At 44.7% G+C, this 57,671-nt stretch carries 42 protein-coding genes (1 of these 42 running past the window's edge); 32 read left to right on the top strand and 10 right to left on the bottom strand.

The features are described 5' to 3' along the window. The 5 genes from ACTHMC_RS25430 to ACTHMC_RS25410 form a co-directional block, all read left to right on the top strand. Positions 1–193, top strand: the final stretch of a protein-coding gene (locus ACTHMC_RS25430; RefSeq protein ID WP_440417605.1) for a SusC/RagA family TonB-linked outer membrane protein. 3,149 nt of this gene lie to the left of the window's left edge; 193 of the gene's 3,342 nt are visible here — the last part of the coding sequence; its start codon lies beyond the left edge, outside the window; it ends in the stop codon at positions 191–193. 10 nt (positions 194–203) lie between these two features. Beyond that, positions 204–1,682: a RagB/SusD family nutrient uptake outer membrane protein gene (locus ACTHMC_RS25425; RefSeq protein ID WP_440417603.1), complete on the top strand. Its 1,479-nt coding sequence runs from the start codon at positions 204–206 to the stop codon at positions 1,680–1,682. A gap of 27 nt (positions 1,683–1,709) precedes the next feature. Further along, on the top strand, positions 1,710–2,480 hold the full coding sequence (locus tag ACTHMC_RS25420) for a hypothetical protein (RefSeq protein ID WP_440417601.1): 771 nt from the start codon (positions 1,710–1,712) through the stop codon (positions 2,478–2,480). Between the two features lie 159 nt (positions 2,481–2,639). Continuing rightward, entirely contained in the window at positions 2,640–3,512 is an 873-nt protein-coding gene (locus ACTHMC_RS25415; RefSeq protein WP_440417600.1) for a helix-turn-helix transcriptional regulator, read from the top strand. A 46-nt stretch (positions 3,513–3,558) separates the two neighbouring features. After that, a complete protein-coding gene (locus tag ACTHMC_RS25410; RefSeq protein ID WP_440417599.1) occupies positions 3,559–3,966 on the top strand; it encodes a DinB family protein in 408 nt (135 codons plus the stop codon). Between the two features lie 51 nt (positions 3,967–4,017). On the opposite strand, the gene ACTHMC_RS25405 is transcribed toward ACTHMC_RS25410, so the two are convergent. From ACTHMC_RS25405 to ACTHMC_RS25395, 3 genes are all read right to left on the bottom strand, one after another. Beyond that, entirely contained in the window at positions 4,018–6,249 is a 2,232-nt protein-coding gene (locus tag ACTHMC_RS25405; RefSeq protein ID WP_440417598.1) for a DUF2357 domain-containing protein, read from the bottom strand. Then, on the bottom strand, positions 6,236–8,128 hold the full coding sequence (locus tag ACTHMC_RS25400; RefSeq protein WP_440417597.1) for an MrcB family domain-containing protein: 1,893 nt from the start codon (positions 8,126–8,128) through the stop codon (positions 6,236–6,238). The genes ACTHMC_RS25405 and ACTHMC_RS25400 overlap by 14 nt, the downstream gene beginning before the upstream one ends. Positions 8,129–8,536: 408 nt before the next feature. Beyond that, complete coding sequence (locus ACTHMC_RS25395) at positions 8,537–8,836, bottom strand: hypothetical protein (RefSeq protein WP_440417595.1); 300 nt, start codon at positions 8,834–8,836, stop codon at positions 8,537–8,539. 703 nt (positions 8,837–9,539) lie between these two features. On the opposite strand from ACTHMC_RS25395, the gene ACTHMC_RS25390 reads away from it, so the two are divergent. Then, complete coding sequence (locus tag ACTHMC_RS25390; RefSeq protein WP_440417593.1) at positions 9,540–11,432, top strand: heparinase II/III domain-containing protein; 1,893 nt, start codon at positions 9,540–9,542, stop codon at positions 11,430–11,432. Positions 11,433–11,442: 10 nt separating this feature from the next. Here ACTHMC_RS25390 and ACTHMC_RS25385 read toward each other — a convergent pair whose 3' ends face one another. Continuing rightward, positions 11,443–12,960, bottom strand: coding sequence for an ArnT family glycosyltransferase (locus tag ACTHMC_RS25385; RefSeq protein WP_440417591.1), 1,518 nt, complete (start codon positions 12,958–12,960; stop codon positions 11,443–11,445). Next, a complete protein-coding gene (locus ACTHMC_RS25380) occupies positions 12,932–13,594 on the bottom strand; it encodes a phosphatase PAP2 family protein (RefSeq protein ID WP_440417589.1) in 663 nt (220 codons plus the stop codon). Before ACTHMC_RS25380 ends, ACTHMC_RS25385 begins: the two co-directional genes overlap by 29 nt. A 126-nt stretch (positions 13,595–13,720) precedes the next feature. Here ACTHMC_RS25380 and ACTHMC_RS25375 point away from each other — a divergent pair, with 126 nt between their 5' ends. After that, positions 13,721–14,566, top strand: a complete 846-nt coding sequence (locus tag ACTHMC_RS25375) for a CvfB family protein (RefSeq protein WP_440417587.1) — start codon at positions 13,721–13,723, stop codon at positions 14,564–14,566. Here ACTHMC_RS25375 and ACTHMC_RS25370 read toward each other — a convergent pair. After that, the gene (locus ACTHMC_RS25370; protein ID WP_440417586.1) at positions 14,547–15,596 is read right to left on the bottom strand and encodes a class 1 isoprenoid biosynthesis enzyme; all 1,050 of its coding nucleotides are present in this window, start codon (positions 15,594–15,596) and stop codon (positions 14,547–14,549) included. The two genes, ACTHMC_RS25375 and ACTHMC_RS25370, sit on opposite strands and share 20 nt — an antisense overlap. 101 nt (positions 15,597–15,697) lie before the next feature. Between ACTHMC_RS25370 and ACTHMC_RS25365 the strand changes: the two genes are divergently transcribed. Next, positions 15,698–15,871: a hypothetical protein gene (locus tag ACTHMC_RS25365; protein WP_440417584.1), complete on the top strand. Its 174-nt coding sequence runs from the start codon at positions 15,698–15,700 to the stop codon at positions 15,869–15,871. A gap of 189 nt (positions 15,872–16,060) precedes the next feature. Then, positions 16,061–19,393 carry a glycoside hydrolase family 38 C-terminal domain-containing protein gene (locus ACTHMC_RS25360; protein ID WP_440417582.1) on the top strand — a complete coding sequence of 1,111 codons (3,333 nt, stop codon included), beginning with the start codon at positions 16,061–16,063 and terminating at the stop codon, positions 19,391–19,393. A 202-nt stretch (positions 19,394–19,595) separates the two neighbouring features. Here ACTHMC_RS25360 and ACTHMC_RS25355 read toward each other — a convergent pair whose 3' ends face one another. Further along, complete coding sequence (locus tag ACTHMC_RS25355; RefSeq protein WP_440417580.1) at positions 19,596–20,363, bottom strand: DeoR/GlpR family DNA-binding transcription regulator; 768 nt, start codon at positions 20,361–20,363, stop codon at positions 19,596–19,598. A 407-nt stretch (positions 20,364–20,770) separates the two neighbouring features. Between ACTHMC_RS25355 and ACTHMC_RS25350 the strand changes: the two genes are divergently transcribed. The 21 genes from ACTHMC_RS25350 to ACTHMC_RS25250 all read left to right on the top strand — a co-directional run bounded on the left by ACTHMC_RS25350 (position 20,771) and on the right by ACTHMC_RS25250 (position 52,466). Then, on the top strand, positions 20,771–23,866 hold the full coding sequence (locus ACTHMC_RS25350) for a SusC/RagA family TonB-linked outer membrane protein (protein ID WP_440417578.1): 3,096 nt from the start codon (positions 20,771–20,773) through the stop codon (positions 23,864–23,866). Positions 23,867–23,924: 58 nt separating this feature from the next. Beyond that, complete coding sequence (locus tag ACTHMC_RS25345; RefSeq protein ID WP_440417577.1) at positions 23,925–25,637, top strand: RagB/SusD family nutrient uptake outer membrane protein; 1,713 nt, start codon at positions 23,925–23,927, stop codon at positions 25,635–25,637. Between the two features lie 29 nt (positions 25,638–25,666). Beyond that, complete coding sequence (locus ACTHMC_RS25340) at positions 25,667–26,917, top strand: MFS transporter (protein ID WP_440417576.1); 1,251 nt, start codon at positions 25,667–25,669, stop codon at positions 26,915–26,917. 12 nt (positions 26,918–26,929) lie between these two features. Further along, positions 26,930–28,321: an FAD-dependent oxidoreductase gene (locus ACTHMC_RS25335; RefSeq protein ID WP_440417574.1), complete on the top strand. Its 1,392-nt coding sequence runs from the start codon at positions 26,930–26,932 to the stop codon at positions 28,319–28,321. A 12-nt stretch (positions 28,322–28,333) separates the two neighbouring features. After that, positions 28,334–29,242 carry an endonuclease/exonuclease/phosphatase family protein gene (locus ACTHMC_RS25330; RefSeq protein WP_440417572.1) on the top strand — a complete coding sequence of 303 codons (909 nt, stop codon included), beginning with the start codon at positions 28,334–28,336 and terminating at the stop codon, positions 29,240–29,242. Positions 29,243–29,255: 13 nt separating this feature from the next. Further along, positions 29,256–30,365, top strand: coding sequence for a metallophosphoesterase (locus ACTHMC_RS25325; RefSeq protein WP_440417570.1), 1,110 nt, complete (start codon positions 29,256–29,258; stop codon positions 30,363–30,365). Positions 30,366–30,391: 26 nt separating this feature from the next. After that, entirely contained in the window at positions 30,392–31,666 is a 1,275-nt protein-coding gene (locus tag ACTHMC_RS25320; RefSeq protein ID WP_440417568.1) for an MFS transporter, read from the top strand. A gap of 34 nt (positions 31,667–31,700) precedes the next feature. Next, positions 31,701–32,711, top strand: a complete 1,011-nt coding sequence (locus ACTHMC_RS25315; RefSeq protein WP_440417567.1) for a 2-hydroxyacid dehydrogenase — start codon at positions 31,701–31,703, stop codon at positions 32,709–32,711. Positions 32,712–32,721: 10 nt separating this feature from the next. Continuing rightward, positions 32,722–34,170, top strand: a complete 1,449-nt coding sequence (locus ACTHMC_RS25310; RefSeq protein WP_440417566.1) for an FGGY-family carbohydrate kinase — start codon at positions 32,722–32,724, stop codon at positions 34,168–34,170. 12 nt (positions 34,171–34,182) lie between these two features. Further along, complete coding sequence (locus ACTHMC_RS25305) at positions 34,183–35,625, top strand: FGGY-family carbohydrate kinase (RefSeq protein ID WP_440417564.1); 1,443 nt, start codon at positions 34,183–34,185, stop codon at positions 35,623–35,625. Continuing rightward, positions 35,618–36,217, top strand: a complete 600-nt coding sequence (locus tag ACTHMC_RS25300) for a histidine phosphatase family protein (protein WP_440417563.1) — start codon at positions 35,618–35,620, stop codon at positions 36,215–36,217. The genes ACTHMC_RS25305 and ACTHMC_RS25300 overlap by 8 nt, the downstream gene beginning before the upstream one ends. 1 nt (position 36,218) lies before the next feature. Continuing rightward, positions 36,219–37,091: a glycerophosphodiester phosphodiesterase family protein gene (locus tag ACTHMC_RS25295; protein ID WP_440417561.1), complete on the top strand. Its 873-nt coding sequence runs from the start codon at positions 36,219–36,221 to the stop codon at positions 37,089–37,091. A gap of 618 nt (positions 37,092–37,709) precedes the next feature. Further along, positions 37,710–38,828: a clostripain-related cysteine peptidase gene (locus ACTHMC_RS25290; protein WP_440417559.1), complete on the top strand. Its 1,119-nt coding sequence runs from the start codon at positions 37,710–37,712 to the stop codon at positions 38,826–38,828. A gap of 100 nt (positions 38,829–38,928) precedes the next feature. After that, positions 38,929–40,404, top strand: a complete 1,476-nt coding sequence (locus tag ACTHMC_RS25285; protein ID WP_440417557.1) for a M57 family metalloprotease — start codon at positions 38,929–38,931, stop codon at positions 40,402–40,404. 238 nt (positions 40,405–40,642) lie between these two features. Continuing rightward, positions 40,643–41,224: an RNA polymerase sigma factor gene (locus ACTHMC_RS25280; RefSeq protein ID WP_440417555.1), complete on the top strand. Its 582-nt coding sequence runs from the start codon at positions 40,643–40,645 to the stop codon at positions 41,222–41,224. An 86-nt stretch (positions 41,225–41,310) separates the two neighbouring features. Continuing rightward, entirely contained in the window at positions 41,311–42,447 is a 1,137-nt protein-coding gene (locus ACTHMC_RS25275; protein WP_440417553.1) for a FecR family protein, read from the top strand. Positions 42,448–42,592: 145 nt separating this feature from the next. Beyond that, the gene (locus ACTHMC_RS25270; RefSeq protein ID WP_440417551.1) at positions 42,593–45,955 is read left to right on the top strand and encodes a SusC/RagA family TonB-linked outer membrane protein; all 3,363 of its coding nucleotides are present in this window, start codon (positions 42,593–42,595) and stop codon (positions 45,953–45,955) included. Between the two features lie 11 nt (positions 45,956–45,966). Then, the gene (locus ACTHMC_RS25265) at positions 45,967–47,373 is read left to right on the top strand and encodes a RagB/SusD family nutrient uptake outer membrane protein (RefSeq protein WP_440417549.1); all 1,407 of its coding nucleotides are present in this window, start codon (positions 45,967–45,969) and stop codon (positions 47,371–47,373) included. A gap of 78 nt (positions 47,374–47,451) precedes the next feature. After that, positions 47,452–48,543 (top strand): redoxin family protein, encoded by a 1,092-nt coding sequence (locus tag ACTHMC_RS25260; RefSeq protein ID WP_440417547.1) that lies wholly within the window; start codon positions 47,452–47,454, stop codon positions 48,541–48,543. A 1,011-nt stretch (positions 48,544–49,554) separates the two neighbouring features. Further along, positions 49,555–50,565: a type IV toxin-antitoxin system AbiEi family antitoxin gene (locus tag ACTHMC_RS25255; protein WP_440417545.1), complete on the top strand. Its 1,011-nt coding sequence runs from the start codon at positions 49,555–49,557 to the stop codon at positions 50,563–50,565. 440 nt (positions 50,566–51,005) lie between these two features. After that, positions 51,006–52,466 (top strand): hypothetical protein, encoded by a 1,461-nt coding sequence (locus tag ACTHMC_RS25250; RefSeq protein ID WP_440417544.1) that lies wholly within the window; start codon positions 51,006–51,008, stop codon positions 52,464–52,466. Positions 52,467–52,532: 66 nt separating this feature from the next. On the opposite strand, the gene ACTHMC_RS25245 is transcribed toward ACTHMC_RS25250, so the two are convergent. The 3 genes from ACTHMC_RS25245 to ACTHMC_RS25235 all read right to left on the bottom strand — a co-directional run bounded on the left by ACTHMC_RS25245 (position 52,533) and on the right by ACTHMC_RS25235 (position 55,966). After that, the gene (locus ACTHMC_RS25245) at positions 52,533–53,363 is read right to left on the bottom strand and encodes a DUF4249 family protein (protein WP_440417542.1); all 831 of its coding nucleotides are present in this window, start codon (positions 53,361–53,363) and stop codon (positions 52,533–52,535) included. Further along, positions 53,360–54,637, bottom strand: coding sequence for a hypothetical protein (locus tag ACTHMC_RS25240; RefSeq protein ID WP_440417540.1), 1,278 nt, complete (start codon positions 54,635–54,637; stop codon positions 53,360–53,362). The genes ACTHMC_RS25245 and ACTHMC_RS25240 overlap by 4 nt, the downstream gene beginning before the upstream one ends. 942 nt (positions 54,638–55,579) lie before the next feature. Then, complete coding sequence (locus ACTHMC_RS25235; RefSeq protein WP_440417538.1) at positions 55,580–55,966, bottom strand: winged helix-turn-helix transcriptional regulator; 387 nt, start codon at positions 55,964–55,966, stop codon at positions 55,580–55,582. 126 nt (positions 55,967–56,092) lie between these two features. On the opposite strand from ACTHMC_RS25235, the gene ACTHMC_RS25230 reads away from it, so the two are divergent. Beyond that, entirely contained in the window at positions 56,093–56,887 is a 795-nt protein-coding gene (locus ACTHMC_RS25230) for an SDR family oxidoreductase (protein ID WP_440417536.1), read from the top strand. Positions 56,888–56,911: 24 nt separating this feature from the next. Then, entirely contained in the window at positions 56,912–57,235 is a 324-nt protein-coding gene (locus tag ACTHMC_RS25225; protein ID WP_440417534.1) for a nuclear transport factor 2 family protein, read from the top strand. Positions 57,236–57,671: the final 436 nt, after the last annotated feature.

Raw genomic sequence — 57,671 nt, 5'->3', positions numbered from 1 at the left:
CAACTTCAACCTGGCTTATTCCCTCCCAGACCTGTGGATGCAGAAAGCAAGGATGAAATCTGCCAGGGTGTTTGTTCGTGCTTACAATCTTTTCTTCATCTCAAACAGTGAAGGACTGGACCCCGAAGCAACTAACATTTCAAGTTTACCGATGCCAAGAGTGGTAACCGGCGGTATATCAATTTCACTTTAAGACTACTGTTATGCAAGCAATAAAATATTCAACAAGGGCACTGGCTGCTGCGGCGTTGATGGTCATCACTGTTCTCAGCGGTTGTAAAAAACTGATTGAAATAGATGACCCCATCGATACGATCACTACCGGCAGGGTTTTCTCAACCAATGAACAGGCGCAGTCTGCCATGGCTGGCGTTTACACCAAACTCATCAATGGTACTTCCTATGGTTTATCTTACGGTGATAAAGGCTTTGCAATGGGGGCGGTAAATATTTTCACCGCACTTTCTTCTGATGAGTACATTTATTCAAGGGTTGAAACTGCTCCCTATTATAATTTTTACACGAATAAGCTGACCAAGGAGATGAACTCCTCCGTGACTTCTGTGCTCTGGAGCTCAGCTTTCGAATGCATATATGGTTGCAACGCCATTGTTGAAGGGATCGGGGAATCCGGCTCGGCAGCATTGACACTGCCTGTACGCAACCAATTGAATGGTGAAGCTAAATTCCTTCGGGCCTTCACCTACTTTTATCTCACTAACTTATTCGGTGAAGTGCCGCTGGTACTTACTATCGATTTTAATAAGACAAGCAGGCTGGGCCGCTCTCCTGTTGCGGCGGTGTACACACAGATAATATCTGACCTGACCGATGCCATCAACCTGTTGCCTGATGAATACCCATCCAAAACGGGACAACGCATCCGGCCCAATAAAACAGTGGCAAAAGCATTGCTGGCAAGGGTTTCATTATACCAGAAAGATTATACCAAAGCGGCGCAGCTGGCAACGGATGTGATCAGCCAGAGCAGTAATTACATGCTTGAGCCTGATCTCAATAATGTATTCCTGAAAGGTAGCAGTGAAGCGGTATGGCAATTGGAACATAGCTCCAATAATACGAACACAAGGTCTGCCACTCCTGAAGGGGCGTTGATATTACCCTCACCTGTTACTACAGGCAACAACTTCTATTTTGTTGCTTCTTCTTTGCTGGATGCTTTTGAGTCCGGGGACCAGCGGAAATCAAAATGGATCATAGCCAATACATCCAGCGGAACCAGGTATGTACCTTATAAATTCAAGGTGGATGCAGCATCTGCCGTGCTGGGAGAGGATCCTAAAGAGTATACCACTCCCATCCGACTCAGCGAGTTGCTGTTGATCCGTGCAGAGGCATTGCTGTTAGGGCCTGCGGCAGATAAAAGCGGTGCGCTGGAAGATGTGAATACGATAAGAAGAAGGGCCGGGCTTACTCCTGACCTGTCAAATTCCCTCACCAATGAGCAGGTGCTTGCGGCTATTATGCATGAACGGCAGGTAGAGCTGTTTGGCGAATGGGGAAACCGCTGGTTCGATCTGAAAAGGACTGGCAAAGCGGAAGCAGTACTTTCTGCGATCCCCGCAAAACAGCCATGGCTGGGCGATTACCAGCTGGTATACCCGATACCTGTGAACGAGATAACCATCAATCCGGATCTCGGCCAGAATCCCAGGTATTAATTAATTCACCGTATCAATTACAGCAAGATGAAAAAAACAGCAGTTGCACCCATACTGGCCCTGCTCCTGATCGCAGGACTGAGTTCCTGTAAGAAAGAAACGGGCTACCAGACGAACGCCACTTTGAATATGATCAATTGTATGGTGGATACAGATATTATCCTTTCTGATTTCGGAATAGACCGTTCTATAAGATACTTATGGGAAGCAAAACTTAACAGGTATGCCGAGCATAATGAATACGCACAGATTAGTCTGCCTGTGGGATCTCAAACAATAACAACGTATAATTATCCGGATACCCTCAGTAAGGACGCAGCCCTGAAAACAATTTCCTTCGACGTCGGGGCCACGGATATGTTGTCTTTATTCTATGTAGGTGATAAAGCGCATCCGGACACGATGCTGATAAGAGAAGAATTTCCTACGCATGTTTATGGCGACAGTACCTTCTCTGTCCGTTTTCTCAATCTCTCGCCCGGCAGCAATCCTGTGCGTGTGGAGGTGGATGGAGAGGCTCAGCCATTGGTAAGTAATCTGGCGTATAAAACCCGGGGCGGATGGAATACATTTTCTGCGAGATCGGATGCTGGTACTTACGTGATCAGGTTCAGGGACCAGGCAAATGGCAATGAGATAGCCTCCTATACCATCAGCGATGCTGCAGGCATTGGCGATTTTACTCCCAATATCTGGAGGAAGAACAATGTTACCATTGCCTTGATCGGAAGTCCGGCCGTAAGTTCGGGCACGTATGCTCCTGCCTGTTTTCTCATCAGGCATCATTTCCCCGGATAACGCATTTTAAATATTCTCAACTGTCTGACATAAAATGTGAAATGGTTAATTCGCACGCCGGCGGCCCTCCGCCGGCTTTTTTATGTATTTCCGTGAAGGGTATGTTTTTCTCCTTTAGTGGAAAGGGATGGCGCTCAATTTTGCGTAATTTTAAAGAGCATGCAGGCAGATATCCATACACTGTATCAATCTGACTTTTACCGCATCCTCGACTTCAGATGCCGGTGCACGGATTGCAACACCTCCAAACCGGAGTATACCGATACTTTCGGGATCAGCTTTGTGCGAAAAGGAAATTTCCTGTTCAATGTTTTCCGTCATTCACTGGATTCTTACAATGGGTGTGTGCTGATCACAAAGCCGAAGTTCGAGCGAACTGTCACCCATGCGCATGCAGTACCTGATGAGTGCACCATATTTGAATTCCGGAAGGATTTTTATCCTTTGATTGGAGAACAGTATAAACGCAGTCGTTTCTTTTCTGATGAGGACTGGCATTCTACGCTGATCCGCACAAACGCCGGTACTGAGCTCTTGCATTATATTATCTGGGAATTGGCCACATCCCGCAAGGGAAACAAATTGCAGATCGATAACCTGGTACTGGAGATCATGGACAAAGTGTTGGGTGAGGTAACGGATTATCATCCTGATCCGGCAATCAATACGAAAATGAAGAAGAACCACCTGCTTACGATCGAGCGGGCCAAAGAATACATCACCTCAAATTTCACTGCTGATATCTCCCTGATGGATCTGGCTGCTTACTGTTATGTGAGCCCATTCCATTTCAGCAGGATCTTTAAGGCCTTCACACGGGTGCCACCACATCAGTTTCTGGCAGATATCCGCCTGCAGCATGCAGCCTTGCTGCTACGAACATCAGATCTTCCGGTGGCAGATATTGCATTCAGTTCCGGCTTCAATAGCATCGAATACTTCAATGGTGCATTCCGCAAGAAATACAACTGTGCACCCGGAATTTTCCGGATGCAGGATGTACGGCTTCCAATAATTAGCAAGATTTCTTAAGTGCTTGCCTGGGGCGGATTCTAGCTTTGCTCAAAATCATCTCATTATGAAAGAGCAATTATTGAATCTGGTAGTAACCTCCAGGAAATACACGCTTGACGTGGCTGAAGCCATGCCTGCAGATAAATATGATACCACACCTGTTGAAGGTATCTGGACCTTCAAAGAGTTACTGCATCATATGGCTTATGGCATCGAGTGGTGGGGAGCTAATTTTGTGCAAGGCAAAGAAACAGCCTGGGAACCCACTGCTCTGAGCAAGGATAAGAAGGCTGTGTTTGCTTATTTGGAGAAAGCGTATGACGGGTTGGAAAAGAGTATTAAAGAACTGCCGCTTGATGAAAGCGTGGTAAGAGGCGTACATGCAACCCTGGATCATGTGACGCATCACAGGGGGCAGGCAGTGCTGCATTTGCGGGGGCAGGGGGAAGAGGTGCCGGAGTATGTGTATTGAAGATAGTTATGGGTTTGTTTTATGGAAACTCCATCGGGAACGGTGGAGTTTCTATAAAAGAAGATTCTGCATGAGTTCATGTAAGTTCGTTCCAAAGGGAAGAGCATACTTATTCCCTTTGTTGTATTTTTTTAACTTTGTTACATCCCATTTGCAGTTTACAAATTCGGTTTCCAATTCATCTTCAATTTCAAATACCAAATAGAAACTTTGACTTGGTGTTGAAGGGTAGTCTCTTTCTAATAAATTTCTTTTACTAAAAATTCTGCCACCTATGGGTTTCAGCTTAAAGAAGTTTATAGAATATTGCTCAGATTTATTATGAAGCAGCAAGTATTTTGCATTTATAATAGACTGATCAATATATAAAGAATTTTGTTTGGTTACGATTCTTGTATTGTAAAGCTTGCTTTTGCAAATCCATTGTAAATGCTCTTGACTTTTATAATAGCCAATTAATACAAGCGTTTCTTGTGGGAGTAAAGTTCTGTTATTTTTAATTGCTTCTGGAAAGACGAAATTGGAGGGCGCTGAAGGATGGTTCTTATACGTTTGATATGTTGTCAATGACATTTTTTCCCTTTGCGATGTTCTATTAAGAAGCAATTCAACTACAGCATTTAAGAAGTCTTCAAACTCATTAATCCCGCTATTGTTGTGAGAAGGCCTAACGGCAAACGCGCCTAAGCCTGGTAGGACTTCATGAAAACCTTTAAGAATATTGTTTTGAGTGCCTGGGTATAATACATATGCACCAGCAGTCCTCCGAATTGCATCCTTGTATGCGTGCATCTTAATAATGTCGGTACTTTTTAATTTGCTATCTTTTGTTTTTTTCTTAGTGATTTCATTCTCATTCTCATCATCTTCTCTATGATCTGACAAGTATTCTGCCTTATATTTTGCATCAAAATGAACATGAACAATAAGCTCGTCTCTTTCAGCCTCTTCGCTTGTTAGTCCTTTTGGCCATAAACTTAATGTGAAATCAGGCCTAAGCTCTGTTGTCCAGCTTCCTGGATCTGGGTAGGATTTCCCTTTCGAAAAAGGGCGATTGTAGCTCAATTGCACTTGCAACTTTCGCGAAAACGATTCACATGCTGTATTAATAGCAAAATGGTCTCTTCTTTTTAGTTTTAGATTTAATCCATCATTAGTTGATTCGAACAGTTGCTCAATGTTTACTGTAGATAATTTAAATACTTTAGTTACAGATTTTATTAACTGGAAGAAAAGCCAATATTCGTAAAGGGTAGCTACATCTTTCTTGCCTGCATCGTATACATCATCACCTCCTGACCAGCAAAGTTGTGATGCAACCTCAAACATGATCCAAACTCTAAGAACTTCTCGATATCCGTCTTTTCGTTGCAAGATTTGGCTATTATATGGGATTGAATGCAAAATGCCAACATCTTTGAAAATGGGATGGCTTAAATATTGAATCAACCTGTCTTGCAATGATACTACTTCAAGTAAGTGAGGAGGGGTGTTGTCCAGGTTAGAGCGAAATAGTGTACATGTGTCCAAAAAATGTGTAAGGGCGTATTTAATAAATCGGTTTTCTGCCGTGTCGACACTTTGCGTCTTATCAAAAGATGAAACCTTTGTTCGGCTATCATTTTTTGATAAATGATATTGACGGAGCTGTTTTTGATTTAAGCGCTTCAGCTTTATTACTTCTGTAAAAATTTCTTCAGTATCCCATTTTTCAACTGGAGATCGAACAATCCTAGACATAGCATTATCAAATTCTTCAGATGATATTAGGCTCTTAATAAACGAGAATCTTTGATAAATTGTTTGTTGACCTCTTTTGTGATCCGGAGTGAATTTTTGCGATACAGGAATACTATGTTGCATTATTAGTTCAGTGCAATATTCTGCAATGTCCAACAACATGAATCGATAGTCTGTTCTGTAATCAGTTTTTACAGATTGAATTTCGATTTGAAGAGTCCCCGCTATTTCAGAGGTTTCTAGACTAAGTAAATGTAAGGTTAAAGTCCCTACATAATTTCCAGGCTCTAAAGTTCCTGTTCCATGATTTAGAGTAGAAGGCCTAACTATTTTACTAGTTGATATTAATTTAAATTCTACTTCATGCCGATATTCATATAATTGACCTTCTTTTATTTGAAATGGTGCTTCGCCATTTTCCTTTGCAGCACCAACTGATAATACTTCAATTGACGCGTTTGCTGATTTAGGAGCTAATTCAAGCAAAGTTGATTTTCCTCCAGGCAAATCAACAGGTATTTGAAAGGTTTTACGCTTCTGCATAACTACAAAAACTATTCGCAATCAATGATTGATACATTCGTTGTGCTTTCTCAAGCGCTATTTTATATTTCACTTTTTCAGGTCGAGGAGCTGGAATAGGCGCTTTTAAATAATCATCAACAGCTTCATCGTCTACTAAACAGAGTTGTATTAAGTTCTTTAAAGGTCCTTCTAGTTTTCTTCGAGAACCATGTACTCTTGGGAGTAGTTTTTGCATAATAATCGAATCCATTATTTCATGTTCTTTCCAATTTCCGATAAAGGAAGTTGCCCGTTCATAAAGTTGAATTTCATGAGCACTTCGATATCCAAATTCTGCCCCTGCTTCTTGTAATACTTCAAAGAACTTCAACAAGTCTGATTTTAAGTCTTTGCTGAGTATAGATTGAATATTTGTCTTTCGAGTTAATTCGATGAACTCCTCCGCCATATTAGCACCTTTACCTTCTAACTTTTTTATGTCTGCTACTGAGTTTCTACTAAGAAAGTGCCCCATGTCTGCTTTAGATATCCTAAACTCAATAACTGAAGATCTATCAAGAACTTTTGGGCTAAACATGTATGTTGTTTCGTCAATATTTACTGTGCCAATGATAAATAAGTTCGATGGAAGATAGAACGCGCTAGGTATTGTTCCTCCATTCCATGATTCCTTATCTGGATGAAGTTTAATCTGTTCTCCTGACTCCATACAGCTTAGAAAATCGGCAAAATATCTTTCAACGTGACTTAAGTTCATTTCATCCAGAATCAAGAAGTAAGGTTTGTCTGGATTTTCTAATGCTGAAAATATGAGGTTTAGTGCCCCACTTTCCGGGAAAATGTACTTATTTTTCTCTAACATATTTGGAAATCCAAGTAGGGGTTCTCTGTTCGTCCAGTCTGCTCCAACAGCCACCATGCAAATCTGATCTCTTTCTCTAGCTATCCATTTACTAAATGCCAGAGCGAGCTTTGTCTTCCCTGAACCAGATAAGCCTGTTAATATTACAAACGGCTTTGCCACTAATGAACTAATGAATCGTCTTATTACAAGCTCAGGAAATAAAAGGCCTGCATCGTTCAAGTGTGATACAAAGTCATTATAATTAAACTTTTCCCTCGGGAGTGAGTGCTTTAGTTCCACTTTAATTGTATTAACGGGCTGCTGAGCCAAGGTTGATTTATACAACTCAAGAATACGCTGCAAGTCTATGTCAACTTTCGATTTGTTTAGCCCAAAGTTTGGTTTGCTAGGATCTATGTTATAGGAAGCAAAGTAATAGGAACTTCCATACCTTTTAGGCTTGGTAGAAGAATAGTTCTCATTAAAGTAGCCTTCAATTGTTTGTGTGGATACATTCCACTGGTTTAATGGCATGTTTGTTTCACTTACACCAAAGGCTAGGATTAGAATTTGCTGTTCTTTATAATATAAATAGACAGGATAAATCCCGGTAGAAACCTTTTGGTTTTTGCCAAGGAAAGCAATCCATGGTATGGTGGCCTGGTTACCTTGCCCAAAACTAGTTTCTATTTTGAACCCTTGATAGTCATCAGAGAAATCCTTCTTTTTTAAATTAGTAGGATCATTTTGAACTCTGGAAACGAATGATGTCAATAATGGGTAAATACTTTTCTTGGGGACAATCTGAAAGCCGGATTTTTGTAGAAGTTTGAAACAGGGAGTGTTATTTCCGCCAGGAAATGTATTTCTGTCAAGTTCAAAGCCATTTGCAGGAATGTTAGCGTAAGAAACAATTAATTTAGGTGGGTAGGCTTTGCCGTTATGGATAACATCATAAAATAAAGACTCTGCGTTTGCTGGAATGCCTTCTTTATCTATCTTATCAATAGCGAAAAGAAGGTTGTCTTTGGTAAGGTTTTTTGGTAATGCCATGATAAATGAAAGGTATTATTAAAGATAATAAACCTGAAGTTAATCGAATGGCAAATGTGGATTTGTATGTCAAATTAATGGGACAAAAGTTTGCTCCCATCAATTAAACTTTACTAGTTCTTTTTTGCAATCACAAATAAATATTCTGCAAAAAAGTAGTACTTACATGCTTCTCTGCTCTGCTTTTGTGCTATTCAAACTCAGGAACACAAAAGTAGAATGTGCACTGCTTGTAGATTTCCATACACTCCGATTTCCCTACTTAAAAACTCATAACCGCATTAACAAGCGTATGCCCAAACTTTTGCTTGAAAGCCCTACTAAATGTGACGGACTTTCAAATCCCGACTCAAAAGCTGCATCTGCAACCGTCCTGGACTTATTGGTGAACAAATGACGGGCATGGGTTTAACCATCTTTCAGCAGCCACTTATCCTGAGTAGTTTGATTTATCTCAATGATGTCGCGCTTGAAAGCTGACAGGCTGCGGGCGCAGAGTTTTTCATAATCTTCCAGCTTGAGGGTAAAACAGAAATTCTCTTCCATTTCGGGCTGAGACATAACCAACGGCTCATGCCTGAGGGAGCAAAGCCAAATCAGCAATTCTTCATTAGCAGGATTCTCTGCTATCAATAATAGCGGCTTGCGAAACTTCAATTCAAGTAGGATAAGGTCCGGTTTGTAGGTATCCCTGAAATAAGGCATCATGGAAAGAAAAAATGCTTCTGCAGCATCACAGTTGATCACAAGCATCACGGGAGCGATCCTGACAGATGGCTTCAATGACCCTACAGTCCATCGTTCCAGGGATTCGCAAATAAACTAGTCGGGCAAAAGATGATCATGAAACAGGAGTCGCTTTCTATGAATTGCTCTACAATACAGGCTACCTTTCTTACAAAAGCTGAATCTCACTGTTTGAGATCGTAAGACCCGTTGGGTGTATGCCAGATCTTCCTGCCTTCCAGCACATAAATTACATAGTTGTAATCGCTCCAGATATCCTGTAGCCTTGTTTATAAGCGGACAGCTGAACATAGTACCAATGCCTCTCCACAATGGAACTGACAACGGGTTGGGTCGTACTTGATTATGAAGTGAAAATTATACAAGAGCAGGCGGGATGAAGCTCAAAAATTGGATTTTGTCCAAATATGATAAATACCACTAATTGGTAGTTAAGATGAAATTAATGGTTACTACAACATTATAAGAATGCCATACAGCGCAAGGCCTAAAATGTGGCTATTCTGTACATTATGAATAGATTGAGAGCTCACTTAATTTATCAAAAAATCCTTTCGATTAGCCAGAATTGACAATCATCAAATATGAAATACCTTCATGAGAATAGTTATCCAATATCGATCAGCCGGGATGATTCAATAATTTCAAGGATCAAACACAAAATATGCCTACCCTCCATCAACTTAAACCTTTCCGCCTTTTCTATATAATACTACTACTCGTTTTGTTTTCAGCAAAAGAATCCCAGGCCCAGGAACTACTTATCGATACCACAAAGATCCCCCAACACCCCCGCTTGTTGCTGCTCAAAGGTGAAGAGCAACAGATCAAAGCCAGCATCCAAACAAGCAAGGAGTGGAAATCTGTGCATGATGTAATCTTGTCTGAGTGCGATAGTATCCTTACAAAACCTCCGGTTGAACGCACTATGATCGGCAGAAGATTATTGCAGGTCAGTCGCGAAGCACTGCGCCGCAATTTCTTTCTCTCGTACGCCTACCGCATGACCGGCCAGAAAAAATATTTCAAACGCTGTGAAGAAGAACTGCTAGCTGTTTGCCATTTCAATAACTGGAATCCAGATCACTTCCTGGACGTGGCCGAAATGACAATGGCCGTTGCCATAGGGTACGACTGGCTTTACCAGGACTTACCTTCCACCTCCAGAACTCTTATCAGCAAAGCCATCCTGGAAAAAGGCATCAACCCTTCCCTGGATAAGAAATACAATGGATGGCTGCGTAGCACCAATAACTGGAACCAGGTGTGCAATACAGGTATCAGTTTCGGGGCACTGGCTATATATGAAGATCAGCCGGTACTGGCAAAGGAACTATTGGCCAGAGCCATCGGAAGCATTGTAACACCCATGAAAGAATACGCTCCTGCCGGCAATTACAAAGAGGGATACAGCTACTGGGGATATGGCACATCATTCAATGTGTTTTTCAATAACGCCATCGAAAAAATATTCAAAGATGATTTCGGATTGAACAGTCAGCCTGGTTTTATGGAAACCGCCGCTTTCTACCAACATCTGACCGGCCAGTCGGGACAGCCATTCAATTACTCCGATGCCGGTAATATCGAAGGATTGCAGCCAGCTATGTTCTGGTTTGCCGATAAGCTCAATGATCCGTCACTGCTGTATGTGGAGAAAGGATACCTGCAGGATGGCAAGCTCAATGTGAGATCTAACCGCCTGCTTCCTGCAGCACTGATCTGGGGAAAGAATATCAAAGTAGAAAAGATTAAAATACCATCACAAAAAACATGGGCAGCAAAAGCAGACAACCAGGTTGTGATGATGCGGACCAGCTGGAATAAGAACGAGGGTATCTATATTGGTTTCAAAGGAGGTTCACCTTCATATAGTCATGGCCATATGGATGCTGGTTCTTTTGTACTTGATATTGGCCAGGCCCGTTTCTCTGCTGACCTGGGCATGCAGAATTACAACTCACTCGAATCAGCAGGTCTTGGTATCTGGGATATGAGCCAGGGATCGCAACGATGGGGCGTTTTCCGCTACTCCAATTATTCTCACAGCACGCTGACTGTCAACGGTCATCTGCAATATGTAAAAGGAAAATCTGAACTACTTCGTTTTTCTGATGATTCAGTGAATATGCGTGCAGTGCTTGATCTCACAGATGTGTACAGACAGGACCTGAAGCAGGCGCGCAGAGGCATTTCCATCATCAACAAACAATATGCAACAGTCCGGGATGAATTGGAAACAGGCGACAGCACCTGCGTGATCCGGTGGACAATGCTTACTCCTGCTACGGTAGTAGCTATCGATGGCAATCAGGCACAGCTGACCAATAAAGGACAAAAATTATTGCTCCGTGTAGAAGGGATTCCCGGCGCAAAAATCCAGACCTGGAGCACGGAGCCTCGTCATAGTTATGACGCCGCAAACCCTGGCACCACTCTTATCGGATTTGAGATCACTGTACCGGCAAATACCAGGATTGCTTACAATGTGATCCTTGTTCCCGGCGAAAACATTTCACCGAAAACTGCTGACCTGAAAGAACTGGATAAATGGTGAGTCAGCCTCATTACTGACCAACAAAGGCGCCGGGCTGATAACCGTTTAACCTGTACACATAAAAATACCTGTCCAGGCTGCCACTCCTGAAACCAGAGAGGGTTACAGGTTCCGAAACAGATTTAAATGATCGGATAATTTCATCCGGAACAGGGTCGTTGAAATTAGAGATCGTTATATAGTACGCATCTTCGCCTTCTTTTAATTGCGGAAGTTTTGCATTGAGCCATGCAAAGTGATGAATATCATTCACGTTACCCACCGCTTTTACATGCATGCCCAGAGGTCTCGCTACATAAAAATCCAGGTGGGCAGCAGGAAACCAGTAATTGCTGAAAATAAAACGGGTGTTGAAATTGTCTCTCTTCCTGAACGCACTGAATTGTTTTCCGAAACTGGCCCAGCCACTCATATCCAGGGTTATATCATGTTTGCCATAATCAGGCACGGTCTTTTTCCCCAGGGTGCCTGGCCAGTAGTTGATGATAGCCGTTGCCAGGATCAGCGCGCCTGCACATAAAGTCACAGAGGCTTTGAGTAGTCGCTGGGTTTTCAGAAACGGTTCCTCGCTCAGCCACCAGGCCGTAACCAGGATCAGCGTTGTATAGGCAGGGCCACTCCAGTGAGGAAGCGTGTCGTTGAACAGGGAAAGGAAAAGAACAGTGCCGATCAATGGCAATCCCAGCCATAACACCAGGGCCAAAGATGCCGGCTGTTTGCGGATCGCGAACAGAGAAATGACCAGCAATACAACATTCACTGGATTGTTGTAAGCAAATGAGCCGAGCAGCTCCCTGAGAAAACTATCGAACTGAAAATGCCGGATCATGATCCTGCTTCCATGATAATCCACTGTGCTCATTTTGGCATTGAGGGTCCAGAGCACTGATGGGATCAGCATCGCAGCAGTGATCAGGACAGCGATATAAAGAAATGGACTTTTGAGCAAGGCTCTTTTGCGAAAGAGAATATAGGCGCCAAAACCCAGCCAACAGAAGATTCCATGCACTTTGCTCAGGATGCAGAGGCCGATGGAAACTCCCAGTAAAAGCAGTAAAATATTGATCTCCTTTTTTGAAACAGACCGGTTTATCCGGAGCATCAGGAATAAACTCAGCATCCAGAAAACCATCTGCGGAGAATCAGGCAGGATCAGCATCCCGGCTATAACGCTGCTGAAAAAAGAACCTGTGAAGAGAACAGCTGCTATCCAGCCGGTACGTTCATTTTTCAGCGTCTTCCCTGACAGGAAGATCAGCCAGGTACTGATGGTGGATCCAATGATGGAGGCCATCCGGATGAATATCTCCTGGTTCCATTGTAACCCTGCGGTGAAGAAGCGGATGCAAACAGCCACCATGGGAGGATGATCAAAATAATTCCATTGGAGGTCTTTGGCGTAGGTCCAGTAATACACTTCATCATTGTTCAGTTCCACCATCCCGCCCAGGATAGAACGTACAACAGTACTCAGCACAATAAGAATGATCGTATAATTTCTATAATCCGATTGCAGCTGGTTGTTCATATACGGTTGCTGTAGATTTTCTGGCAGCCTTTATACGTGTAAGGTACAAATTGAAAAAATATTCCACTATAATAGATGAAGTAACTCCGGTAATGATTCCTGCAATCACGTCTTCCAGGAAATGTTGTCCCAGGTAGATCCGCGAATAACCAACCAGCGCTGCAGCCCAGAAACTGATGATGCAAACCGGTGTCTTATTGGTATTGAACGAAAGTATGGCCGCTACTGCAAAAGCAGTAGTGGTATGACCTGAAGGGAAGCTGGCGTAACCGCCATGGGTAACGCCTTCGATAAAATGGCGGTAGAAATTTTCTGTAAAGAAGGTTTTAGGTCTGGGGGCATGGAAAAGTTCCTTGAGAATTTGTACTGCCAGTCCGGATAACAGGAAAGTAGCCAGTACTTTCAATGCAAGACTTCTTTTCTTACTCAAAAAATAACCAACCACTAATATCAGTACAACAATACCATCTCCAAGATTGGTGTAATGAGTGAACAACCAGTCCAGTTCAGGACAATGGAAGAAGTTGGCAGCAACAAACGAAGTAGTTTTTGTGAAGCAGCAAACGATCAGGATGAGCGGGCAGACCAGGATCAGTGCATGATGCTTAAAAAGATTACCAGGATTGTTGAACATACGGGTTGGAATTGCGCCAAAATTATCCTGGTAATGCTAACTGAATTTTACGGTACTGTTACGGGATTGATAACAATGGAAAGCCATTCTAGTGCTTTTTGCGTTTCTTTGCAGAAATCCCGGTTTATGTCAGACAGTATCATTAAAGTTGGAGAATATAATACCCTTAAAGTTGCCCGTGCGTTCGAGTTCGGTATGTACCTGGGGGATGGGAAAGACGTGGTGCTGCTGCCCAAACGCTTCATCCCTGCCGGCCTGGAAGTGGGAGATAAAGTAAAAGTATTCGTTTACCACGATTCTGAAGACCGCCTGATAGCCACCACGCAACAACCCAAAGGCGTTGTTGGGGATATCGTGAACCTGCAGGTGGTGTCAGTAACGCCGCATGGCGCATTCATGGACTGGGGACTGATGAAGGATATCTTCGTTCCCAAATCAAAACAGATCACAGGCATGCGGGTTGGTGGCAATTACCTGGTGAAGATCTACCTGGATGAACAGACTGGCCGCGTTGCGGCCACTGAAAAGATCGAGCATTTCCTTTCCAATGATCATATTACGCTGAAAGAGCTGGACCAGGTGGACCTGGTGGTGTATCGCCGCACAGATATCGGCTATGTGGTGATCATCAATAATCAACACACCGGCGTACTCCATTTCAGTGATATTTTCCGCGAGATCACTGTGGGCGATCAGTTGAAAGGGTATATCAAGAATATCCGGGAAGAGAACCTCATAGATGTAGCTACAGGAAAGCCCGGCTATCAGCGAGTGGAAGATGAAACCGAAAAAGTAATGAGGCTGCTCCAGGAGAATAACGGATACCTGCCTTATAACGATAAATCAAACCCCGACGATATCTACAGCTTCTTTGCCATGAGCAAGAAGACCTTCAAAATGACTACCGGCAATCTGTACAAAGCCAGGAAGATCACCTTCACGCAGACAGGCATCAAGCTGGTTGAGGAATAGCAGCGTAGTTACTCAGCATTCTTACATGCCGGATCCATTTTACCTGCTGGCCCAGACTATCCAGGTCACAAACCAGTTCTTTGCGGCCCAGTTCGCTGAGAGACTTATGCCTGGTAACCGTTTTCAACTGTTGTAAAGACATCCAGCCCATTGCGTTCAGTGCATGGATCCTGATCAGGTAGTTACTTCTGTTCTGAACAGGATAAGGCATCGCTGATACCTGCTCATTGATAGAAGCAACCTCGTTGAGAAAAAGCTTTTCAATTTTTGAATAGTCGGGATAAAGATTTGGGATTGTATAAAGCCCATTCTGATTGTCTTTCCACACATCAAACAGGTCATTGATCAACTGCATCAGACCTGAGATAGGATACAGCACGCGTTGTATGGCATCGTCCGGATAATGTTCCAGTATTGAACAGAAAAGCAGGATACTGAAATAACTCTTGTTGTACGTGATCTGCATCAACTCTTCTTCACCGGTTGTTTTGTCAAATTGCTTCAGGGATTGCTGTTCCCAGTACAGGCCCTGTTGCAGGTTGTCGATGAAGTATTGTTTATGCGGCGTCAGAGCCAGCAGCTGCAGGTATAGTTGTTTTACTACCAGGTCAACCTTATTGATTGGGTTGTAGTTTTCCGGGTCAGATACCAATGACTCTATCCGGTGATATTCGAGGATATTATTGTCGAAGAGGTCATCAAACAATGGCAGGAAGATGCTAAGAAGGAGCATGCTCCGCTCTTCCCTGTCGTTGGTTTTGTGTCCTGTCAACTGGTATAAATTATGGCTGACGAGGTTTACTGCCAGCTGATAATATTTGACAAGCCTTTGAATTTCTTTGGAAGAAAAGCTGAACTCCTCTGGTGGAACGATGGTGGCAAGTATACGTGGAATTTCCTGGTTACAGTATTTTTCCTGCTGCTTCATCTGAGCATGCAGGCTGAGCAGGTGACGGGCAACACGGAACAGGCCGATAGACGGGCGTTCTGGTGGAAATGATGAGTGTGCTGCATTGTCGCCTGCATTCATTGACACTGGGCTTAGGGAATGCTAAAGTAAGCAAATCGATCAATGATGACTGAAGTATCCGCGGAACTTTCTTTGAGAAGGAAAGCCTTGCACAAACCAGCGTGATCAAAGGTGCAGCGGAGGAAGACAGTGTACTGGTTTGTATTCCGGTGAACCTGATGGAAGAATGGATGGTGAAATTCCCCAGCTGGAAGAAATGTGTAATGACAACCATATGGCTGGAAAACCATCAAGCCATACCTGCGGGTAGTGGCTCAGCCGGCAAAATAGTTTAATATCGGGGTAGCGTATACTAAGGTTGCGAAAGCGGCCTTTTTTCATGTCCGGACTTCAGCGAAGAGCTGCGGCTAATAATTAAAACCTGATTGAAAGTTCTTATCTTCCATGATCAGTCCTACCCTCCGCATGATCCGCAACCCGTCAGCAGATTCCAGTCTTTCCTTATCTACAAAACCAAACCGGTAATGAAAAGATTATTATTACTGTTTATTTCAGGCAACCTGGTTGCAGGCTCCTATGGGCAACAGGAAGTTCCTTTCTTAGGACAGATCACCTGGCAGAATGGTTATGCACAGGAACTGTCCGGCGAAAACATCAGCTATTTCTCTGCACTGCCCAATTATGCGAATATTTCATTGCTCACAAGGTCAACAGATGGGAAAAAGACGATTGAATGGAAAACAGCTGATGTGCCGGCAGGTTATTCTGAACCCTATGTGTATTTCGCCTGGGTAGCATCTCACAGTACCGGCACCAACAGGGGCATGGAGAGCAGGTTTGATCTGTATGTAAACGATGAAAAACTTCTTACATTCACTGCCCTCCCTGATAATAAACAAATGACCTGGAAATTTGACGGCCCCGACAGCTCCGCCCTGGTATTCCAACATAAAAAAAGCGATGCTGTACAGGATGCTCATGGCATCGCTTACTTGCGGCTCCCTATTAAAATGGTGACCCCGGGACAGCCGGTAAAACTAAAGGTGACCGGCCATGCACAAGGTAATAATAACTGGTACATGACCTTCAAATTCCCTTACAAAGAAATGGCGCAGGTTGAGGTGCAGCCATTTATTCTGAAAGACGGAAGGGCTTCGATATCCTTGGTTGCGTTGCATTTCGGTAAGAATGCCAATCTGAATGTGAAGCTGAATAATAAAGAAAATTTATCCTTTCCTGTGCAGGATGGCATGAACCGGTTTGATATTCCTGTGAGCAATCCGCAAAAGCGTGATAGTGTGCTGGTTTCAGTTGCCCTGGAAAATGAATTGTTGGTAGAAAGATTTGTGCAGATAGAACCGGTAAAACCAAGGGTGCTTCATTTCATACATCATTCCCACACTGATATCGGGTATTCCCATCTGCAGCCGGAAGTGGCACGGATCCATAATAAAAATATTGATGATGCGCTTGCAATGATCGAGGCAACAAAAGATCTGCCGCCGGATGCCCGCTTCAAATGGAATGTAGAGTCTATATGGGCAGTGGATAATTATCTGCGGGAAGCAAGCCCTGCTCAGCAGAAAAAATTCGTGAAAGCAGTGAAAGATGGAAATATCTGCCTTTCTGCTTTGTATGCAAATCTGCTCACGGGACTCAGTGAGCCGGAAGAACTGTTCAACTACATTTTTTACGCAAAGGAGTTATCGGAAAAATATGGATTTACATTCAGGAGCGCCATGATATCCGATGTGCCCGGTAGCAGCTGGTCCATTGTAACTGCTCTGGCATTGAGCGGCATTAAATATTATTCCAGTGGACCGAACTATATCGGTGCCCATCATCCTTACCTGGGTGACCGCGTTGGTCATTTCGTGCGCACCTGGGGTGATAAGCCAGTCTGGTGGAAATCTCCATCCGGAAAAGAGAAAATATTATTCTGGACCGGAGGAAGAGGATATTCGTCCTGGCACGGGACAGCACCCGGAGCTGTATTTGATAACGGACCGGGAAAGATTGCCGCTTATCTGCGGGACCTCGATAAAAGCGGATATCCTTATGATATGGTGCAATGGAGATACAACGTGGTAGCGGATAACGGGCCGGTAGATACGGCCATTTCAAGATTTGTGGATGAGTGGAATCAACGGTACTCCTCTCCCCGGATAGTGCTAAATACTACCGACAGGTTGTTTGAAGAATTTGAAAAGAAATATGGGAGTGTGATCCCGGAAGTGAAAGGTGATATCACTCCATATTGGGAGGATGGCGCTTACTCAACAGCGGACGAAGAAGGAAAGAACCGGACCGCGAGTTTGCAGCTGCAACAATTGACTACCCTGTACGCAATGCTGAACCCCGCATTGTACGACCGTAAACTGTTTGACAGCGCCTGGAAAAGCATTATCCTCTTTCATGAACATACCTGGGGAGCTCATAACAGTATTTCAGAGCCCGATATCTCCTTTGTTACGGAACAATGGAAGATCAAGAAACAATTTGGAAAAGAAGCTGAGCAAATGGTTGGAACGCTGAAGCAGTCTTTGTTGCAACCTTTAATGGATGAGGCTTCCAGCCGCATCGCTGTATTTAATACCCTTTCGTTTAACAGGTCCGGCCTGGTAACTATCATCAATGGTGCAGGGTTCCACGGGATCAAAGATCCGGTAGGCAAAGTACTTCCCTTGCAGGAGCTAAGCGATGGCAGAAAAATTTTTATGGCAAACGATATTCCCGCCTTCGGCACAATGATTTATACACTTACCAAAGAAAAGCCCGGTACCGGTAAGAATCCGTTTTCAATAACCGATAGCTCTGTATCCAATGGAAAAATCTCCCTGGTCTGGGATAAAAACAATGGCAGTGTCATTTCATTTCGAAGGAACGATCCGTTCAATTATGCCGGTAGTTTTAATGGTCAGGGTATGAACAGTTACTGGTATGTTCCTGGAATGGATCCCGCAGCGGCTTTGACTAATAAGGGTTGTACTGTAAAAGCCATAGAGCGTGGCCCGGTGATGACGGTCATACATTTTGAATCGGAAGCTCCTGGCGCTAATAAATTGGAAAAAAACCTGCGCCTCTATGCCGGAAGTAATATTGTGGAGATAGAAAATATTGTTGATAAGAAACCCGTGCGGGAAAAAGAGGGATTGCATTTCGGGTTTCCATTTCATAGATCTTTTAGTGATATAAGACTGGATGCGGGCTATGGGATTATGAAATATTCCGAAGATTACCTGCAGGGATCCAATATGGATTACCTCTATGGAAGAAGGTGGCTGGATGCGAGCGCTGCAAAAAAAGGCATTCAATGGATGCTGCTGGAAACGCCGCTGGTGGAAGCAGATAGTATGATCGATGAAAGGAGGATTTTGCAGGGAAGCCATAAGGTATGGAAATCATCAAGGCCCGAAAGCACCAACTGGTTCAGTTATGCGATGAACAATTACTGGCATACTAATTACAAAGCAGACCAGGAAGGCTTGGCCACGTTCAGGTATGCATTGAGAGCGCACGATGGTTTTGATGGGGCAGCAAGTGAGAAGGCCGCAGCAGGATTCACGCAACCTCTACTGGCTGTTCCGGTAAAGAAGGAATTCAGGTTGGCTGGCAGTTTGTTTACATTGACCAATGAGCAAGTGGTGGTTACAAGTGTAAAGCCGGTTGGAAAGAATAAGTTTCTCATCCGGGTGTATAACCCGTCGGATAAAGCCGCGTCATTTAGTTTTAAATGGAATAGGATAAAGCCTGAAAAAATTCTCGCAGTGAGAACGGCAGTTACATTACCACCAACACAAACGATTCTGATTGCGGGGATGGAGGTAATGGAGCTCGAAGTAACTATTACTCATTAAGTGGAAGTTCCATTTCATTTTGCAGTGCCCAGTCGCTCGCGTCCCGCGAGTGACTTCTATTTAGTCGTCTCCCGGCGACAAGGCGTTCGCCAGAGGCGAACCAATATTGGTAACTCGCGGGGATTCGAGCGACTGGCACCCTGAGTAAATAAAAAATCCGCATCGGCCAGATGCGGATTTTTTATAAATATGTTCGGTATCCTTATTCTGCTATCAACACTTTTACGCCTGTCTTCTCAATTTTATTCACTGTTTCCCTACTCACTTCTCCATCTGTAATAATATAATCTATCTGATCCAGGTTACAGATCTTGCCCAGTCCCCTGCGATCAAACTTGGAGCTGTCTGCCAGCACCACAACTGTCTGGGCGAGGCGGATCATCTTCTGATTCAGGCTTGCTTCCACAATATTGGTAATGGTGAGGCCATGTTCCAGGTCGATCCCGTCCACACCAATAAATAGCACTCCGCAGGAAAGTTCATCCAGGACCTTCTCTGCAAATGAACCAGCTGTTGAGGAAGAGCTCTGGTGCACCAGGCCACCCAGTTGAAGGATCTCCACATTGGGGCGGCCGATCAGTTCAATGGCTACTTTCAGAGCAGGGGTGATCACAATGATCCTTTTGGCTGGCTGCAGCTGGCGGGCCAGCTCAAATACGGTAGTGCCGGAGGCGATGATGATGGAATCATTCTGCCCGATCAGGCCCATGGCGGCCTTCGCGATCTTCTTCTTTTCATCGGCTTTGATGAACTCTTTCTCGTCTATGGGACGCTCGATGGCGTAAGGATTATTAATGGAACCTCCGCCCCGGGTGCGGAAAAGGAGCTTTTTCTCTTCCAACAGCTTCAGGTCTTTCCGGATAGTTACCCCGCTCACCTGCATTTCATCCATAAGTTGAGGGATGGAGACCTGACCCTTCTCCGCGAGCTTTTTAAGGATAAACTGGTGCCTGTCTGTTATCGTTTTCATTGAATAAAGTTATGTTTCACAAAATTGCCAATATTTCCTAATATTTTCAAAGTCTTGCAAAGAGTTTACGATTTGATAAAAAATATCCCCCCTAACCCCGCTTATAAAACTTTAAAAAGCTTTCTTTTTATTTAAATTTGTTTAATAAAGTTTAAATTGGTTACATTTGGTTTACAATGATGCCCCTTCTGAAAGCAAATATCGGCTTTTAGGGGCTAATAATAACCACGATTGCTCTTTTCCATGTCCAGATTCATAACGATTTGTTTACTGACGGGTAATGTTATGTTTAATTTTTGATCATTCTTTTGCAAAAAATTAATTCTTTTTACCTGAAATGAAACAAAATTAAAGGGAGTTGATGGCTCATGGAAAAAATTAGTAAGCTCAAAAAACTAAAAGCTGGTATGAAAAAAAATCTCCGCTTTGCTATTACTCAGCAGCAAAGCACCCCCCGGAAATTAACCGGCAGCTGGATTCTCAGCCTTGTTTGGCTCCTGCTTCTCGCCGTGCCCGCTGCAGCACAGACCAAAAAAATCACCGGAAAGATCACCGATGAGAATAACAAACCCCTAGAAGGTGTAAGCATCAGCGTGAAGTCTGCCCAGACAGGCGCTACCAGCAACGCAGAGGGTACTTATTCCATCACCGTTCCCGGTAATGCAGAAGTACTGGTCTTTTCAAACGTTGGCTTTGCCGAAAAACAAGTGACCATCGCCGGCAACTCCGTTATCAATGTCACGCTTCAGAAAGATGTGGCAGGGCTTAACGAAGTGGTGGTTGTAGGCTACGGTACTCAAAAGAAAGCCAATCTTACAGGGTCCGTTTCCGTTATCGGCAGCAGCCAGCTCGAGAGACGACCCAACCCTTCCACCTCAAACGCCCTGCAAGGTCTTGCCCCAGGCGTAACCGTTACCTCGCAAACCGGTTCTCCCGGTGGAGACGGCGCCCAGATCCGCATCAGGGGTATCAATTCCTTCGGAGGATCCAGCAGCAACCCGCTGGTGATCATCGACGGAGTTGCAGGAAATATGGATGATGTAGATGTAAACCTTATAGAATCCATATCCGTATTGAAAGATGCGGCTTCTTCCGCTATCTATGGTTCCAGGGCCGCCAACGGGGTTATCCTGGTAACTACCAAAAGAGGAAAAGATAAATTGTCTGTTAACTACAGGGGATTTGTTGGCAAACAAACACCAACCGCCATTCCCAAAGTAACTGACGGCTTGACCTACATGCGCGTGTTCAACGACGCCAGCATGAACGATAACAATACCAAGATCTACAGTGATGCCGACATCGAAAACTTCAGGCAGAAATATGAAGCCGATCCCGGTAACTACAACTGGCAGGATGCTATCCTGGACGGAAGCGGCCTCATGCAGAACCACTTCATCTCTTTATCTGCCAACAGCGGCATCGTTCGTGTAACTCCCTCCCTCAGCTACACCGATCAGGAGGGTATCATCAGGAACACAAATTTCAAAAGGTATATATTCCGTAATAACCTGGATATTACCCCCAGCAAGAAATTCAACATCAAGGCTGATATCGCAGTGACCAACAGGAACAGAAGACAGATCGCCGATGAAGGCACCATCTGGAACTATCTCGGAAGGATGCCAACGAATATCCCTATCCGGAATGCCGGCAAATGGTCCGACGGTTGGGTAAAGATCAATCCCGTAGGTTATATCGAAGATGGCGGTAACAGAAAAACCAATAACCTGGAGTTCTATGGTAACCTGAGCCTCAATTTCAAACCAGTGGACTGGCTCTCACTTACCGGTATGTTCGCTCCCCGCTATCTTACTACCAATACCCATACTTTCAGGAAAAGTGTAATGACCTATTATGAAGATGGATCAGAAGCAGGTGCGGGTAACACCTTCACTGAACTGACCGAATCCGGATACAGGTACTTCTACGGCACCTACCAATTCCAGGCAACAGCACAGAAGAGCTTCGGCGATCATAACTTCAGCCTGATGGGTGGTACATCCAAGGAAACCTATGATGAAAAACTCCTGTCTGGTTACAGAAGGGATTTCGTTTACGATAACTATGAACAATTGACTGCCGGTGCAGACAATGCTACCAAAGACAATAACGGATTACAAAACCAGTGGATCCTGATCTCTGCATTCGGCAGGTTCAACTATGACTTCGCTGGCAAATACCTCTTTGAAGCAAACATGCGGTACGACGGTACTTCCCGCTTTACCGGCGACAACCGCTGGGCTGCATTCCCTTCTTTCTCTGCAGGCTGGCTGATCTCCAGGGAGAATTTCTGGGATAAGTTCAGTCCTGTTGTAAATATGCTGAAAGTAAGAGCTTCATGGGGTAAACTGGGTAACCAGAATATCGGTAACTCTTATTATCCTTTTGCTGAAGCTTTATCGCTGAGCAGCGTTTCCATGGGTGGAAATATTTACCAGATGATCACGCAGACCACGCTTTCCAACCCCAATCTCCGTTGGGAAGAAACAGAAATGAAAGGCATCGGTGTGGATGCCAACCTCTGGAACAAACTCTCCCTGACCTTCGATTATTATGATAAAAGAACAGACGGTATCCTGCTCAAGCTGAATACTTCACAGCTTACCGGTCTGGCTTCTCCTTACCAGAATGCTGCTGTTGTGTCCAATAAAGGCTGGGAAGCTTCTGCAAGGTATGATGACAAGATCGGCGACTTCCAGTTCGGTATCGGTTTCAATATCTCCGATGTAAAGAATAAGATCCTCGATATGAAAGGACAGACTTCCGGCGATCTGCTGCGTCAGCAGGAAGGATATTCCATCAACTCTATTTATGGATATCTCGCAGACGGACTGTACCAGAACCAGGATGAGATCAGCAAAGGACCTGTACAGATCGGAACACTGAAACCCGGTGACGTACGCTACAGGGACATCGCAGGCGCCACTGATGCAAATGGCAAAGCAATCCCCGATGGAAAAATTACCGATGCAGATAAAGTGATCATCGGAAGCACCATCCCTCGATACACGTATGCAGCCAACCTGGACTTTGGCTGGAAAGGTTTCCGCCTGAGCGGTTTCCTGCAAGGTGTTGGCAAAGTGGATGGCTACCTGAACTCCCACTATGTTATTCCTGCTGCAAACTCCAGCTCTATCAAACCATGGCAACTGGATTACTGGACGCCGGAAAATACAGATGCCAAACTGCCACGTGTATCTGTAACTTCTACCAACAATACACAGAACTCTACCCTTTGGATGAGAAGTGCATCTTACCTGCGGTTGAAGAATGTGCAACTGGGTTATGAAATTCCCCAGACAGTCCTGAAGAAAGTGGGATTGCAGAAAGCATTCATCTATGTAAACGGCACGAACCTTTTCACGCAGACCAAATTCTACGACGGATATGATCCTGAGATCAACTTTGATGCAGGTGCATCAGACGGCGTGTCTTTAGGTGGTGGCAACTACTATCCACAGGTTAAAGTATTCACATTTGGTATCGATATTAAATTCTAAAAAGATGAAACGCTTTAATAATATATCTAAAATTGCGGCGGTAACAATTGGGGCAATTATGGCCCTGACTTCCTGCAAACCGGACCTGATCTCTCTGAATGGCCCGTCTACAGGCGCTTTCCCGGCTAATGCAAAAGAAGCTGAAATGGGATTGTTCGGCGCCTATCAGAATATAAGCAAACTGGATGCCGCCAGTACTCCGATATGGCATGTAATGGATAATCTCACGGATATCGGTTATGCAAGGCCCGGCACCAACTATACATCTCCTATTACCAGCGCCATCACAACAGATAATGCGCTGACCAATAAACCATGGCAGATCCATTATCAAACCATCGCACGTGTTCACACTGTGCTGGATAACCTGGAGAAGCTGCGGGCCACTATGACAGACGCTGCATATAAACAACTTGATGCTGAACTCCGCTTTGTACGCGCCTATTGTTATTCTCAGCTGATAGAATTATACGGCGCAGTTCCTTTACTCAAGCATGGCGTAGATCTCAGCAACGCCAATGTGCCAAGATCTCCCAAGGCCGAAGTTGAGCAATTCCTGCTGGATGAATTAACAGCCATCGCGGATAATCTTCCCCCATCACAGGCGCAGTTCGGAAATGTAAGAGCCTCAAAAGTGGCTGCCTACATGCTGAAGGCGAGGGTGGCCCTCTATGCAAAGAAATACAAAGAAGCGGCTGTTGCGGCCAATACGGCTATCACTTTGTCTAATGGCCAGCATGATCTCACTCCTTTTAACGCCTCTATTGATCATGTAGGAAAAGATCATACCGCGGGAGAGCCTGAAGTAAGCAATATCTTCGGACATACAGGTTTTAAAACCAGCAAGGAATGGATCTGGGTAGCTGAATACAATATGACCATCCCGGGCAATACCCATAATCAACAGTACTATTCTGCTTCACGTTTGGGTAAAGGTGTTTGTTACTGGGGACCAACACAGGACCTGATCAATACTTTCCAGGCGAAAGACGGATTGCCGATTACTCAGTCCCCGCTTTACGATGCATCCAAACCTTTTGAGAACCGCGATCCCAGACTGGATATGTATTGCGCACGTCCACATGCACGTTATGTAGGATACCAGTTTGAACCTGCCACCAGTTTTTCAACTGTGAAGAACTACTGGCCGGTGATCAACGGTACTTCTCCAACAGCACCTTCTGTTGCCAATGCCGATGCCACCAACGCATTCAGGTCTTTCAGTGGTTACCTCTGGCGTAAACCGATCGACCTGGCTGATTTTGCTTCCACTTCTGTAAGCGGTGTGTCAGATCTGAATGTGGGTATCTTCCGTTTTGCCGAGCTCCTGCTGATCTACGCAGAAGCTAAGATCGAAGACAATGACATCGACAATACTGTATATGAAGCCATCAACAAGATCCGCCGCCGCGCGAAAATGCCCGAACTGCCAACTGCGCTCACACAGGCAGAGCTGCGTACCGCCCTGCGTTACGAGCGTAAGGTGGAGCTGGCGAATGATGGCCTGAGATGGTATGATCTCCGCCGTTGGGATATTGCCAAAACAGTAATGAACGGTTACATCTATCTGAACAGAGACGCCAAAGCCTGGACTAAAGAAGTGCTCACCGGTTTTGATGAGAACTATACCCCTATCTACAATCATGCAGAAGCCATTAAATATTTCACTACACAACAAGTAATATTCAAAGTGAAGAAAGATGAGCTCTGGCCTGTTCCGAAATCTGAAAGGGATGCCAACAAAAGCCTGGATCAGAACGATGGATATTAAGAACTAGTTTAGAGACTTAAATAAATGGAATGAAAGGATTGCTTAGCGCTGAAAAGAGACGTTGGTTTATAGTCGCCATTATTTTCCTGGCCATAGTATTCAACTATGTCGACAGGCAGATCGTGTCCATACTTAAACCTGTACTCAAATCTGAGTTCAGTCTCAACGACAGTGGCTACGCATGGATCCTGAATATTTTCACCATCTGTTATGCCGTGATGTATCCTGTTACAGGATGGATGGTTGACAGGTTCGGAGCACGTGTGGTGATGTTCTATGGAATCATCACCTGGTCGCTGGCCTGTATCGGCGGCGGTTTATCCAGGTCTATCGGACAGTTCGGTTTTTTCCGTGGACTGCTGGGAGCAGCTGAACCCACTAATTTTCCGGCACAGCTCAAAGTAATTGCATTATGGTTCCCCGGTAAGCTACGCGCCACTGCAAACAGCCTTTGCGTGGCGGGTAGCTCTATCGGGGCCATCATCGCTCCCCCGGCCATTGCATGGCTGGCACTCACTTATAGCTGGCAGATCGCTTTCATAACAATGGGCGCAGTCGGGATCCTGATTGCCGTTTTATGGAAACTGGTTTACCAGGATCCTCCGCCGCATATTCTGAAGGAGTCTGTTGCAACAACGGCAGCCACTGCGGTTTCACCGGTAGGGTTCAAATGGAAGGAGCTCTGGGGCACCCGCACTTTGTGGGGCATTTTACTGATCCGTTTTGTAAGTGATCCTGTCTGGTATTTCTGTCTGTTCTGGTTGCCCGGTTATCTGCAGGAAGAGTCCGGCCTCACACTGGCGCAGGTAGGAATGTTCGGATGGATACCGTTCCTGTTTGCAGACTTAGGCGCCATCGGCACTTCAGCCTGGTCTGATAAACTGGTGAGAAAAGGACATGACCCATTGAAAGCAAGAAAGCTGATGTTGACCCGCGTGGCTATACTTAGTCCGCTTTGCGCACTCACACCTTACCTGGGTGGCGCTTGGGCTACGTTAGCTGTTTTCAGCATTGTGGCCATTGCCTGTTTGAGCTGGTTGTTCACCATCAGTGTGGTTGTGGCAGAAGCATTTCCTGTACAGAATGTGGCGAGCGTGCTCGGCATTGCAGGAGGCTTTGGCGCATTAGGCGCTGTGCTGTTCAACTACTTCGTAGGTCAGTTCATGGGTACACTGGGCGCTGAAAAGATATTCATTGCCATGGCATTCCTGCATCCGCTGGCAGTGCTGATCTTATGGACAATGGTACGGCCCGAAAAACCGAAAAATATAAAACTGTAAACCATAAATAGCATGATAAAAACAATCACAGAGCCAGCCAGGGAAATCAGTGTGAGAAAAGAAACAGATGTACTGGTGATTGGCGGAGGACCTTCAGGGATCATGGCTGCACTGGCGGCTGCTGAAGATGGATTAAATGTAATGCTGGTAGAAAGCCGAAGCTTCGTAGGCGGTAATATGACTATCGGTCTTCCCATTCTCGGGTTTCTCGGACAAAAAGGAAACCAGATCATCAAAGGACTTCCGCAAAAACTGATTGACCGGTTAAAAGCAGTTCAGGCTTCAAGCGAACACCGCCCATGCCCGCTGCATATGAGCCTCACACTGGTGGAGCCCGAAGCGGTAAAGACCGTTGCGCTGCAGATGCTGGTGGAAAGTAAAGTGGATGTATTGTTCTACGCTTTCTGCGCCGGCGTTGTGATGGATGGTGATGAACTGAAAGGCGTGATCATCGAAAGTAAAGCAGGCCGTGAAGTGATCCTTGCTAAAACAATTATCGATTGCAGTGGTGATGCCGATGTGGCTTACCGTGCCGGGGTACCTTGCGAATACGGAAATGAGAATGGTGGCGTTCAGCCTCCAACACTTATGTTCTGCCTCGGTGGCGTGGATACAGAGAAACTGCGTACCAGCATTGCCAATGAGCCCAGAACATACCTCACTGATTTTATCCCCGCTGAATACTTTGGACAGAACAACCAGTTTGTACTGGTTGGCATGCGCAACCTCATCAAGCAGGCGCAGGACGATGGACTGACCTTGACCACAGAACGCACCATCCTTATCACCGGATTGCGTAAGGGTGAAGTTTGGGTGAACATGACACGCGTAAGCGGTGTGAACGGTACCGACCCCGGAAGCCTTACCCATGGTGAGATCGAAGGCAGACACCAGATCATCGATATTCAGAAATACCTCATCGAATACGTACCTGGTTTTGAAAATGCTTACTTTCTGAAAACTGCGCCTTTCCTTGGTATCAGGGAAACAAGACGAATTCAGGGACAGTACACCATGACCCGCGAGGACATCATGGCCTGTCAGCATTTTGATGATGCCGTTGCTGTGGCAAGCTATCCACTGGATATCCATCACCCACAGGGCGGCGGTTGTACGCTGGAATGGTGCGGAGATTGTTACGATATCCCTTATCGTTCACTGATCCCTCAGAAAATAAAGAACCTCATTGTGGCAGGCCGATGTATTTCCACCACGCATGAAGCGATGTCGGCCATTCGCGTAATGGCGCCTTGCATGGCCATGGGCGAAGCCGCGGGCCGCGCAGCAAAGATGGCGGTAAGAAGAGGCATTCAGCCAGCCGATATCAACGTGAAGGAATTACAGCAGGAGCTGCTGGAAAAAGGCGCTTACCTGCGCATTGCGAAAGAAGAACTCGCATCATAAAAACTATATGACATGTCATCCGGTAGGAGAAAGTTTATAAAGGGAATCGGTGCAGCGGCATTGCTGCCTGCTTTACCCGCTTTTGCCAGCGAAGCAGTGCGGACTTCAAATTCACATCGGATCCTCACAGCAAATATCCGTGTTGCATTGGATGAAGATGAAGCCAAAGGTGTGGGCTGGTCTGTAAGGAAAGATATCTGCCTCAAAGTGATCAAAGACAGAAAGCCGGATATCGTAGGCTTCCAGGAAGTACTGAAGGTGCAGGCTGATGATCTCAGGAAATATTTTTCTTCTTTCCATTTATTCGGTTTCGATGGTCCGGAAATGGATGCACACCCAACAGGGTACCATGGCATCGCCAAGAATCCTATCCTTTTCTCCAAAGAGCGTTATGATTTGTTGACCGGCGGAACTTACTGGCTTTCCGAAACGCCACTGGTGGCAGGTAGCAGGTCCTGGGATACAGCCAGGGCGCGTCATGCAAACTGGGTGCGGCTTAGAGATAAAAAAACGGGCAAAGAGTTCAGGTTTGTAAACCTCCACCTTGACCATATTTCAGCCGAAGCCAAGATACAGCAGGCAAAGATGGTGGTGGAAGAGAGCGCGCAATACCAACCGGATTTCATTCAATTGCTTACCGGAGATTTCAATACCAGGTTCGACAGTAAAGTGTTCGAGTCTGTACGCAATGGTGGTTGGAAAGAAAGTTATGAAACCATTCATGGTGAAAAAGAAGCCGGACACACCGGGCATGAATTCCAGGGTGTAGCTTATGACAAAGCCTCTTCAAAAGGAAGGATCGATTATATCTGGTACCGTGGAAATATCAGGCCAACAGCTGCTGCCATCGTTAAAGATGCAGTAAACGGTAAATATCCCAGTGATCATTTCTTTTTGCAGGCTGATTTTGTTATAGACTAAAGAATCAAAAAAAATGAAAAGGAGAATATTCGTATCTGCATTACTGCTTGTACTGGCTTCCTCACTGTCGTTTGCACAGGACAGTTACAAGAAGCCTGCCCTGGATCAGAAAGGTTCCTGGTCTTTGATCATGGTGCCTGACCTGCAGAACTATGTGAAATGGCAAAGGAACCAGCCGTTGGTAGACCTTATGATGGCCTGGATAGTGGACAATATCGATACCCTCAATGTAAAGATGGTGATCGGGGTGGGCGACCTGGTAGAGAATGACGGAAAGATCACCAACGATTATGATGGTGACCAGACCTCCAAAAGCCAGTGGGAATACGTGTCTAAGGCCTTCAGCAAACTGGATGGAAAAGTTCCCTACATCGCGGCAACCGGAAACCATGATTACAGTATCAACAGACAGGGCAACCGCACTTCCCAATACAGCCAGTTCTTCACAACTGAAAGAAATCATCTCAATCAGAAATACCTGGTTCAGAATTCGAGGAATGAGCAAGGGCAACCTACACTGGAAAATTCAGCGTATGAACTGAAAGACCTGAATGGAAAGGACTATCTCTTCATGACAGTTGAGTATGGCCCGAGGGACACTGTTTTGACCTGGGCAAAAAAAGTAGCTGCACTTCCCCAATACAAAAATCACCGGGTGATCCTGGCCACGCACGAATATCTGAACGCAAAGGACCAGCGTACCAACGGAAAGATCAACTGGATCTGGTGGGAACCGTACAATGTGGACAATATGATCCAGAAGTCGCCACGGACCCCGCTTCCCGATGCCAACAATGGTCAGCAGATCTGGGAAAAGGTGGTAGAGCCTTCTTCCAATATTGAAATGGTATTATGCGGACATATCTCCGGAGAAGGATACAGAAAAGACAAGAACTCGGCCGGCAAAGCTGTACACCAGATCCTGTTCGATGCACAATCGATGGGCGGTGGTCATCGCGAAGGCAATGGTGGTGATGGCTGGCTGCGCATCATCGAGTTCTTCCCTGACAGTAAAACAGTAAAGGTGAAAACATTCTCTCCTTTATTCGGTATATCGCCAACAACAAGGCAACATGCCTGGAAGACCGATCCCAGGAACGAGTACAAGCTCGTGTTTGAATAGAAACTGTACCAAAACGATTGCTTCAAATGAGAAACGAAACCTTAACTGACAAGGCGGGAATTCCACCATCACTGCTGACCGGATACATCGGTATACTCATCTTTATGATGGGAGATGGCATGGAAACGGGATGGCTGAGCCCTTACCTGCTTGAGCGCGGCATGACCATTCAACAGAATGCCACGTTGTATACTGCTTACGGAATTACAATTGCCATCGCTTCCTGGTTTTCAGGAGTGCTGGCTGAGTCATTTACCCCTAAGAAAACCATGCTGGTTGGCCTGCTGATCTATCTGGCAGGCACAGCTGGCTTCATAGGCCTGGGCCTGGATACGCTTGATTTTCCAACGATGCTGATCACCTACGCGCTTCGCGGATTCGGTTATCCACTGTTTGCATATTCATTCCTGGTCTGGATCTCATATGCTGCTTTACCCGGTACGCTGGGGCGTGCAGTAGGATGGTTCTGGTTTGTGTTCACTGGCGGATTGAATGTGCTGGGAGCATTTTACTCAAGCTGGGCCATCCGTGAACTGGGACATATCCCTGCGTTGTGGAGCGCAGTGTTTTGGGTGTTACTGGGTGCAGTATTCGCCCTGTTGATAAACAAAGCGCCATTCAGGATAAATGAAGAAGCGAAAAATAATAAATGGAAGGAGCTCATAAAAGGGCTGACCATTGTTCGAACGGAACCTAAAGTGGCAATAGGTGGAATTGTGAGAGTGATCAATACCACTGCCCAGTTTGCATTTCCTGTTTTTCTTCCGACTTATATGGAAGCACATGGGTTCAGCACAACGCAGTGGTTGTATATCTGGGGTACCATCTTTACCAGCAATATCGCTTTCAACCTGATCTTCGGTTTTGTGGGAGACAGGCTTGGATGGCGGCAAACCATCGCCTGGTTTGGTGGAGTAGGTTGCGGCCTCACCACATTGCTGCTGTTCTACATCCCACAATATTCAGGCGGAAATTACTGGCTGGTAATGCTGGCCGGAATTGCCTGGGGGGCTTGCCTGGCGGGTTATGTGCCGCTTTCGGCACTGGTTCCGTCCCTGGTGAAGAAAGATAAAGGCGCAGCAATGGCCATCCTGAACCTGGGTGCAGGTCTGCCTGTTTTCGTGGGCCCTGCCATCGTAGGAATTTTCATTGGCAGTGTTGGAGCAGATGGCATCATCTGGATATTGGCCAGCTTGTATTTTATCAGCGCCATACTGACCCGCTTCATCACATTGCCTGCAACAGATACCGGTAATGTTAACAAGGTAGCTGTTACTGAATCATCTGTATTGCAATCTTGAAACGATCAAATTTTTGTAAACATTAATGAGATATATGAGAGTACTGATCACTGCGCCCTATCATGAGAAAGGTTTGTTTGATGTAAAGCAGGACCTGGGGGAAGTAATTTATCGTCCCTGGAAAGAGAACGGGCGCGCCTTTAATGAAGATGAGCTGACGGCTCTTTTGTACGAAACTGAAGCCGAAGCGCTCATCACCGAACATGACCATGTAACTGAAAAAGTGATCAATGCAAATGCACATTTGCAGTTTATAGGTGTATGCAGGGGCACGCCTTCCAATGTAGCGCTGGCAGCCGCTTCAAAGCATGGCATCCCCGTATTTTACACGCCTGCGCGTAATGCACAGGCGGTAGCGGAAATGTTCATCGCCAATGTGATCACGTTCCTGCGTAAAACGCTGCCTGCTATCAGCTGGCTCCGCGGACGCAACTGGAACGCAGGTGCACATACTTCTTACCTTGAGTTCAAAGGCAATGAACTGGCTGGTAAAAGGATCGGAATGGTAGGCTTTGGCGCCATCGGACAATTGATCGCAAAGTTGGTAGAGAATTATCCATGCAGTATTGCCTATTATGATCCGTATGTGAATGCATCTTCTTTTCCTTCTTACCAGCAACTCAGCCTGGAAGAACTGTTTTCTACCTGTGATATTGTATCCGTGCATTTACCGGTAACGGCTGATACCAGGGGTATGATCGATCACAAGCTGTTTGAGCTGATGAAGCCTGATGCCATTTTTGTGAATACTGCCAGGGCTGTAGTGGTGAACAGGAATGATATGTACAAGGCATTGTCGCAAAACAAGATCAAAGGCGCTATCCTTGATGTGTTTGATAACGAGCCACCGGATGAGCTGGATTATAAAATAATCGATCTGGAGAATGTATTGCCTACACCGCATATCGCGGGGGCTACCCATGAAGTGGAAGACCACCATGTACGCATTCTCAATGAAGTACTGGTGGAATGGTTCGTTCATGGAAAGCACAGTGCAGACAGGCTGGCTAACAAGGAAATATTATCATCGTATATTCAACGCTAAAATCTGACGGATGAATAAACAGGATGCATACCTGGTGCTCGACATCGGTACGGGGAATGTGCGATCAGCTATTGTAACGCCATCGGGAGAAATCCTTGGAGTGGCGAGAGCCGATATCCGGTACTATCGAGATGAACTGTACGCTGATTCCATCTATTTTAAACCGGAAGAACTTTGGGGCCAGTTGCAGGAATTGACTGCATCGGCGCTGGGGCAGGCCGGACCTGTAAACATAAAAGCCGCAACCACAACCAGCCAACGGGAAGGCATTGTATTGATTGACCAATCCGGCAAAGCCGTTATTGGTTTGCCGAATATAGATCACCGCGGAAGGGAGTGGGAGAATACATTTCCGGATAAAAGCAGGATCTATCAGTTGACAGGTCGCTACCCTACCTCCCTGTTCTCTGCTTATAAACTGGTGGGCATACGGGAGAAAAGAAAAGAGATCTGGAATAAACTTTCATTTTTTCTCAGCATCAGCGACTGGGCTGCATGGGAATTGAGTGGCATAGCCTTGTATGAGCATTCGCAGGCTTCGGAAACATTGTTGTACGATGTGGCCGCAGGCGCCTGGAGCGATGAGCTTTGCGATATGTTCGCCATCGCCCAAAACGTATTGCCGGCTTTAGCACAAGCTGGCAGTGTGGCTGGTACTGTGAAGAAAGGTATCGCAGTGTCCTGGGGTTTCAGTCAGGATGCCAAGGTGATCACCGGAGGTGGCGATACACAAATGGCCATCAAGAGTACCAGTCCTTCTGTGGGAGATGTAGTGATCGTTTCAGGAACCACTACCCCTGTGGTGAAGCTGGAAGGAGCTTATATTACTGATACCAAAGAAAGGACCTGGACAAGCAGGGACATCGTTGAGAACCGTTTTGTGTTTGAAGCGAACGCAGGCGTTACAGGACTGAACTATCAACGCCTGAAAGAAGTGTTTTATCCAAATGAAGGATATGATGTGATTGAGAAAGAGCTGGCGGAAACCATGCATAAGCATTGTGTGGCTTCACTGGGTTCTTTGATTGCCGGGGAAACGAAGCCGGTGATCTGGGGTGGGTTTGTATTTCCTGTACCGGTATCGCATGAGTTGAGCCGCGGTAGTTTTGTATGGGCAACCCTGATGGATATTGCATTTTCAATTGCAGAGAATTATAAAGTGCTGGCGGAAATCTCCGGTCATGATGCCGGTTATATCTGGGCATGCGGCGGTGGCTTGCAAAGCCGCACATTACGAAACCTCATTGCAACCATCACTGGCAATGAAGTGAGAGTAAGGCCTGGTTTTGAGCAGGCATCGGTTATAGGTGCTGCCATGTTATGTAACGAAGCAACGGGAATTGCTGTTCCGAAGGCCGAAGGAAAACATGAAAGCTCCGCAGCTACCGATGCAGCGGCTTTGAAAGCATATTACGAACAATGGAAAGCAACCAGAGAGCAGTTCAGAGCTGTGAGTTAAATTAATCAAGCGATGAGGCAAGCATATTTTATTGGGATCGATATCGGGACACAGGGAGCAAGGGTTGTTATGCTGGATGAAACCGGCAGGCAATGGGGAGCAAAGGAAGAAGCGTTCTTATTGAACGATGGCTGGAGAGAAGAGCAATCGCCACAGCTTTGGTGGGACTGCTGTTGCAGACTGATCCCCGCCCTGATGCAAGAAGTGAAACCTTATGTGGATTTGGGAAAAATAAAAGCTGTTGCAGTTACTTCAACATCAGGAACTATAATTCCATTAGGAGTTGATCATAATCCTTTACACCCTGCGATCATGTACAGTGATCCGCGTTCTTTAAATGAAGCGGCTTTTTGTAAGGAAGTGGCCGTGCAGCATGTAAAGGAAGGGTACACTGCTTTTAACGCATCCAGTGGATTGCCGAAGATGAAGTGGTTCCTGAATCAATACCCTGACCTAACGTCAAAGCTTTTTAAATTCATTCATGCTGCAGATTTTATCACAGGTAGGTTATGTGGTGAGTATGGAGTGACAGATTTTACCAATGCTATGAAATCGGGCTACGATCTTTATCAGAATAAATGGCCTGAGTATATTTCAGAAAAAATAGGGGTGAAGAAAGAATGGTTACAGGAAGTGAAACCGTCTGGAGCTCCCCTTCGTTGTATCATATCTGAGCTTGCCCTGCAATGGGGATTGCCAGAAAATGTAATGGTATCAACCGGTATGACGGATGGCTGTGCTTCACAAGTGGCATCTGGCGCCGTAAGTCCGGGCCAATGGAATACAACCATTGGTACTACGCTGGTAATAAAAGGCGTGACAGTTCAGCCCATCAATGATCCTTCCGGAGTTATTTACAATCACCGGCACCCTTCGGGTTACTGGATGCCCGGTGGCGCAAGCAATACAGGTGCAGATTGGGCAAGCAAATTGTTTTCCGGAGAAGACTTGCAGGAGCTGAGCAGGCAGGCGGCAAAAAGATTGCCCGCTGAGTCCCTCGCCTGGCCGCTTTTACAGCAAGGGGAACGTTTCCCTTTCAATGCACCACAGGCAGAGGGATTCTGGCCCCAAGGAGATACGGTTGAAAAATTCATTGCCTGCATGGAAGGCGTGGCTTTTATCGAACGCTATGCTTTTGAAAGGATCTCGGAACTGTCCGGCGAAAAAATAACGGCTGTTTTCACTGCGGGAGGAGGAAGTAACAGCGATACCTGGTTACGCATCAGGGCTTCTGTGATGAATGTGCCGGTATCAAAAATGAAGAACGTGTCAGGTGCAGCCGGCGCAGCGATATTAGCTGCATCACGCAGTTTTTATTCAACACTTCAGGAAGCAGCCGCCATGATGGTGAGCCCCGAAATGACAGTGAAGCCGGAGCATTCACTGGTGTTAGCTTACGATCAGAAATACCAATTATTCATGCAAGAATTGAAGTCAAGAAAAGTCTATGCTTAAAATATATTTACTCCGTCACGGTCAGACTGCCTGGAATGCTGATAATAACAGGTATTGCGGCAGAACAGATATACCATTGACAGAAAAAGGGCTGAGCCAGGCGCAAGAAGTGAAGCGGCAGCTGGAAGGGATTGAATTCGCAGCAGTATATTCTTCTCCTTTACAGCGGGCGTTCACTACCGCTGGTATTGCCTCAGGTAAGGAAGTGATAAAAGATGACCGTCTTATTGAGGCAGACTTCGGCAATTGGGAAAAGAAAACTAAAGAAGAATTCATTGCAGAGAATGAATCGCTTTGGCTGAACTGGATGAAGGACCCGGAAACAAACCGCGCCGGCGGTACAGGAGAAACAGGTGGTGAGATCGTAGCCCGTGTGGATGATTTTTTCAAAGGGCTTCAGCAGAAGCATTCAAATGGTAATGTGATGGTGGTTGCTCACAACGGTATCAACAGGTTATATATGGCTTATAAGCTGGGCATGCCTTTGAAAAACTACAGGCAACTGGTGCAGGAAAACTCATCCATTACCTGCTTTGAACTGGATAAGAATGGAACACTCACACTCGAATTACTCAATTCCAAATTACGCTAAAATGAAAACCCTTTCTCTGTTCATAGCTGTTTGTATTGCATCCACCTGCTATAGCCAGTTGAAAAAGTTGCCAATAAAGAAGACTGCAGACCTGCATGCTTTCTTTCATTATACGGGAAAGGGTGAGCGGATTATCAGCGGGCATCGCGGCAGCTACCTGAAAGGATATCCTGAAAATGCCATTGAAACATTTGCGTATGTATTAAAGAACACCCCTGCTTTTTTTGAAATAGATCCGCGCCTTACAAAGGACAGTGTAATTGTTCTGTTGCACGATGCTACCCTGGACAGGACAACTACCGGCAAAGGCAAGCTGTCTGATTACACCTGGGAAGAAGTAAAGCAGCTCCGGTTAAAGGACAGGGATGGAAATATAACTCCTTATCGGATCCCAACGCTTCAGGAGGCCATCGATTGGGCAAGAGGGAAAACAGTGCTGAACCTTGATAAGAAGGATGTGCCGATGCAGATGATCGCAGACCTGCTCAGAAAAAACAAGGCGGATCATTTTATGATGGTTACCGTGCACAATGCCAAACAGGCAAAGTTTTATTTCAACGATAACCCGGAGAGAATGATGTCAGCTTTTGTAAAAACAGAGGACGCGTTGAAGGAATATGAAGCTGCCGGCATACCCTGGAAGAATATGATCGCCTATATCGGTTCAGAAAATAAACCTGCCAATAAAGTAATGTTTGATTTGCTGCATGCCAGAGGGGTGATGTGTATGATCTCGGCTGCGCCGGTGTATGATAAACTGGCAACAGTACAAGAGCGCGCAGCTGCTTACAGGGATATTTTTGCGCAGGGCGCGGATATCCTGGAATCTGATCTGCCGGTGGAAGTGGCGGAAGCAATGAAACAAAAACATTGATCTTTATTGCGTCATATATAAAGAGTTATACTTTTAAAATAATTCCTGTTCATACTGAGGTAATAATCATTTGTTTTTTTTATTTTAATAGTGAACCGTAATGGTATCGGTGTTGTATATACGCATTTTGTTTTTCTCTTCACAATAAATTACTACTTACGCATAAAAACCAAAACGCAGTTATTGGATGTTTTACGCACTTATACGCTGATTCTTCGCAGTTGCTAAAAATAACATGAAATAAAATTCTGTCTGACTAATTACAGTTAGATTTGTTTGGAATTTGATACCAGTAAACCAACCTGCACCAGCAGAGAAAATCCTAGCGCGTATGAACCTGTTGATCACTACCTCCTCTCCGGTTACTCAGGGGAGACTACAGATTTTTCAGCCCTCCACTTCCCATTCAGATCATTTAAACACTTGTTCAGACTGGCTTCCGGCTGGAAACAAGTATTTTCCTACCCTTGCAGAAAGGGTCTGACAAACTACGATAGCTACTACTCCCATCTGATTTTCTGACTGGTCAACTCTTCTGAGGCTGACCCGGCGTGATCCTGTTGCAATTGTATTGCAAAGGAAGAAGACGCAATATTTTACCTGTATAAAAGTATCTGTATGTACTTACTAAATATAAGCCAAAAACATGGCCTTATAGCAGTGTGCCTATGCGTTAGTTCTTTGTTTCAGAATTGCAGAAAAGCAAAGAACGATGATTTTGTCGGACGTACGGTACTTGTTTATATGGCGGCCAATAATGATCTGTCGGAAGATGCAGTTAATAGCTTTAATGCCATCAAGGCAGGAGCTAAAAATTTTAAAGGGGAACTGCTTGTATTATTGAAGACGGGATCCGGAAACTCTTATTTGATAAGAGTTAACCAGTCTGCTCAGCGTGCAGATACCATAAGGATCTACCGGGGTCAAAATACATCAGACCCGGATTTTCTTTCCAGTGTGATCAATGAATCCAGGTTATATGCGCCGTCAGCTTCGTTTGGACTTGTTTTTTGGTCGCATGCAACTTCCTGGGCTCCTCCGGGTGGTGTTGCTCCCAATGCAGTTGGAGCAGATGGAGGCAGAGAAATGGACATCAGGGATTTTAGAAATGCGTTGCGGGATAATATGGATTTCATCCTGTTTGATGCCTGTTCCATGGCAAGCATAGAGGCAATCTATGAGATGAAGGGCAAAGCAAAATATATATTGGCTTCTCCTTCTGAAGTACTTGCTTCCAGTTATCCATACGAGACTGTAGTACCCCTATTGTTTGGCGGGCCTGATGAGCTCATGCGCGTGTGCGAAAAGTTTGTTCAGTATTATGATACTTTGTCGGGAATAAATGCTTCCGCTACAGTTTCGCTTATTGATACAAGAGAATTGGATAAACTGGCAGCACTCACAAAGCAGTTACTTAGCCAAAAGCTTCCGGTTTCCGGGTACCAACGAAGTTCCATCCAGAAATTGAATTTCGATATCACCTCCCGTGTAGATGCTTACGACTTCCTGGATTTTTTTGATAAAAATTACTCTAAAGAAGAATACAAGGAAATAAAACAGCAATTAGACAAAGCGATTATTTACAAGGATCACACAGCTTCATTCCTGGGTAGTCCTATAAGAACATTCAGCGGGTTGAGTATTTATTTGCCAGATGCAGGTGATCCGCTCCGGTCTTACTACGGCAAATTCTCCTGGGCTAAAGAAAGCAACTGGAGCCAACTCTTTCCAGACTGAGCGTATCGATTCTAAAAAAATGAATAGCAGTTTTCCAAAATACACGGCCTGATGAACAGGCGTGATCCATTTTATCATTTCTATTAACAAATTGAAAACCATGAAAAAAGTACAGTTTTGGCTATTAATGGGTTTAATGGCCTTTGTGTTTTCTTGTAAGAAACAAGATGCTAAAAATGAAAGCCCGGAACCGGAACAAACCAATAAGGTTTTAAGTAGAATCCTTGAGATGGGTTTTACAAAATCTTCGATAGTGGAATTTGACGACCATTATATTGTTGGAGGAGACATAATGTTCCATAAGAATCCCTCAACTGTAGATAATCCTGGCAAAGTGAAACAATACAGGACTTACAATTTAGTGTCTCAGGATAGAACACTGATAAGAGTGTATTTGGATAACAATTTTGTAAGCATTTACAACAATGTAAGTGCGGCGCTGGACGAAGCAATAGCGGCATACAAAAATTCAATTAATTCTGAGATTTTATTCGTCAGAACAACGGATCCCGCTCAGGCGCAAATTACAGTGTCCAGGAATAATTTTCTCGGCACGGGTGTCTGTGGTCTTGGAGGATTCCCTTATGCAGATGGCCGTCCATTCGACATGGTGTATATTTCAGAGACATTGGCATCCGGACTAAACCATGGTAAGCTGGTTTTTTTGCTGGCTCATGAGCTTGGACATAATATCGGACTTAGGCATACCAATTGGGCATTCAACGGCGAGGCAGCAAATCCCGAAGGGGCTGTTCTGGTTCCTGGAACACCATCCAGTGATCCCTTGTCTGTTATGAATGGCGGAACTTGTGGTTTTTCCTGGGGTGGATTTCCAACGGGAGACAGAGATGCAGTTGCGGGTATGTATCCCAAACTCGCTTCTGGTCATTCGCTGGTAGGCACAGGAATCTGGGCTACAACCGATGCAATGACAAGTATGGGTGACACGCTGTTCGCTGTTGACAATCAGAGATTGTACTGGATTAACAAGACTACAGGAGTTTATACTCAAATAGGAACCCAACTTTGGACTGCCACTAAAGCAATGACAAGCTTAAATGGATTTTTATATATCGTAGAAAATCAAAGAATTTATAAGGTTAATGTTGCTACCGGCATTGCTACGATAATAGGACCTGGTGTTTGGACTGCAACAGATGCAATGACAAGCTTAAATGGCTGGGTGTATATTGTAGAAAATCAAAGACTCTACCAGGTAGACCCAACTACCGGAGCTTATACCCGCCAGGGAAGTTTATTCTGGACTGCCACTGAAGGAATGACAAGCATGGGCAGTTCCTTATACATTGTAGAAAGCCAAAGGTTGTATCAGGTTAATCCTACTACCGGAGCGGCAACTCAATTGGGGCCTATCATTTACGGAGGCACTGCTGCAATAACAAATAGCAATGGCTGGTTATATGTAGTGGTTCATAACAGGATTTTCAAAGTAGATACCAGCGGAAATTATACCCAGTTTGGCGGGTCTGTATGGGAAGAAACATCCGCAATGACTTCAATTGGTACTGATTTGTTCCTGGTTCAGAATTCCAGACTCTACAAACTTCCTATCTAAGTCTGGCTATTATTATCTTACTACCAGTAATAAGATAACAAAACAGCTGGTGTTACACTCCGCTTAAACTTTCTTGTCAGGCCTTTTCCAGTATACATTGGCCTGACAAGTTTTTTATTGTACCCCTCTATTTCTCCGATTCTTATCAATTTCCTTTACTTTTATCCGGATTAATTGCCACCACAGACCTTTCCTTCCGATTTAAAAAAATTTCATTCTATACATTTTAAACAGCGTATTGAACACGTCAGCTGACATGTCTGATAATGATCCTGTGCTGGTTCAAAGGCTCACCCAGGGCGACCGCCAGGCATTTGAGACCATCTACCGGAAATACTGGTGGCAGCTGTTCAATGCAGTTTATAAACGGATAAGGGACAAACAAAAAACCGAAGACCTGGTACAGGAGGTCTTCTATAAATTATGGCGAAGAAAAGAATCCCTGGAAATCCTCCATCTCGAAGCCTATCTCAAAACGGCCGCCCGGTATGAAACCCTGAATGCTTTGACCAGATCTAAAATCACTTATACCTTCTTTGAACCCTTCCAGGAGTTATTGCTGGAAACAGAGGAGCCCGAGTCAAGATTGCTTTCCAAAGACCTGATGGAACTGGTACAGGCCTACGCTGATACCCTTCCGGACAAACGCCGGAAAATTTTCCTGCTGCATGTAAATTCCAGGATGAGCACCAAAGAAATCGCAACAGCACTGGGTATTTCCCAGAAGACCGTTCAGAATCAACTGGGAACTGCACTCAATGGCCTGAAACCCCGTATTCTTCCGCTTATTGCCACGGTTATGGCCGTTCATTATTCCTGATAAATTTTTTTTGAGATCTTTTGGGAGATATGCTGCACTTATGTGGCTATATACCCGGAGAGCGTCAACCGCTCTTTACTTGCTGCATGAAACACATTCAAAAAATCCTGGAAAGATATCTGAAAGGGAAAGCTTCCTCAGCCGAAAAAGTCTATGTAGAAAAACATTACGACTATTTTGAGCAAGACGAAGACTTTTCCAACTCTGTACCCGGTGAGGAAAAGTTAACCATGGAAAACATGAACTGGAAGCGGCTTGAATCAAGGATCTACCAGCCAACGCCGGTAAGGGGTATTTCTATCGCCACCCCTTACTGGCGTTGGGCCGCTGCGTCTGTAGTATTGTTGGCGGCCGGTATTACATGGTGGTGGCTTTCGGGTGAAAAGCCCGCCGCTCCTTCCCGGGAAACTACTGCCCAGGCTGATATTCTGCCAGGGAGAGAAGGTGCTGTTCTGACGCTGGATGATGGAAGCCAGATCCTGCTCGACAGTTTGCAGAATGGCGTGGTGGCAAAGCAAAGCGGGGCAGATATTGTATTGAAGAATAACAGCATCAGTTATGCAGGAACGGATCATCATCCGAAAGGCGCTGTTTACAATACACTCAGTACACCAAGGGGCCGTCAGTTCAGAGTTGAACTGCCTGACGGATCTGCTGTATGGCTGAATGCCGAGAGCTCCATCCGCTACCCCACTGCATTTGCAGGCAATGAGCGTCGGGTTGACATTACAGGCGAAGTCTATTTTGATGTGCGTAAGAACAGTAATAAACCTTTTAAAGTAACTGTGGCCAATACAGAAGTGATTGTGCTGGGAACGCAGTTCAACGTCAATGGATACACAAACGAGGCCAGCATCAATACCACGCTGGTGGAAGGCGCAGTGCAGGTGAACAACGGCAACCAAAGTGCCAGGCTGATGCCGGACCAGCAGGCACGCGTGTCACAAACTTCGGAAGATATTAAAGTGAGCAAGGTGAATACGGCGCAGGTGGTGACCTGGAAAAATGGACTTTTCTATTTCGATCGCGCCGATGTTCCCACTGCCATGCGTCAGCTGGAACGGTGGTACGATATCGAAGTAATATATGAAGGAGCTGTACCCACCCGAGAAATTCAGGGAGAGCTGGGCCGGGATCTCAGCCTGCAACAGGTGTTGAAAGTATTGGAGCGCATGCAGGTGAAATGCAGGCTGGAAGGTAGAAAACTGATCGTTCAACAATAAACACAAACAAGCACATTGATTGATGCCGATAAAAAAACCGGATCCTGGTTACGACAGGAGCCGGCGATAGTTTCGGATCAATCCATAAAGAAAGACGTCCAGTAAGACTGCCTACTTATTTATTTACCAAAACCGTTACAAAAGTATGAATTTTCTCTTCTCTTGTAACCGGATAGGTGTGGCTGCTGCATTGGTATCATTCCCCAAAAAAGGAATGGAACAATGGGCAGAAGCACCGGCTGATCAGATCCGGTTCTCAAAAAAACTGCTCCGTATCATGAAACTGACTGCTCTTTTTATGCTACTCCTGGGTATGCATGTGAGTGCCAAAAGCCTGTCGCAAACCGTTACTTTCTCCGGAAAGGACCAGCCACTTGAAAAGGTGCTTGCCGCTGTGAAAAAGCAGACAGGTTTTGTGTTTTTGTACGATGGAGCTATCCTTCGTAACGCAAAGCCAGTAAGTATCCACGCTAAAGATCAATCATTGCGCGTTTTCCTGGATGCCGTATTGAAAGGCCAGTCACTGGATTACAGTATTGAGAATACATCTGTTATCATCAGCGCATCTGTCAGGTCGCCGAAGACTGAAAGGATACCAGAGCTTATGGTATATCCCGTTTTCCAAACCATCACCGGCACCATTCTCTCCGCCGACGGAACACCGCTGGCTGGCGCTTCTGTAAAGATCAAGGGAACAAGTAACGGCACCAGCGCAGGCGCCAAAGGCGAGTTCATCATCAATGCCAACCCGGGGCAGATCCTCGTTTTTTCATTTATCGGCTATCAGGATCAGGAAATGAAAGTAGCTGAGCAAACAGTTCTGACGGTTACCCTGAAACCTTCGGAATCTAAACTCGAAGAGTTTGTATTCAAGGGATATTATGCCACCAGTAAGAAACTCAATACAGGTTCAGTTTCCAGCATAAAGTCAAGCGAGATCTCAAAAGTGCCTGTGTCAAATCCATTGCAGGCTTTATCCGGTCGCCTGGCTGGTGTGTTTGTGTCTGAATCCGACGGAAGTGCGGGCGCCGGCATCAATGTGCAGATCCGTGGCCGTAATTCCATCACAGGCGGTACACTGCCATTATATATTATCGATGGTGTTCCTTTCAATGGCACACCTATGGAAAGAAGAGGAGGCCTGGCTATTGCTTCATCTGCAGTAGGATCAGGATTGAGCCCGCTCAACAGCATCTCTCCTGCGGATATTGAAAGTATGGAAATCCTGAAAGATGCAGACGCCACTGCTATTTATGGTTCCAGGGCCGCCAACGGCGTAGTACTGATCACTACTAAAAAAGGAAAGACCGGTAAAACAAAAGTGGATGTGAACTTTTACACAGGTATGGGCAAAGTGAACAGGTTTCTGAAACTGGCATCCCTCGAACAATACCTCGATGTACGCAGGCAGGCATTTGAAAATGATGGTTATGACCCCGATGCAGCCACTGCTCCCGATCTTATTGAATGGGATCAGAAGAAAGGTTTGGATTTTCAAAGAGAGATCATGGGTGAAACCAACAGGATCACCGATGCGAATGTTTCCATTTCCGGAGGCAACCAGTTTACCAGTTTCCTGATGAGTGGAAATTATCACCATGAAACTGCGGTGTACAATGGAGATTTCGGAAACAAGAAAGGAAGTTTCCTGTTGAACCTTAACCATCGCTCACAGGATGGAAAATTCAATGCCACAGCCAGTGTAAACTACTCCAGGGATAAGAACCTGCTGCCTTCCGTGGATTTGAATTTCATTGCCTGGGTGCCACCTAACTATCCTGTTTATAATCCTGATGGAAGTTTATTCTGGAACGGCGTGTTCGACAATCCTATGGCATCTCTCATGGGCTTCACCCGTGCCGAAACGGATAACCTCATCACGAACGTTTCATTGAGCTATAATCTCACTTCTGATCTGAAGATCAAGACTGCTCTGGGGTATAATAAGATCTATAATAAACAGTTTGTTGCGTTGCCAACCGCAGCCCGGGATCCATATTTTCAGGGAAAGGGACTGGCAGTATTCAGCAGCCATTCTTCCGAGTCACTCATCATTGAGCCGCAGGTGGATTACACCAAAAACCTTGGTCCTGGTAAGTTTACAGCCCTTGCCGGTGGAACTTTCCAAAGCATTTTATCGGTGCAGCCGTTCATGATGATGGGCGAATTCTCATCTGATGTGCTCATGGAAAATCTGGGTACTTACCTGGGCTCCGGCACCAGTATCCAGACTTTATCCAGCAACGAGACCAAATACAGGTACGCATCTGTGTTCGCAAGGGGCAGCTACAACCTGGACAATAAATACATTCTGAACGTGAGCTACCGTAGGGACGGTTCATCCCGTTTTGCGCCTGGCAAGCAGTTTGGCGATTTTGGAGCCATTGGCGCTGCATGGATCTTCAGCGAAGAAAACCAGGTGAAAGACAATCTACCCTGGCTGAGCTTCGGAAAACTGAGAGGAAGCATCGGAACCGTGGGTAACGACCAGATCCCCGACTATCAGTACCTTTCAACCTATACAACAACACCGCTTATTCCATCCTATGGCTCTACGCCGGCCTTGTATCCCAGCCGGATCCGTAACCCGAACCTGGTTTGGGAGTCCACTAAAAAAATTGAACTGGCGCTTGAACTCGGTTTCCTGCAGGATAGATTGTTGATGACTTTATCTGCATACCGACACCGCTCCAACAATATGCTTGTTTCAATTCCGCTCGGATCACAGGCTGGCTTTACATCTTATCGCGCTAACCTGCCTGCTGAAGTTGAGAACACCGGTCTTGAACTGGAGCTCAATGCTACGATGGTCAAGAGGAAAGATTTCAGCTGGAATGCCATGTTCAATATCAGTATACCCAGGAACAAGCTTGTAAAGTATGATGGACTTTCCAGTTCCACTTTTGCAGGCACTTACCAGGTGGGAAAATCCCTGGATATGATCCCTGCTTATGTATTCTCCGAATTCAAAGATGGTGTGCCTGTTGTGAAAGACCTGAATGGTGATAAAGTGATCACGCCTGGTCTGTTTGCCAATGGAACAGGGGATATGGTGGCAGGAGGAAAAACAAACCCGGATTATTTCGGTGGCCTGAACAACAGCCTTCGTTACAAAGGCTGGCAGCTCGACTTCCTTTTCCAGTTTGTGAAGCAACAGGGAGCCAATATCGCTGGTTCAATTCCTGGCAATCAGGAAAATTTTCCAGCTTATTTATTGAACCGCGGGTTCAAGCCAACAACGGATTACCAGGAAGCATTCATCAGTCATTACCTGAAATCAGATGCTGTGATCCTGGATGCGTCATATATCAGGTTGAAGAACGTTTCTCTGTCTTACCAGTTCAGTGGCGCCTGGATGGAGAAGATGAAGCTGAGCAATTTCAGGGTGTTCATGCTGGGTAAGAATCTGTTTACGCAAACGGATTATCCGGGTATCGATCCTGAAACGCAGGCTTACAATCTTGGGGTAATTAAAATGGTCACACTGGGTGTGCAATGTTCATTCTAAAAAGTAATTCGATGAAGCAATTAAATATAAAGTTTCACATTTCTATACTGGCGTTATTGCTGATCTCGGTAACCGGCTGCAAAAAAATGCTGGATATCGGAACACCGGTGAACCAGGTGGTATCTGATAAGATCTTTGAAGACTCTGTAACGGTACAGTCTGCTCTGGCAGGAATGTATGTACAAATGTACGGCACCGTACATAGCATCAATCCTTTTGGTGTTGGTATTACCGTGTTGACCGGCATGACAGCAGATGAAACAACGCATTACCTGGCGCAGTTTGCTCAATACTACAATAATGAACTGGTCACTACTGACGGTCGCGTTGCCGCCATCTGGACTGATGCTTATGCTACTATTTACAGGGCGAATGACATTATTGACGGCGTAACAGCCTCTGCGAAACTGTCGGCCACGGCTAAAAAGAGGGCTATCGGAGAAGCAAAATTCCTTCGTGCATATTGTTACTTTTATCTCACCAACCTGTTTGATAAAGTTCCATTGGTAACAACTACGGATGTGTCAATTACACCATCGTTGCCGAGAAGTACATCCGATCAGATCTATCAGCAAATCCTTTCTGATCTGAAAGATGCAAGGGATATGATGAGGGATGATTATGCATTGTCTGGCGGAGAAAGGATCAGAGTGAATAAGTGGGCCGCTTCCGCGATGCTGGCGCGTGTTCATCTCTACCTGAAGGACTGGGAGAATGCTGAAGCAGAAGCCTCTGCTGTTATCAATAAAACAAGCCTGTATGGATTGGAAACCCTGGATAAAGTTTTTCTGGCTAACAGTAAAGAAGCGATCTGGCAGTTCACCACAAAAGTTCAGGGACGCTTTGCTGCAGAAGGCGTGCAGTTCCTGCCTGTTATTACGGGAACCCGCCCCAATTACGTATTGAGGCCATCATTGCTGGCTGCCTTCGAACAGAATGATAATCGCAAAACTGCCTGGACAGGAGAAATGCTCCTTGCAGGAAAAACGTATACCTATGCACGTAAATTCAGGGCAAACAGCGATGCTACCGCCAACGGCAACCAGGAATATGGCATGGTGCTGCGCCTGGCCGAACAATACCTGATCCGTGCCGAAGCCCGTGCTCATCTGAACAAGATCACCGGTAACGAAAGCGCTGCATCCGATCTGCTGATGGTCCGCGACCGAGCCGGCCTCGGACTTCCCACTGCCAACGACCAGGATGAAATGCTGGTGGCTGTTGCAAAAGAACGCCGGATAGAGCTCTTCACTGAGTGGGGGCATCGATGGCTGGATCTCAAACGTACAGGAAAGGCAAATGAAGTGCTCCTGGCCGAGAAACCCACAAAATGGAAATCCACCGCAGTACTTTTTCCTGTACCAGCAGCAGAGATCACCAGGAACCCCGCTTTGAAACCACAGAACCAGGGATATTAAAAGCCAGAAAGGATGATTAAAAAGATGATGACCTGCTCAGCAATATTGCTTCTTTATATCGGACATGCAGTTGCGCAAATGACAAATACGATCACGGCTAAGTTGTCGGGTATCGGCAAACATACCGTTACACTGAATTATACATCAGAAGGAGTGAAAGTGACAGATTCCGCAAAAGCAGGAAAAGATGGAATTGTCCGTTTCTCCTACAAAACAGCCAAACCGGTGGTGGCCGCCCTATCAGTCACTGATCCGGCATTGTTACTGGTGATGGATTCATTTCCCTTCAATCCACCTGCACTTGAATTTTTCATTGGTGAAGGCCCTGTGTTGATCAAAGGCGATGAAAAGAAGTTTTACAAATCAACCGTCAAAGGAGGAAAGGCAAATGAAGAGTGGAGCAAGGTAAGGCCCTCCTTCGGCAATCTGTCCGACAGTTTGTGGACAGAATTCAAGAAAACCTACGAGAAAAAACCAAATGCCCAAACGGAAGAGCAAGTGTGGGTAATGCAGCGCAGGATCATGGCTTCACGGCTGCAGCTTCAAAAAGGATTTATTAATAAGTACCCGGAATCCCTGGTGGCCGCATATTTTCTCAGCAAGATCGCTTACGATCTTGAGTCATGGGAACTGGAGCCTAAATATGATAGTCTGGGTTTCATAGCTAAGGAATCAGTGTATGGCAAAACTGTGGGTGATCTTGTAAGTGGAACCAAGGCTACCGCGGTAGGGATGAAAGCAGTTGAGCTGAAGAAGAACGATATGAATGGAAATCTGGTAAGCCTGGAGGCATTGAAAGGAAAGATCGTATTGCTTGATTTCTGGGGAAGCTGGTGCGGCCCGTGCAGGGCATCGCATCCGCATCTGAAGACTATTTATGAGAAGTATAAAAGCAAGGGATTCGAAATCATCGGCATTGCGCAGGAAAGAGAGAATGCTGTTAATGAGGCGGAGGTAAAATGGAAAGAAGCGATTAAGGAAGATGGAATTCCATGGGTGCAGGTGCTGAATAATGTGGACGTAGCAAAGTTCAGCATTGTGAAAGCATATGCTATCAAGGCTTTCCCGTCAAAGATCCTGATTGACAAAGAGGGGAAGATCATAGGACGTTATGTAGGAAAGGATTCGGAAGATCTGGGTAAGAAATTGGAGGAATTGTTGAAGGATTGATTGAAGAAATTTAATGTTCAGCCTGCATGCGATGGAAGAGATTCCTGAGTATGCAGGCTTTGATTTTATATCGCTGTACGAATGGTGCCCATTAAGATTTACCTGATTTTGCCGGTAGAAAGAGCGGCCGGCATGAGGGGCTTTATCAGTGTGTGAGTAATGCTTAATATGGTGGCCTTTTTTTTGCATTGGATATAATGGTAATTGGATCATGTACAAGAAAACCGTCCTTTTCTTTTTGATCCAACATCTTAAAGCTGAAAAAGACGCTTGCCTTAAGGCGTATACATAGTTCCTGTTCCTTCAAATGTGAGAGGGAAACAGGCGTTCAAGGTATCAAGCAACAAATAGGCTGCTCTCATAAGAAAGCAAATCCATCTCGTTTCAACGGGGTGGATTTTTTAATGGCGGCTGTCGCCGCAGAGTTTATTGACCGGGTGGAAATTGGAGAAGTAGCCGATATCCAGATCGATGGTTGCCGGGTCGTTTTTTTGCTTTTTAAAGGTAGGGTCTTGGAAACAGGTATGGCTAAGTGCTATTGATGGTTAAGTTGGGCTTCAAGGGTAATTGGGTAAAAAAGGGTTGGATCAGAAGGGGTGACTGGTTACGAATATATAGAATGCAGGGGTAATATTTTTCGGTGATGGTTGTTCAGGATTGTCAGGGGATTGATTGAAATCAAAAATCCTTTTGTAGGGTTAAAGTTTTGGTTTTGCGGGCGCATGGGCTATGCTGTTAGTAAGTTGATGAGCCAAATATTCTAGGGTTTTTGGAATAAAGATGAGAGAAGGTCAACCGATAACTTAATTCGGATTTGAGAATTGGATTTGCCCAACCCCGGCCTATTTTCGAAAATAAAATATTGTAAATCAATAAATTATCATTTTGTTCACTGTTTTATATTGTTCATTATTAGTGAACAAAATAAGTATTAGTGAACAAATAGGGGCTTTTGATATCGGGTTTGTTCCTTATTATTGCTCGATTTCTCTAAATGAACAAGGTTGATTTATGAACAAGCAGGCAGAAATTATCGATCAGGCAGTGGAGCTATTAAAGGACAGGACTGGAATCAAAGTTACCTGGCAGACTTATGGAAAGGCTGAGGATATGGTCTATGGAATTGCCTTTCAGGATCGGAAAATGCAGTTCATTGTTGCGTATAAAAAACAGCTCGCAGCCTACCAGATAGATCAGGTTGCGAAATCCCAGGACTTTCGATTTCCACTTTTAGTAGTGGCGGAAAAATTGACTGCACCTGCAAGGGAGCAATTGCGCATGAAAGGGATTGCTTACCTGGAGGCGAACGGGAACATCTTCATCAATAATAGCCAGGCTACCATTTTCCTTGACGGGAATAAACCAATAAAGGAAACAAAGCCCGTGTCAAACCGGGCGTTTACTAAAACAGGGTTAAGGGCAGTTTTTCATTTGTTGAACAATCCTGACGCGATAACCATGACTTACCGGCAATTAGCGGAGCAGACGGGTATCGCTCTGGGGAATATCAAATATATAATGGATGGATTGGCGGAAGCGGGGTATATGGTTCCCCTTGGTAAACGGAAAGTAGCGCTTAAAAACAAAAAGCAATTACTGGAGCGATGGGTTGCCGGGTACAGGGAAATCTTGAAGCCAGATTTGTTTCAGGGGGCTTTCCGGATAGCGGTCGAAGAAAGCAGGGGCAACTGGAAGGATATAAAAATCAAAGCGCTGAACATGCAGTGGGGAGGCGAAGCTGCCGGGGAAATACTGACAGGGTATTTGCAGGCGAGGGTATTGACGATGTATGGTGATGGTTTTATTAGTGACCAGGCTGGAGAAATAGGATTAGTGCCGGATAAAAAAGGAGATGTGCTGGTGTATGAAAAGTTTTGGTGGACGACTGGGGATGCGCAGGCTGTTGCGCCCGCGTTATTGGTGTATGCTGATTTGTTGACAACTGATAATATAAGATGTATAGAAACGGCGAAGTTGATTTATGATAAACATATAAAAGATCAGATTGAGGCAGGGGCTTGATGCCCTGATCTTGCATAAAATAGTAAACGTAAAAGGTCGCTGATGGCGGCCTTTTTACTTGCTTTCTGCTTCTCCGCAAGCCTATCCAATCCGGTTGATCCTGGATTTATAGACATTTACTGATTCCCGTAATGAAATAAAGAAAAGTGTAACAACCTTTGTACCCGGAATCGCAAAAGTGATGTAAAAGTGCTCGGTAGTATTTGTCATGAATACACGACAGGATAAGTATTCATTAGTTTTCAGATCTAAGGGAAAAATAATTTCATCAATATTACGTTGAAGCGTTATTGTTAGCCCTGGATTGACTCCAAAACTGTCTCAAGCAGTTTAAATTAATAAAAAATAGATGTAATTTTGCGCTGCTTACTTAACTAAATCCTTAACGCTTATCTCATATTATTCCCCGTCTGATACCATTTTGTAAACTTTATTTTATTATGAAAAAGACAACTGCATTGCTGTTGATCGCAGCACCTTTAGTATTCAGTGCATGTAAAAAATCCAACGACACTGAACCGGAAACCAATCCTCCTATTTATGAATTGCCTTATGACAAAGAAGGCGTAACCGCCAATAAAGCCTTTATGGAGTCTGAAGGGCGGGATTTTGTAAAAAAAGTGGATGATTTAAGTTCCAATACTGCTATAAAAGCATTAGAAAGCTTCAATAACCTGGAAGCTCCTGAAGTAAGTATTACGGTTAATGCAATTAAGAAACTGGGAGTTGGATCGCCGGAAATAACAGCCATCAATAATACGTTATCGATAATAACTACGTCAGTTACAGAAAAGAAATCCTATAAACTAAGTAAGGCATTTGGAATTTATAAATACAATAAATCTACGGGAGAGTGGGACCTGACAGCTTCTAACGACAAAATTGAATTTCATTTTCCTGCTACGAAAAATGGGACTACGAACAATACGGTCCTGACTATTACGTATAAAAATTCCGGAAAATCTATTGTCGAACATGGTACTCGCTATGACTATGTATATAATCCTCAAACTGGAAACTATGATGCTGTAGAAACAAACACAGAGGAAACATTTGAATTACCCTCGGAGATGCTGGCCAAAATGACGATCAATGGATCGGAAGTGATGAGCCTGTCTTCAAACTACTCTTACCATGATGATAACCTTCCCAAACTGGTAAATGTAAATCTTGTACTCGGGTCTTATACTGCCAGGTTTGAGGTGAACACTGACAATAAATTGGCCGGTACTAAATTTAGTTTTACAAAAGGTTCCGAAACTTTAATTGCATTGGATGCCAACCTTAATTTCAATTCACTGTCGTACGACAATCTGCAGAATGCGGGGGACGACGAATCAATAGACCTGTTCGTGTCTGGCAACACAACATTGTCAGTTGGTAATTTAACATTGGGTGGCCAGGTTGATTATAAAAAGATTCAGGATGAATTAAAACCAGTTAGCGACAAAGAGCCTGTTTCTCCTGATTGGGAGGCTTATTTCGGAAATATAAAGTATCCCAATTATGATGACTACAATAGCTATGAAGCGTACCAGATAGCGTTGAACGAGTATAATGCGAAATGGGAAATTGCAATGGGCCTGTACAATACTGCCTATGAAAAGTACCGGAGTGATAATGAAAAGTATGAAAAGGAATATTATACAGCGTTGGCCAACCTGTTAAATAAACACGGCGCCATTGTAGTTGTAAACACCAAAACGAAGAAGAAAATAGCATCAGTTACCTTTCAGCTGAAAGAAGAGGTAAACCAATACGGCAATATTACTGTACGTTATTACGATGTAGAACCTTTACTTGTATTCGGAGATGGTTCTAAAGTCAGCTTTGAAGTATTCGGAGAAACAGGTTTTGAAAATCTGATCGACGATATCGAAGCTTTGCTGGAGAAATTCTAGATATACAGCGCCAGGCTCTAAATCAGGCGATAAAGAAAATGCCATCACTCACACGTGATGGCATTTTTATTCAATAGTCAGCGTGTCAATGGTAGAATTGGCTCCATACCAGATTCCTATACCACTTCCTTCAATATTTCCGGCAAAATCAGAAGAGTAATTCAAAAATGAAAGCTGAAGACCTTGTTGTGAAACCGCAGACCATAATTTGTAGCTTGTCGCAGAAACGTTGGATATCTTCATTGCTATTTCATCCCCTTTTTTATAATACCTGGAAGAGTTCATGGAATCCTGTATCGATCGGGTCCTCAGCAATGACACAGTGAATTCTTTGGCCGCCTGGTCAATAGCCTTTATCCCTCTTGGAGTGGTTGCATAGAACTCGTGTTGAGTAATGAGCTTCGTAAACAACAGGTAATTGGCTTCAGGATTTGCATTGTCAACATTTACTACAGGTTGTGCCTTTTCCGGATCAAGCCATTCATAAGATACACCTTTGATGGCAGGCTTGTAAAGTGGGATCTCAGTTTCGGAAAGAAGAACATCATTATTGTATCTGACTTCCAGTTTATACTTCTGCCCTTCTTTTCCTTTCAGAGAATTGCCAACATAATATAAATAAGGAAAAACTTTATCGTTGCGGGTCAATGTCAGGATTTCTTCTTCTCCTCCACCAGACACCTTTACGGTTGCCCAACGGATAATGAGAGCTTCCAGTTGCTTTTCATCTATAACGAAGTTGGTAGGTATGTTATGCATTACTTTAACCACAGGAACTGCTCCATTCTCGATGATGCCTTCCACTACAAATTTGGGCTCGAATTTTTTTTGAGTGCCTTCCTTTATGCATGCAGAAAATATTGTACTGATAGTGATTGTTACTAGTAACTTTTTCATAGTAGTTCTAATGAATAAGTAATTGCAGGTAAGAACGGTAAACTTGCGCCATCTTTTTGGATCATCTTAAAAGCGTTGTTCTTCTTAAAATAATCCCGGTCATAACTCTGGTATATATAAATCGGATTAGAGTGATTGTAAATATTGATAATTGAAATACCCAGAGTTTGCCTGCTTTTGGAAGTTTTTTTCAATAACCAGCTTACCCCTGCATCCAGTCTGTGGTAGGCTTCCATCCGGGCGCTGTTTTTGTCTCCATATTCCGCCAAAATGGAATTTCCAAAATAATACATGCCCACTGTGGGTGTATATGCGCTTCCGCTATTGTACATGAAACTTATGGAGCAGGATATTCGCGGAGTGATTTTATACGAGTTTACAATACTTAAGTTATGTGGCCGGTCGTAAATAAACTTATACCATCCTCCATTATTGATCGCATCAAATTTCCTGAAGCTTCTTGAATAGGAATAGTTTATCGTAAAGTAATTGCGAGGGGTATTTAATCTTGCAAAAAAGTCGGCTCCGTAGGTAACTCCATTTCCATTTTCAATGCCACTGGAAATTTCATTGCTTTCCTGTAAAGAGACAATGTTGCCATTAAATTCTTTTAAGCCAGATAGCCATCTGTAGTAAACATCGATACTGTATTCGATCCTTGCTCCTGCGTGACGGTATCCGCCGGAGGCTTCCCTGATCTTTGAAACGGTGAGATTGCGGTCGGCATGAATTACATAATCAACAGGCAGGTTAATATTTGTAAGACCTACCTGGTGAATTGGCTGGTATGCCATCGAGAAGCTACCGAAAAATGTATTCCTTGCATCCATCAGCCAGGATAATGAAACAGCGGGATTAATAAAAAACGGCCGTTCAACAGCTGAAACTGTAGAAAGATTCAGTGATCCTGAGAGCTCAAATTTTTCCGATAAAGGAGTTGAGGCGTTCAAAAAGTATTTGAATAAATGTTGATTACTTTTATACCGGACATTACCGCCAGATTGAGCAGCCTGCCCCTGATTCAGAAGCGCAGTGCCTAAATCATCGATCAGGTAAAGGAAGCCTGTTTCCACCGAGCGGCGGGATTTTCGATAGGTCAGGGTAGAGTTTATGGTTAGTGTTTTTTGATGATTGGCCAGTGCAAACTCTTCGCCATACAGATCAAATGCAACGCGGGTGTCATATTTTGAGTATCCGAGATTATTTTCCCATTGCAGATTTCGCCGGAGAACTGCAGTATGGGTTATTCCCATCACCAGGTTTCCCCATTCCATACTGTTCTTTGCATTCTTCTCATACAGATCAAACTTAGCTTTATCTCTACCGGTGTATAAGAAAGCCTTTATCTCACTTTTGTTGAAAGCCCTTTTGGCGTTCAGGTTGAAGTCAAACAGATCATAATTCATGCTTTCCAGATCCATTCCTGTTTTACCTAAGACCGGCCAGAGTGTTTTATTCATAAAAGTATTCCTCCAGAATACTTCAATCATCTGAATGGAGTCCCGTTCAATTCTGGCGCCTACGCCCAGATGAGCCAGGGAGGCTTCTGCTTTAATAAGAGTAGTATCTCTGACTTGCCAGTTACTGTTTATATCGATGTATCCGGATAATTTCCCGAAATACTTTCCCGGAATAATGCCCGTGTACAACTTCAGGTCTTCAACAACATTATTATTGAATAAAGGGAATAACCCGAAAAGATGGCTTGGGTTATGAACGAGGACACCATTGTAAAAATAGCCATTGCTTCCTGACGGAAGCCCTCTGTACTGTACACCTGTATTGGCATCGCCCCCATTGCCAAAGCCAGGAAGGAAGCGTATTGATTTTAAGGGATCTGCTATTCCCATTACTTTTGGCGCCACTTCTATCTGCTTTGCGCTTAATGTGAGTTTGTTCACTCCATTAATTAACTGCTTTTGTCTGGATACTGTTACGGTATCCATGTTTTTGACCGAGTCCACTACGGACTGGCTATATAGGAGGTTGCAGGAAAGCAGTGAGAGGGTTAAGGTTAGTCCGGTTTTCAAGAATTCAGTTGATAATGGTTAGTGACAAATTGTTGTGAAAATACAATTTTTAAGCTTCTATAAAGCTTCTCCTGAAATACATGAATAGTGAGGGCGAGTAGAAATGAAGGAAGCCGCTAAGGAAAAGAACGAAGAGATTGCAAAGCTTCGGTAAGAGATGGAGAGTGCTCGATTCAGATAAACTGCTTAACTAACTGGAGTGTCATCCAAACCTAACGGCGCAATTTGTTTTAAAATCACCCTGCGTAGTCTCTCCTCATGTTCGTCGCCCCAAAGTCCGATGGATTGGATCAGGGGAATGAGAGATTTACCGAAATCAGTAAGACTGTATTCTACCTTTGGAGGCAACACCGGAAAGATCGTTTTCGTAACCAGTTCATGATCTTCAAGTTCCTTCAGTTGTACATTCAATACCCGCCTGGTTACATCGGGAATTTTCCGTTGAAGTTCACTTGGCCGTAAGTTGCCCATATGGATGAACCAAAGAATACGGATCTTCCATTTTCCATACAATACTTCACCAACAAGGTCAAGTCCACAATTGAGTGTCGGAGTAGTCTTTTTTATGTACATAACTACAAATATATACCACACCCGACTAGCAGCCAATACGGATAAATTTGTCCGTATATGATTCGTAACTCCGTAATTGTTTGCCATCCTCATACTGTCGAGATTTGCACTATAAACAAAAAACATATGGATCAGCAATTCAACTACAGTAACGAATTATCCGGTAAGATAGCTTTAGTAACAGGTGGAACCAAGGGTGCCGGAAGAGCAATCGCCAAACGTTTAAAGGCCGCTGGTGCAACAGTAGTCATTACCGCGAGGAACAAACCCGAACAGGCAGATACAGACCTTTATTTTGTTCCTGCTGACCTGAGCAAGGCAGAAGATACGCAAAAAGTAATCAGCGAAGTATTGTCAACCTATGGCAGGCTGGATATCCTGGTAAACAACCTTGGTTCTTCATCAACACCCGCCGGTGGTTTTTCAGCACTGAATGATGAGGATTGGATATCAACCCTGCAAGCTAATTTACTTGCTCCTGTCAGGCTTGACAGGGGATTTTTACCCCAAATGATCGATAGGAAAAGCGGTGTTATTATTCACATCGCTTCCATCCAGGGCAAATTGCCGCTATACGATTCTACCTTGCCATACGCGGCTTCTAAAGCAGGATTAATCAATTACAGTAAAAGTTTATCAAATGAAGTTACGCCCAAAGGTGTACGCGTGTTAACTGTTTCGCCTGGATGGATAAATACAACAGCATCGAAAGCCTGGTTGGGCGAGATTGCAAGAAATGCTAAAAGTACTGTAGAAGAAGCTCAGCAAAGTGTGATGGATGCATTGGGAGGCATACCGTATGGCAGGCCCGCTGAGCCGGAGGAAGTAGCCGAATTGGTTGGCTTTTTGGTTTCACCAAGAGCGCAATACTTAACAGGAACAAATTTCGTCATCGACGGTGGAACCGTACCCACCATCTGATCACCCTTTAAAAAATAAAAAGACATGAAACTGCCAAAAGTAGTAGAAGACCTGGTGAAGGCACAAAACAATTTTGACAATGTTGCTTTTGCCGCGTGTTTTTCTGAGACGGGCGAAATGTTGGATGAAGGAAAGCTCTACAAAGGACGAGTTGCGATCCAGCACCTGATCGCTGAAACAAATGAAAAATACCGGTCTGTGATGAAGCCTCTTGAATACACCGGAAACGGTACATCAAGCGTTCTTTCAGCAGAGGTCTCAGGGACATTTCCGGGAAGTCCACTGGTGTTGAAGTTTCACTTCGATATCATCGACGGGAAAATTCAGTACCTGAAAGTGACCGGATAAAATAACAAAGAGCGTGACCTGAACGAGTCACGCTCCTTTAATTTAAAAGCACAGGTGATGAGTTGCTGTAAATCAGAGGCCAAGAAGGCGATGCATAAAAAATATCACGACAATTTTTATGGCTTTTACACGTAACAGACTGAAAATAAATGCAGCGGTTGAAATGTAAAAGTCCTTTTGTGATTACAAAAACATCGAAATGATTTTGAGCCTTTTATACCCTGGCAGCTGCTGGCACAGAATAATGTCACCTTCTTATCTTATTTTTTTCGCTCATAGAGCTGTGCCCATGCGTTGTGCCATTGTTTGTCGTGTACAGGTTTATAGGATAATTCCAGGACCTGCCTTTGTTCAGGATTAAGTGGCAGGTCTCCATCTGTGCCAACAATCCAAAATCCCTCTATATCATATGAGGGTGATACTTTGTGAAGGATCG

It is taken from the genome of Pseudobacter sp., from assembly GCF_051955275.1.
In the GTDB taxonomy this organism is placed as follows: domain Bacteria; phylum Bacteroidota; class Bacteroidia; order Chitinophagales; family Chitinophagaceae; genus Pseudobacter.
Note: the sequence above shows the minus strand (reverse complement) of the source record. Positions and strands in the feature narration are given on the sequence as shown.

What these genes read in the sequence shown, in the direction of transcription:
- ACTHMC_RS25275 (WP_440417553.1), top strand. Translation starts at nt 41,311, where the DNA reads ATGAAACACATTCAAAAAATCCTGGAAAGATATCTGAAAGGGAAAGCT.
- ACTHMC_RS25385 (WP_440417591.1), bottom strand. Translation starts at nt 12,960, where the DNA reads ATGAACAACCAGCTGCAATCGGATTATAGAAATTATACGATCATTCTT.
- ACTHMC_RS25230 (WP_440417536.1), top strand. Translation starts at nt 56,093, where the DNA reads ATGGATCAGCAATTCAACTACAGTAACGAATTATCCGGTAAGATAGCT.
- ACTHMC_RS25225 (WP_440417534.1), top strand. Translation starts at nt 56,912, where the DNA reads ATGAAACTGCCAAAAGTAGTAGAAGACCTGGTGAAGGCACAAAACAAT.
- ACTHMC_RS25400 (WP_440417597.1), bottom strand. Translation starts at nt 8,128, where the DNA reads ATGGCATTACCAAAAAACCTTACCAAAGACAACCTTCTTTTCGCTATT.
- ACTHMC_RS25325 (WP_440417570.1), top strand. Translation starts at nt 29,256, where the DNA reads ATGAAAAGGAGAATATTCGTATCTGCATTACTGCTTGTACTGGCTTCC.
- ACTHMC_RS25330 (WP_440417572.1), top strand. Translation starts at nt 28,334, where the DNA reads ATGTCATCCGGTAGGAGAAAGTTTATAAAGGGAATCGGTGCAGCGGCA.
- ACTHMC_RS25370 (WP_440417586.1), bottom strand. Translation starts at nt 15,596, where the DNA reads ATGAATGCAGGCGACAATGCAGCACACTCATCATTTCCACCAGAACGC.
- ACTHMC_RS25315 (WP_440417567.1), top strand. Translation starts at nt 31,701, where the DNA reads ATGAGAGTACTGATCACTGCGCCCTATCATGAGAAAGGTTTGTTTGAT.
- ACTHMC_RS25260 (WP_440417547.1), top strand. Translation starts at nt 47,452, where the DNA reads ATGACAAATACGATCACGGCTAAGTTGTCGGGTATCGGCAAACATACC.
- ACTHMC_RS25425 (WP_440417603.1), top strand. Translation starts at nt 204, where the DNA reads ATGCAAGCAATAAAATATTCAACAAGGGCACTGGCTGCTGCGGCGTTG.
- ACTHMC_RS25390 (WP_440417593.1), top strand. Translation starts at nt 9,540, where the DNA reads ATGCCTACCCTCCATCAACTTAAACCTTTCCGCCTTTTCTATATAATA.
- ACTHMC_RS25285 (WP_440417557.1), top strand. Translation starts at nt 38,929, where the DNA reads ATGAAAAAAGTACAGTTTTGGCTATTAATGGGTTTAATGGCCTTTGTG.
- ACTHMC_RS25405 (WP_440417598.1), bottom strand. Translation starts at nt 6,249, where the DNA reads ATGCAGAAGCGTAAAACCTTTCAAATACCTGTTGATTTGCCTGGAGGA.
- ACTHMC_RS25255 (WP_440417545.1), top strand. Translation starts at nt 49,555, where the DNA reads ATGAACAAGCAGGCAGAAATTATCGATCAGGCAGTGGAGCTATTAAAG.
- ACTHMC_RS25310 (WP_440417566.1), top strand. Translation starts at nt 32,722, where the DNA reads ATGAATAAACAGGATGCATACCTGGTGCTCGACATCGGTACGGGGAAT.
- ACTHMC_RS25355 (WP_440417580.1), bottom strand. Translation starts at nt 20,363, where the DNA reads ATGAAAACGATAACAGACAGGCACCAGTTTATCCTTAAAAAGCTCGCG.
- ACTHMC_RS25415 (WP_440417600.1), top strand. Translation starts at nt 2,640, where the DNA reads ATGCAGGCAGATATCCATACACTGTATCAATCTGACTTTTACCGCATC.
- ACTHMC_RS25250 (WP_440417544.1), top strand. Translation starts at nt 51,006, where the DNA reads ATGAAAAAGACAACTGCATTGCTGTTGATCGCAGCACCTTTAGTATTC.
- ACTHMC_RS25240 (WP_440417540.1), bottom strand. Translation starts at nt 54,637, where the DNA reads ATGGAATGGGGAAACCTGGTGATGGGAATAACCCATACTGCAGTTCTC.
- ACTHMC_RS25265 (WP_440417549.1), top strand. Translation starts at nt 45,967, where the DNA reads ATGAAGCAATTAAATATAAAGTTTCACATTTCTATACTGGCGTTATTG.
- ACTHMC_RS25395 (WP_440417595.1), bottom strand. Translation starts at nt 8,836, where the DNA reads ATGATGCCTTATTTCAGGGATACCTACAAACCGGACCTTATCCTACTT.
- ACTHMC_RS25290 (WP_440417559.1), top strand. Translation starts at nt 37,710, where the DNA reads ATGTACTTACTAAATATAAGCCAAAAACATGGCCTTATAGCAGTGTGC.
- ACTHMC_RS25360 (WP_440417582.1), top strand. Translation starts at nt 16,061, where the DNA reads ATGAAAAGATTATTATTACTGTTTATTTCAGGCAACCTGGTTGCAGGC.
- ACTHMC_RS25245 (WP_440417542.1), bottom strand. Translation starts at nt 53,363, where the DNA reads ATGAAAAAGTTACTAGTAACAATCACTATCAGTACAATATTTTCTGCA.
- ACTHMC_RS25410 (WP_440417599.1), top strand. Translation starts at nt 3,559, where the DNA reads ATGAAAGAGCAATTATTGAATCTGGTAGTAACCTCCAGGAAATACACG.
- ACTHMC_RS25380 (WP_440417589.1), bottom strand. Translation starts at nt 13,594, where the DNA reads ATGTTCAACAATCCTGGTAATCTTTTTAAGCATCATGCACTGATCCTG.
- ACTHMC_RS25305 (WP_440417564.1), top strand. Translation starts at nt 34,183, where the DNA reads ATGAGGCAAGCATATTTTATTGGGATCGATATCGGGACACAGGGAGCA.
- ACTHMC_RS25295 (WP_440417561.1), top strand. Translation starts at nt 36,219, where the DNA reads ATGAAAACCCTTTCTCTGTTCATAGCTGTTTGTATTGCATCCACCTGC.
- ACTHMC_RS25350 (WP_440417578.1), top strand. Translation starts at nt 20,771, where the DNA reads ATGAAAAAAAATCTCCGCTTTGCTATTACTCAGCAGCAAAGCACCCCC.
- ACTHMC_RS25335 (WP_440417574.1), top strand. Translation starts at nt 26,930, where the DNA reads ATGATAAAAACAATCACAGAGCCAGCCAGGGAAATCAGTGTGAGAAAA.
- ACTHMC_RS25300 (WP_440417563.1), top strand. Translation starts at nt 35,618, where the DNA reads ATGCTTAAAATATATTTACTCCGTCACGGTCAGACTGCCTGGAATGCT.
- ACTHMC_RS25375 (WP_440417587.1), top strand. Translation starts at nt 13,721, where the DNA reads ATGTCAGACAGTATCATTAAAGTTGGAGAATATAATACCCTTAAAGTT.
- ACTHMC_RS25320 (WP_440417568.1), top strand. Translation starts at nt 30,392, where the DNA reads ATGAGAAACGAAACCTTAACTGACAAGGCGGGAATTCCACCATCACTG.
- ACTHMC_RS25345 (WP_440417577.1), top strand. Translation starts at nt 23,925, where the DNA reads ATGGCCCTGACTTCCTGCAAACCGGACCTGATCTCTCTGAATGGCCCG.
- ACTHMC_RS25420 (WP_440417601.1), top strand. Translation starts at nt 1,710, where the DNA reads ATGAAAAAAACAGCAGTTGCACCCATACTGGCCCTGCTCCTGATCGCA.
- ACTHMC_RS25270 (WP_440417551.1), top strand. Translation starts at nt 42,593, where the DNA reads ATGAATTTTCTCTTCTCTTGTAACCGGATAGGTGTGGCTGCTGCATTG.
- ACTHMC_RS25235 (WP_440417538.1), bottom strand. Translation starts at nt 55,966, where the DNA reads ATGTACATAAAAAAGACTACTCCGACACTCAATTGTGGACTTGACCTT.
- ACTHMC_RS25340 (WP_440417576.1), top strand. Translation starts at nt 25,667, where the DNA reads ATGAAAGGATTGCTTAGCGCTGAAAAGAGACGTTGGTTTATAGTCGCC.